Source organism: Streptomyces sp. NPDC005803, from assembly GCF_040630435.1.
Taxonomy (GTDB): domain Bacteria; phylum Actinomycetota; class Actinomycetes; order Streptomycetales; family Streptomycetaceae; genus Streptomyces.
Map to the genome: position 1 here is coordinate 1 of NZ_JBEXXO010000026.1, position 55,786 is coordinate 55,786.

Here is a 55,786-nt window from a genome sequence, read left to right on the forward strand (position 1 = left end):
CGGCCCCCTGACGTGTCGTGGGGGGGGGCGGTGGGGGGGGGTCCCCGGGGGGGCTGCCCCGGCGCCGCGCTCCCCGGGTCTTGGCCCCTCGCGACCGGCCGGTCGCGAGGGCCCTCCTCTTCCTCGTCGCTCTTCCTGTGCGGCGCTCAGGCCGCCCTGCTGCCCCCTTCGGAGGGGCGGCGGTGGCGGCCGAGCGGTTGTGCTGCCGAGTCGTCCGTCGCCACACCCCCTCGGTGCTTTCCGGAGCCGCCGGCTCCGGCCCCTGGTGCGTCCGCCCCCGGCGGACGCGTCTGGGTCGTGTCGGATCGCGCCTCAGACATCTGGGAAGTCACCCCGTTGTGATCGCTTATGTGCTGGTGTCCGGGGCTCTCGCACCACCGCCGGGAACGGTCACCCCCGGCGACCGCGGTGCGCGGTCGCGTGAGATCCCCGGGCCAACTCTAGTCAGGTGCCGTACGCCCCACGAGAGGCGCCTGCCCCAGAGGAACCGGTTTACACACAGGAGGAGGCGCCAGGGCGGCGGAGGGTTGCCTACCGCTTTCCGCGCGGCCCGCCGGGGCGGCGCCCTCGGCGGGCTCCCCGTCGGCGGGGGCCGTCAGGAGCGCCACCGCGCAGGCCGTCTCCCCGTCCGCGTACGGCAGTTTGAGCACGCCCTCGCGCGACCAGATCCCGCTGCCCGCCAGCCAGCCCTCGGGCACGGCCAGCTGGTGCAGCCGACGGCCCGAGGGGCGCCAGATCCCGGCCCAGGTCCCCGCCGCCCCGTCGATCCGCAGGGCCACCGCGCAGCTCTCCGGCATCAGCGTCTGCCCCGGCTGCACCGCGAACGGCGTCACGGCGGCGTCCGGCAGCCGCAGGCACTCCGGGAACCGCACCGGCAGGCAGCTGCCCAGCACCCCCCAGCCGAGCCGGTCGTGCCCCGGCGCGTCGGAACGGATCAGCAGCAGACCGCTGTCCGGATCGGCGAGCAGCAGCCGGTCGTCGCTGTCCGGCGTGATCTGGAGCAGGGGCGTCATCTCGGACCCGCGCCCCAGGTCCACCGCGACCGCCTTCACCGGGCCGCCGCCCGCCGGTTCGCGGTCCAGGCCCAGCAGCCGGCCCGCCCGGTCCAGCCAGACCCCGCCGGAACAGTGCCCGGGCAGGTCCGCGAGGTGTTCCGGCCCGAACGTGCCGCCCGCCACCCGCCAGAGCCCGGTGGAGTACGCGCCGGGGGACAGGGCGTAGGCGCTGACGCCGTCCGGTGACGGGGGCAGCAGGGTCAGCCCGTCGCACGCGACCGCGCCCAGCGGGAGTTCACCGGTGCCGGGCCCGGTCGGGTAGAGCAGCGAGAAGGCGTGCCGGCCGGCGACCCGGCGCCGGATCAGCACCCGCCCGTCGGCGAGCGGCAGCACCTGCGAGTCGGCCTCCTCCGGCTGGTCCAGCGGAAGCGGTACGGCGTACGGCTCGGGGCCGTCCAGCGTCCAGCGCTCCGCGTACCAGGCGGCCCCGGCCCTCGTACCGGTGGTGTCACGGGCGGCCGTGAGACGCGCCGCGTAGGCGCCGTCCGCGGTGATCGTGAACGCGGGCAGGACCGATTCGCCTGGGGCCGGCTCCCTCGGCTGCGGCGCATCCGCCGCGCCGCCGGCCGGATCCGGCGCCTCCTCGGCTCCGGCCGGTTCGTCGGACTCCGACTCCACCGTCTCGCCGGTTCCGGCCGCCTCCGCGGTCCCGTCCTCGATGGCACAGGCAGTCATCGACTCGTCACCTCCGGCAACCGAAGCTAGTTATCGCACTTGCTGCCGAACAACACGAGCCGTGCCACTTCACACATAAGGGTGGTGATGCCCGGGTTCGCCTGAGAAGACGGGGGTGGTTGTGCCTGCGGGGTTAAGGGTGTCTAAGGTAAGGCATTCCTAAGTGTCATCTGTGTAACCCCCGACTGGAGCAAGTGATGTCCCTTCGTCGCCGCGGCACCGCCGCAGTCGGCCTGGCCGTAGTGGCCGCCCTGTCCCTCTCCGCCTGCGGGAGCGACGACGGCACCTCCGGCGCCTCGGGCAAGTCCGGGTCCGGCGGCGACAAGAAGGCCGCGGTGGCGACGGGCGGCAAGGACTTCGGCGACGCGGCGAAGAAGACCGCGGCGTACGGCACCGACGCCCCGGCCGGCACGTTCCCCCGTACCGTCACGCACGCCATGGGCACAACCGAACTCAAGGCCGCCCCGAAGCGGGTCGTCGTCCTCGACGTCGGCGAGTTCGACAACGTCGTCTCGCTGGGGGTGAAGCCGGTGGGCTACGCCCCCTCCGAGGGCGACGCGGCGATTCCGTCGTACCTGAAGAAGGACGCGGGCGACCCCAGGAGCGTCGGCACGATCAACAACCTCAACCTCGAGGCGATCGCCGCGCTCAAGCCCGACCTCATCCTCGGCAGCCAGCTGCGCGCCGCGGACAAGTACGACGAGCTGTCCAAGATCGCGCCGACCGTGTTCTCCATCCGTCCGGGCTTCACCTGGAAGGAGAACTACCTCCTCAACGCCGCGGCGCTCGACAAGACCGCCAAGGCGAAGTCGGCGCTCGGCGCCTACGAGACGAACGCGAAGAAGCTCGGCGAGGACATCGGCCCGGACAAGCCGACCATCTCCATGGTCCGCTACCTCCCGGACAAGATCCGCCTCTACGCCAAGGCCTCCTTCATCGGCACCATCCTCGACGACGCCGGCCTGCCGCGGCCCGAGAACCAGCGGATCGACGAGCTCGCCGCGGAGATCAGCCCGGAGAAGATCGACGAGGCGGACGCCGACTGGATCTTCACCGGCGTGTACGGCGACGTGAAGGCCACCGAGCGCGACACGGCCCAGGCCAACCCGCTGTGGAAGAACCTCACGGCAGTCAAGGAGGGCCGGGCCAAGAACGTCTCCGACGAGACCTGGTACCTCGGCCTCGGCGTCACGGCCGCGAACCTGGTCCTCGACGACCTGCGCGCGGACCTCGTCAAGTAGCGGCCCCGCGCCCGGCGGGCGGCGGGCTCGCACGGGTGGCGGGCCCGTGCCCGGGGCGGCGGCCTCGCAGTCGCCCGGCGCGGCGCCGCGCCGCGCCGCGACGGTCCGGGGCGTCAGGGGGCGCGGATCGGACCGTCACGCCGCATGACCGGCCGGCGGCCCGATGTCACCGGTCCGACCGGCCATGGGATGCGGGGCACGGCGGCCAGGTAGCCTTTGCTCCGTGCCCCGTCTGTCTGAAGTCATCGCCGAGCTCGACGCCCTGTGGCCGCCCGAGCGGGCCGAAGGATGGGACGCGGTCGGCACCGTCTGCGGTGACCCGGACGCCGAGGTCGACCGGGTGCTCTTCGCCGTCGACCCCGTGCGGGCGATCGCCGACGAGGCGAGGGAAATCGGCGCCCAGCTGATCGTCACCCATCACCCGCTCTACCTGCGCGGGACGACGACGGTCGCGGCCGGCACCTTCAAGGGCCGGGTCGTGCACACCCTCATCAAGCACGACATCGCGCTGCACGTCGCCCACACCAACGCGGACTCCGCGGACCCCGGCGTCTCCGACGCCCTGGCCGACGCCCTCGACCTGCGCGTGGAGCGGCCCCTGGTCCCGGACCCCACGGACCGGGCCGGCCGCCGCGGCCTCGGGCGGATCTGCACGCTCGACCACCCCGAGACCCTCGGCGCGTTCGCCGCCCGTGCCGCCGCCCGGCTGCCCGCCACCGCGCAGGGCATCCGCCTCGCCGGCGACCCGGAGGCCCTCGTGCGGACCGTCGCGGTGAGCGGCGGATCGGGCGACAGCCTCTTCGACGCGGTGCGCGGGGCGGGCGTGGACGCCTTCCTCACCGCGGACCTGCGCCACCACCCGGCCTCCGAGGCCGTCCAGCACTCGCCGCTCGGCCTGGTCGATGCCGCACACTGGGCCACCGAGTGGCCGTGGTGCGAGCAGGCCGCCACGCAGCTCGACGCGATTTCCGACCGCCACGGATGGGACCTGCGGGTCCACGTCTCGAAGCAGGTCACCGACCCCTGGACCACCCACCACTCTTCTGGAGCCCCCAACTGAACGCCGCGCCCGCCGACCAGATCCGACTCCTCGACGTCCAGGCCCTCGACCAGCGTCTCTCCCAGCTCGCGCACCGGCGCAGGTCCCTGCCCGAGCACGCCGAGATCGAGTCGCTCACGGCCGACCTCGCCCAGCTCCGTGACCTCCTCGTCGCCTCGACGACCGAGGAGAGCGACACCGCCCGCGAGCAGACCAAGGCGGAGCACGACGTCGACCAGGTGCGCCAGCGCGCCGCCCGCGACCAGCAGCGCCTGGACTCCGGCGCGGTCACCTCGCCCAAGGACCTGGAGAGCCTCCAGCGCGAGATCGTCTCCCTCGCCAAGCGCCAGGGCGACCTGGAGGACGTCGTCCTCGAGGTCATGGAACGCCGCGAGTCCGCCCAGGAGCGGGTCGCCGAGCTGACCGACCGGGTCTCCGCCGTGCAGGCCAAGGTCGACGACGCCACCGCCCGCCGCGACGCCGCGACGCAGGAGCTCGACGCGGAGACCGCGACGGTCACCAAGGAGCGCGAGGTCGTCGCCGGTTCCGTTCCCGCGGACCTGCTGAAGCTGTACGACAAGCTCAGCGCCCAGCAGGGCGGGGTGGGCGCCGCCCGCCTCTACCAGCGCCGCTGCGAGGGCTGCCGGCTGGAGCTCAACATCACCGAGGTCAACGACGTGAAGGCCGCGTCCCCCGACACGGTGCTGCGCTGCGAGAACTGCCACCGCATCCTGGTCCGCACCGCGGACTCGGGTCTGTAATGACGCGGCCGCGCCAGTTCGTCGTCGAGGCCGACGGCGGCTCCCGGGGCAACCCGGGGCCCGCCGGTTACGGCGCGGTCGTCATCGACCCGGCGACGGGGGAGACCCTGGCCGAGGCCGCCGAGTACATCGGCGTCGCGACGAACAACGTCGCGGAGTACAAGGGCCTCATCGCCGGACTCCGCGCCGTGCGCGCGCTGCTGCCGGACGGGCCGGCGGACGACGGTCCGCAGGTCCGCGTCCGGATGGACTCCAAGCTGGTCGTCGAGCAGATGTCGGGCCGCTGGAAGATCAAGCACCCCGACATGAAGCCGCTCGCCGCCGAGGCCGCCCGCGTCCTGCCGGCGTCCGCCGTCACGTACGAGTGGATCCCGCGCGAGAAGAACAAGCACGCGGACCGGCTGGCCAACGAGGCGATGGACGCGGGCAAGCGCGGCAGGCAGTGGGAGCCCTCGTCCTCGACGGCGGACCTCGACACCCCGAGGTCCTCGGTGGCCGCCGCCCTGCCACCGGTCTCCGGACCGCCCGGCGACGCGGCGGCCGGTGCGGCGAGGGCCAGGGCGGCGCTGAACCGCCCCGCTCCCTCGGCCGCTGCCACGCCGCAGGTCGGCTGGGGCGCCGCCCCGGACCTCGGAACGCCCGCCACCTTCGTGCTGCTCCGCCACGGCGAGACCGCCCTCACCCCCGAGAAGCGGTTCTCCGGCAGCGGCGGCAGCGACCCCGAGCTCTCCGCCGTCGGCCGCGGGCAGGCCGAGCGCGCCGCCGACGCCTTCGCCGCCCGGGGGACGGTCCAGGAGATCGTCAGCTCCCCGCTGCGCCGCTGCCGCGAGACGGCCGGTGCGGTCGCGGCCCGGCTGGGGCTGGAGGTCCGGATCGAGGAAGGGCTGCGCGAGACGGACTTCGGCGCCTGGGAGGGGCTGACGTTCGGCGACGTCCGGGAACGGTACGGCGCCGATCTGGACGCCTGGCTCGCCTCCGCGAAGGCGGCCCCCACCGGAGGCGGCGAGAGCTTCGCCGAGGTGGCCCGCCGCGTCGCCGCCACCCGCGACCGCCTCGTCACCCGCTACGCCGGCCGCACGGTCCTCGTCGTCACGCACGTGACGCCCATCAAGACCCTCGTCCGGCTGGCGCTGGGCGCACCGCCGGAGTCGCTGTTCCGGATGGAGCTGTCGGCGGCGTCCGTGTCGGCGGTGGCCTATTACGCGGACGGCAACGCCTCCGTACGGCTGCTCAACGACACCTCCCACCTGCGCTAACGCCGGGCCGGCCACATGCCGGCCGCACGGGGTGCGTTGCCCGGCGCGGGTGAGCGCGGGGCAGGCGGTCGGAAGTCTCCGCAGGGGCGCCTGCCCCGCCCGCAGACGGCGGCCGGGAGAGGAGCCCGAAGCCGGGCCCGGACAGCACCCGGCCCCATCGGCCGGGGGGAGGCCGATGGGGCCGGGGCGGCTCCGGCAGGCCGGGGGATTGCCTGCCGGAACCCGGGGATCCCGGAGTCCGGGTCACGTACCTACAAGGTCTCGTGCCCCGGCTGCCGGGGAGCATGCATGCGCATCGCGACGAGTTCGGCGCACCGCGACCGGTGACCGGGCGACCGGCGCGGACGCCCTGACGGAACCCGCCCGCCGTTCTCCGCGGTCTGTGACGCTCAGCCGCGCAGCGCCGCCGCCCCGGCGGCCAGTCGCTCCACCCGGGACCAGTCCCGGGCGGCCACCGCGTCGCCGGGGACCATCCAACTGCCGCCCACGCAGCCGACGTTCGCCAGCGCCAGGTAGGAGGGCGCCGAGGCGAGCGAGATGCCGCCGGTCGGGCAGAACCTGGCCTGGGGGAGCGGGGCGGAGAGGGCCTTCAGATAGGCCGTGCCGCCCGCCGCCTCCGCCGGGAAGAACTTCATCTCGGTGACCCCGCGCTCCAGCAGCGCGACCACCTCGGACGTCGTCGAGACGCCGGGCAGGAACGGCACCGCCGACTCCTTCATCGCGTCCAGCAACGCGTCCGTCCAGCCGGGGCTGACCAGGAACCGGGCGCCCGCGGCCACGGTCTCGGAGACGTTCCGCGCCGAGATCACCGTGCCGGCGCCGACCACCGCGTCCGGCACCTCCGCCGCGATCGCCTTGATGGCGTCCAGGGCGGCGGCGGTCCGCAGCGTCACCTCGATCGCCGGGAGCCCGCCCGCGACCAGGGCCCGGGCGAGCGGCACCGCGTCACCGGCGTCCTCCAGCACGACGACGGGCACGACGGGGGCGAGGTCCAGTACGGAGGAGGTCATGGCCTCATCCTGCCCCGCGCACCGCATCACACGCAACGAGCGTTGCGCATGGTGCAACAGCCGGAAGATTGGCGCTCCGGAGCCCCGGGCGTCCGGCCCGGGTCAGTGAATCTCCGTCACCACCACATCGAGCTCCCACGGCCGCCCGGGCCGTGCGGGCGCCCCGGCCTCCACCACGTACCCGAGGTCACGCAGCACCGTCACCAGCTCTTCCGGATCCTTCGGCCCGGCCCCCGCCCGCAGCAGATCGCGGACCATCCGCCCCTTCGTCGCCTTGTTGAAGTGGCTGACCACCGACCGCTTCTCCACCCCGTCCACCAGCTGGGAGTGCAGCACCCGCACGCTCGCCGTGCGCTCCGCCACCGCGCCCTTCGGCTTCCACGCCGCGGTGTACGCGGACGAGCGCAGGTCCAGCACCAGGCCGTCCCCGGCCGCCTCCGGCATGACCTCCGCCATCGGCCCGCGCCAGAACGCCCCCAGCGCGCCGAGCCCCGGCAGCTTCACCCCCATCGAGCAGCGGTACGGCGGAATCCGGTCACCCACCCGCACCGCGCCCCACAGTCCGGAGAAGACCAGCAACGACTTTCCGGCCCGGCGGCGGGCGGCCGTGTCCAGGGAGGCCAGGTCCAAGGCGTCGTACAGCACCCCGGTGTAGAGCTCGCCGGCCGGACGCGCGCCCGCGGTCCGCAGCTCGACGTTCTTCGCGACCTCGCCGCGCAGCCCCTCGCTGAGCCCCAGCACCAAGCGGGCCTTCTCCTCGTCCGCCGCGCACAGCTCCACCAGCCCGTCCAGCACGGCGGCCCGCGCACCGGCCAGACCGGGCAGCGAGAGCGACTCGGGCTTCAGGGGTGCTCCGCGCCCCGAGGCGGCCTTTCCTTCGGAGGGCGGCAACAGCACGAGCACGGCGGTTCTCCTTCGTACGTACGGAAAAAGGGGCCCGGCCCGCGCCCACGCGTCCCCGCGGTGCGGCGCCCGGATCCGTCGAAGCCCCTCGCGCCAGCGTACGGGGAAGCGGCAGCCGGCCAGCCGCCGCCCGGGATGCCGCCCGCCCCGCCCCGCCCTACGCTCGGTCCATGCCCCGCCGCCACCTCCACATGACCGGCGCAGCGGACACCCCCCTGCGGGCGGCCCTGCGCGCGCTGCGCACCGAGCTCGGCCTCCCCGACGGCTTCCCGGCCGACGTACGGGCCGAAGCGGCCGAAGCGGCGCGGAACCCGGTGGTCTCCGGGCACGAGGACGCCACGGATCTGCCCTTCCTCACCATCGACCCGCCCGGTTCCACCGACCTCGACCAGGCGATGCACCTGGAACGCCGGACCCACGGCTACCGCGTGCACTACGCCATCGCCGACGTCGCGGCCTTCGTACGCCCCGGCGGCGCGCTCGACGCCGAGGCCCATCGCCGGGTGAACACCCTCTACTTCCCCGACGGCAAGGTGCCGCTCCACCCCGAAACGCTCTCCGAGGGCGCTGCCAGCCTCCTGCCCGGCGAGACCCGCCCGGCCGTGCTCTGGGAGATCGACCTCGACGCGGAGGGCCGCGCCGTCGCCACCCGGGTGCGCCGGGCCCTCGTACGCAGCCGCGCCAAGCTCGACTACGCGGGCGTGCAGCGGCAGATCGACACGGGCACCGCCGAGGAGCCCCTCGCGCTGCTCAAGGACATCGGCACGCTGCGCGAGGAACAGGAGATCGCCCGCGGCGGCATCTCCCTCGACGTGCCCGAACAGGAGATCGTCGAGCGGGACGGCGCCTACGGCCTCGACTACCGCGCCCCGCTCCCCGCCGACGGCTGGAACGCCCAGATCTCACTGCTCACCGGCATGGCCGCGGCCCGGCTGATGCGGGAGGCCGGCACCGGCATCCTGCGTACGCTCCCGGTCGCTCCCGACGGCGCGGTGGCCCGCCTGCGCCGCTCGGCCGAGGCCCTGCACATCGACTGGCCGCACCACGTGCCGTACGCGCAGGTCGTCCGCTCCCTCGACCCGCGAAGGACCACCCACGCGGCCTTCCTCCAGGAGTGCACCACGCTGCTGCGCGGCGCCGGCTACACCGTCTTCGAGAACGGCGCGCTGCCCACCCCCGCGGTGCACGCCGCCGTCGCCGACCTCTACACGCACTGCACCGCACCGCTGCGCCGCCTCGTCGACCGGTACGCGGCCGAACTGTGCGTCGCCGCCGCCGCGGAGCACGATCCGCCCGAGTGGGTCCTGACCGCGCTGCCCGGCCTGCCCGCGGAGATGGCGGACGGCACCCGGCGCGCCAACACGGTGGAACGCGAATGCGTCGACCTCGTCGAGGCGGCGCTGCTCAAGGACCGGGTCGGCTCGGTCTTCGACGCGTACGTGGTGGACGTGAAGGAGCGGGAGCCGACCACCGGCACCGTCCACATCGAGGACCCGGCGATCGTCGCCCGCATCGAGGGCGGCACCACCGCACTTCCCCTGGGGGAGCGGCTGCGGGTCCGGCTCACCCAGGCGGACCCGGGATCGTCGAAGGTGCTGTTCGCGCCGGCGTAAGGCGCGCGACCGCGGGGCAGGGATCCCCGGTGGGGAACGCGGACCCCGCCCGGCTGCCTCCCGCCGCCGGGCGGCCGCACGAAGCCCAGCGGCGCGGCCGGCCCGACCGTCTCGTACGATCGCGCCTTCGGCCCCGCACCCCGGGCCCGCAGGAACAGGAGGACCGGCATGACCGATCTCGCGGCCCCGCCCGCCACCGATCGCGCCCGCCAGATCCTCGCCGCCGCGCGCACCCTGCTGGAGCGAGAGGGCCCGGAGGCCCTCACGATGCGCCGCCTCGCCGGAAGCGTGGGCATCACGGCACCCTCGCTCTACAAGCACTTCCCGGACAAGTCCTCCGTGGTGAACGCCCTGGCCGACGCGATGCTCCGGGAGACGGCCGAGGCGCTCGAAGCCGCCGAGGCCACGGCCCCCGGTTCCTTCCCGGCGCTGGCCGCCGCGTACCGCACCCACGCTCTGGCCCACCCCCACCTCTACCGGCTCACCACCGGCCACCCCCTCCGGCAGGAACTGGAGGAACGCGCCGCGGCACCCCTCTTCCGCGCCCTCGCCGGCGACGAGGGGCTCGCCAGGGCGGCCTGGGCCTTCGCCCACGGGATGGTCGCGATGGAACTCAACGGCCGCTTCCCGGCGGAATCCGACGTCTCGGCGGCCTGGACGGCGGGGATCGCGGCCTTCGCCCCGGTCCGCCTCTGACACCCGCGCGCCGTCCTGTGCCCATCGGGGGTACACCTCTCATCTCGGGGACGGCGGATCCCCCGATGAGGTGATCACCCGTTCCCCGCTCGTCCAAGCCGGCCGCCGACCGCACGGGCAAGCGGCCCTTCGCGCTCGATCTGGAGACCGGGGCGTTCATCTGAGGCGCCCGCTCGCCCTGTCGGCCGGCCCCGGCCGGGCGGGTAGCATGGGCCCCACGGCAGACGAGCCGGGCGGACGGCCGCGTGAGGATCTTCGGACCCTCCCGAGGAACGTCCGGGCTCCACAGGGCAGGGTGATGGCTAACGGCCACCCGGGGTGACCCGCGGGACAGTGCCACAGAAAACAGACCGCCTGGGACTCCGGTCCCCGGTAAGGGTGAAACGGTGGTGTAAGAGACCACCAGCGCCTGAGGCGACTCAGGCGGCTAGGTAAACCCCACCCGGAGCAAGGTCAAGAGGGGCCGTCGCAAGGCGGCCCTGCGCGAACGTTCGAGGGCGGCCCGCCCGAGTTCGCGGGTAGACCGCACGAGACCGGCAGCAATGCCGGTCCTAGATGGATGGCCGTCTCCCCGGCCGCCGCGAGGTGACCGGGCGACAGAACCCGGCGTACAGCCCGACTCGTCTGCCGTACCCATTCTCCGACTTCTGGCCGCCAGCAAAACCACCGGTCAGAGGTCTCTTCTGTCATCACCCTGCCGTGGAAATTCACCTGAAAAAGGGTCGACCGGGCTCCGCGCGTCGATATCCGCGCGGTTATGTCGCCGCGCTGGAGAAAAGAAATAAGCGGAGCGAGTGGGGTCCGAGGTTATGGCCCGCGTCGCATTCTCGCTCTCACCGCTTACGTCCCACTGGCGTCCCGCTCACGTTTCGCTGACGTTTCGCTGACGTTTCGCTTACGTGGTGCCCCTGGACTGCGTGCCGGTGAAAAGGCTCCCGATCGGGCTTGCCCGGACCTGGGCATTCGGTACAGCATGGCCGCCTCGCGGGACGTCCGCACACCGGAAGTCCTGGGGGAGCGAGCCGTGGCGGCAGGGCCTGTTCCGGGTCAGGCCAGTGACGCGGCGCGTGCGGGGTCGATGGCGTGCTGGAGCGGCTCGGCCCGGACGAAGCGGCGGAGTTCGTCGAGCACGAGCTGTCCGAGGCGGTGGCGTTCGGCGCCCAGCGCGCCGCCGAGGTGTGGTGTCAGGACGACGTTGGGAAGGGTGAAAAGTGGCGAATCGTGGGCCGGGGGCTCGGGATGCGTGACGTCGAGTACGGCCGTGAGGTCCGGCCTGGCGCGCAGGACCCGCGCGGCGGCCGGCTCGTCGATCAGCGCGCCCCGCGCGGTGTTGATCAGAGTCGCGCCCGGACCCAGGGAGTTCAGCAGGCGTGCTCCGATCGTGCCGCGGGTCTCCGGCAGGAGCGGGGCGTGGAGGCTGACGACGTGACAGGTGGCGAAGAGTTCCTCGGCCGAGACCAGTCGTACGCCCGCCTGCCGGGCGGTGTCCGGGGAGGCGACGGGATCCGTGGCGAGGACCTCGACGTCGAAGCGGGCGAGGTGGGCGGCGACCAGCCGGCCGATGTGACCGAGCCCCAACAGGCCCACCCGTGACCGGTAGGCGCCGGGGACGTCGGGATCGCGGGGGAAGCGGCGGCTGCTCGCCACCTCCCGCGCGATGCGGTGGGTCTGCTTCAGCCCGAGGAGCACCTGGGCGAGGGTGAACTCCGCCACCGGGACGGCGTTGGCCGCGGCGGCGGAGACGATCGGGATGCCGCGCGCCCAGAAGGCGGGCGTGGTCAGGTGCCGGACGGAACCCGCCGCGACGAGCACGGCCCGCAGTCCGGTGGCATGCGACAGGAAGGCGGTGTCGAGGACGGGGGCGCCCCAGCCCGTGAGCAGGACGTCGACCCCCCTCAGCACCTCGGGGTCCTCGTCGAGTTCCTGCCGGGTGAGGGGCGGTCGCTGCAAGTGCGCGAGCCGGCCGATCCCGGCCAGGACCTCGGGCGGATACACGTCCGCCCGGCGTTCTTCCTCCATGACCAGCAGGGCTGAGAGTGCGGGGGCCGGTGCGTTCACGTCGGGTCGGTCTCCTCTGGCCTGGCCGAGGCGGACCGACAGCCGGACGGCTGCGTTCCCTGCTCGGGCATGGGGACAAATGTCTGACTGGATGTCGTGGATTGGTGTGGCCTGTTCGCTACTCCGTGCGGAGGCTCGCAGGGACCATACATCGGATCACTGAACAGGTTGTACGTAAAGCTCGGATGTCCGGTCTTCGGCGCTCCGGGCGGTTCGCCCCCTGTACAGGCAGGATTGAGGGGGTGTCAGGGGCTGGTATGGGCAAAGCAGGTGCGCCGACCCGTCGACGTGTTTTGTATTCATCGGACTATTGACCCCGGATTCGGACCCCGTTACCGTCCCAGCAAGCGCTTTCCAGGCCAACTGTGATGCGGCGAAAACGGGAGTTGTCATGCAGAGATCGCGATGGGTCGGTGCCGGAGTTCTCGCCTCGGCACTGGTGCTCACCAGCTGTACGTCCGGGCCTGCGGGAGTGGATGCCAAGCAGAACTCCAAGGCGCCTCTGGAGCTCTGGACCAGGACGACACCGGGCGGACCGGGGGAGCAGGGGGCGCTCAAGCTCGCCGCCGCCTTCGAGAAGGCCACGGGCTACAAGGTCGAGGTCACCGCCATCTTCGACGACTTCGAGACCAAGCTGCAGCAGCGGGCGGCCCAGAAGAAGCTCCCCGACATCGTCATGAACGACGTGACGCAGCTCGGAGCCATGCACAGCCAGGGTCTGCTCCGGGAGATCGACCTGGACAAGATCAAGGACAGCAAGCAGATCATCGGCCAGGGGCTGGACTCCGGGAAGAGCGTGGACGGCAAGCAGTACGGCCTGCCGTACTCGGCCCAGGCGTCCGCGCTGCTCATCCGCAAGGACTGGCGGCAGAAGCTGAAGCTCGACGTCCCGGAGAACTGGGACGACTTCGCCGCGATGGCGAAGGCCTTCACCACCCAGGACCCCGACGGCGACGGCAGGAAGAACACCGCCGGCCTCGCCGCCCCGCTGTCCACCAAACGCGGGTACGCCTCCTGGTACTTCTCCAACTTCCTCTGGGCCGCGGGCGGCGACTTCATCACCGAGACCGGCAAGGGCACGTACAAGCCCGCGATGACCACGCAGGCGTCGGTCGAGGCCATGCAGTGGTTCCGTGACCTCGGCTGCAAGACCAAGGCCATCCAGCCCGGCGCCGTGACCATGGACACCCCGCCGACGAACGAGACGTTCGAGGCGGGGAAGGCCGGCATGTTCGTCGTCGGCCCGTACCTGCTGCCCCGCTTCGACGAGACCCTCGGCAAGGACACGTACGAGGTCGTGCCGATGCCCAAGGGGCCGAAGGACGCCACCGTCCTCGCCGAGGGCGGCTCGGTCTACCTGATGGCCGGCTCCGACAACCAGGCCGGCCAGGACGCCTTCGCCGGCTTCGCCGTCTCCGCCGAGGGCCAGAAGACGGGCATGGCGGGCGCCACCGGGTACACCGTGCAGCTGCCCGTCAACAAGACCGTCGACATCACCCAGGTGCGCCCCGACCCCCGCTGGAAGACCTACGCCCAGGCGTACCAGGACTCCGGGCGGTACGCGCCCTCCATCCCCAACTGGACCCCGGTGCGCCAGGCGACGGCGGACACCGTGAACGCGCTCATGGCCGACTGCGGCCTGGACACCAAGGCCGAGCTGGGGGAGCTGGACAAGCAGCTCGCCGACATCCTCGAGGAGCAGGGGATCGCCGCGTCATGACCCTCGACCAGGCGGAACCGGCCGCCCTGGCGTCGGCCGGCTCCGCCCCCCGGAAATCGGGCCGCCCGGGCGGCGGGGTCACCGGACGCCCGGGGCGCAGCCGCAGATCGGGCCGGTGGTGGACGCCCTGGCTGTTCCTCGCCCCCGCACTGCTCCTCTTCCTGTACTTCAAGTTCATCCCCATGGCCAGCGCACTGACCATGTCCTTCCAGGAGGTTCAGCCCTACCTGGGGAACAAGTGGGTCGGCACCGAGAACTACGCCACGGTGCTCCAGTCCCACGGATTCCGCGAGGCCGCGTGGCACACGGTCGTCCTCGCCGCCGGTCAGACGGCCGGCTCGATGGCACTGGGCCTCGCGCTCGCCCTGCTGATGGAGGGGCAGAGCCGCCGGCTCGGATTCGTGCGCTCCGCGGCCTTCCTTCCGGTCGTGGTGCCCCTCGCGGTCGTCGCCGAACTGTGGCGGATCATGTACCACCCGACCGGGGACGGCATGCTCAACTCCCTCCTCGGCCTGGTGGGACTGGGCCCGTCGGGGTTCATCAACGACCCCGACACCTCGATGGCCTCCATCATGCTCACCGGCGTCTGGCGGGGCGCCCCCTACGACATGATGATCATCCTCGCCGGTCTGACGAGCGTGGACCGCGGTCTGTACGAGGCCGCGAAGGTCGACGGGGCGTCCAGGCGGCAGCGGGTGTGGCACGTGACCGTGCCCGGCCTGCGGTCGGTCTTCTCGATCCTGTTCATCCTGGCCGCGATCCGCGGACTGCGGGTGTTCACCGAGGTGTTCCTGCTCACCAACGGCGGACCCGACGGCTCCACCGAGGTCGTCATGACCCTCATCTACAAGCTCGGGCTCGAGCAGAACCGGCTCGGCGTCGGAGCGGCGGGAGCGGTCCTGCTGTTCGCCGCGACGCTGATCCTGACCGTCGTCGTCCAGCTGCTGCGGCGGAGGGAGAGCAAGTGAGTGCGCAGACCGAGACCGCGCTGGGCCTGACCGAGAGCCGGAGCGTCGGCGGACGGATCGTCAAGGCCGTCACCTATCTGCTGGTCCTGACCGTGTTCGCGGGGCCCCTGCTGGCCCTGCTCGTCAGTGCCTTCGGCCACGTCAAGGACCCGACCCAGCTGAGCGTCATCCCCTCGGGCGTCACGCTGGACAACTTCAGGATCGCGTTCGACCAGGGGGTGCTCACGTACCTGCTGAACTCGTTCTTCGTGGTCGGCTTCGGGCTGCTGCTCCAGGTGGCCGTCTCCGTCCTCGCGGGCTACGCGCTGGCCCGGAAGGTCTTCCCCGGGATGGCGCTGGTGCTCGTCGCCATTCTGGCGACGCTGATGCTGCCCGAGGAGATCCTGGCCCTGCCGCTGTCCCTGATCCTGGCCGACCTGCCGGTCGTCCACTTCAACCTCATCGGCACCCTCGCCGGAATGATCGTCCCGCTGGGCGCCTGGGGATTCTCCATCCTGGTGATGACCGAGTTCATGAAGGACGTGCCCCGCGAACTCGAGGAGGCCGCCCGCATCGACGGCGCCGGAGACCTGCGGATCTTCGCCCAGATCATCCTCCCGATGTGCAAGCCCGCCCTCGGCGTCATCGGGGTGTTCGGCTTCACCATGATCTGGGACCAGTACCTGCTGCCCCTCCTCGTCTCCACCGACTCCTCCTCGTACACGCTCCCCCTGGCGCTGCGGACCCTGCGGATCGACCCCGCCGTCACCCCCGGAGTGGTGATGGCCGCCTCCCTGCTGGCCCTGCTGCCCTCCGTGATCGTCTTCCTGTTCTTCCAGCGCTCCTTCGTGAGCGGCCTGTCCTCCGGCGCGCTGAAGGGCTGACCCCGCGGAGCCCCGCGCCCCCCCCGCCCCGTGCACGAGAAAGAGCGATGCCCCATGACTCCGAGCCCTGCCCCCACCCCGCAGGCGCACCCGCCCGTGACCCCGGCTCCCGGAGGAGCCCCGGAGACGACCTGGTTCACCACCGCCCGGTTCGGCATGTTCGTCCACTGGGGCCTGTACTCCCTCGCCGCGCGCCACGAGTGGGTCAAGAACCGGGAGAAGCTGACCGACGAGCAGTACCAGGTCTACTTCGACCACTTCGACCCCGACCGCTACGACCCCGTCCGCTGGGCCAGGGCGGCGAAGGCCGCCGGCATGCGGTACGTGGTCCTCACCACCAAGCACCACGACGGCTTCTGCCTGTGGGACAGCGCCCTCACCGCGTACAAGGTCACCAACACCCCGCACGGCCGTGACCTCGTTGGGCCGTTCGTCGAGGCGTGCCGCGCCGAAGGGCTCAAGGTCGGCTTCTACTACTCGCTCATCGACTGGCACCACCCCTCCTTCCCCGTCGACGGCACCCACCCGCAGCGCGACGACGAGGAGTTCAAGGCGGCCCATGCCGACCGGGACATCCGTGACTACCAGCGCTATCTGCACGGCCAGGTCCGTGAACTGCTGACGTCGTTCGGCCGCGTCGACTACCTGTTCTTCGACTTCTCGTACGCCGGGCGCACCTGGTGGGGCGGCAAGGGACCCGACGACTGGGACTCCCCGAAGCTCCTGGAGATGATCCGCGCACTCCAGCCGCACGTCCTCGTCAACGACCGGACCGGCCTTCCCGGGGACTTCGTCACCCCCGAGCAGTACCAGCCCTCCGGCCCCATGACCGAGGACGGGCGCCCCGTGGTCTGGGAGGCCTGCCAGACGCTCAACGGCAGCTGGGGCTACGACCGCGACAACCTCGACCGCAAGAGCGCCGACCTGCTGATCCGGATGCTCGTCGACGGGGTGTCCAAGGGCGGCAACCTGCTGCTCAACGTGGGCCCCACCGGCCGCGGCGATCTCGACCCGCGCGACGCCGAGGTCCTCGGCGAGATCGGCCGGTGGACGGAGCTGCACGAACGGTCGATCCGCGGCTGCGGCCCGTCCGCGTACACCGCGCCCGCCGAATGCCGCTACACCCAGCGCGGCGACCGGCTCTACGTCCACCTCTTCGCATGGCCGCTGCGCCACCTGCACCTGCCCGGCCTCGCCGGCCGGGTGCGGTACGCGCAGCTGCTCGACGACGCGTCCGAGATCATCCCGGTCCACATCGAGCCTGGCCGGCCCGCGCTCAACACCGAGATGGGCGGACAGCCGGCCGGAACGCTCACGCTCCAGATCCCGGTCCGGCGCCCCGACACCCCCGTCCCCGTCATCGAACTGTTCCTGGACACCCCGGCCGACGCCTGAGCCGAGGCCGGAACAAGATCCGACCACCCGCACACTCACGGAGGCACCATGCAACGCCGCACGTTCCTCATGGGCACCGCAGCGGGGGCGGCCCTGGCCGCCGCCCCCGTCGGCGGACCGCTGACCGCGAGCGCGACCGCCCCGGCGACCGTCCGCACCCTGGACGAGCTCCGGGCGGCGATCGACCGCGCCCGGCCCGGTGACCGGATCGTCGTCGCCGACGGCGCCTACACCGTCCCGCCGGACAGCCCCCTCGTGATCCGGAACAAGCGGGGCACCGAGCGCGCACCCGTGACCATCGCCGCCCGGACCCGCGGCGGCGTGGTCCTGGACGGCGCACACAGCTTCGTCATGGAAGCGTCCAGCCACATCACCCTCAGCGGCTTCTCCTTCCGCCAGAGCAGCACCCTGGACATCCCCCCGGACTGCTCGCACATCAGGCTCACCCGCAACGACTTCCACCTGGCCGACATCGAGGGCATGCACTACGTGATGGTGCGCGCGGACGACAGCACGGTCGACCACAACCACTTCCACGGCAAGAGCACACTCGGTATCTACCTCGGCATCGAGGGCGCGGGTACGGACGAGATGGCCCAGCGCGTCCACGTGTACCGCAACTACTTCTCCGACCACACCTTCGCCGGGTCCAACGGCGGCGAGCCGATCCGGCTCGGTGTCAGCCCCCGGGCGCTGTCCAGTGCCCATGCGGTCGTGGAGTACAACCTGTTCGAGCGCGCCGACGGGGACCCCGAGGCGATCTCGGTGAAGAGCTCGGACAACGTCATCCGGCACAACACCATCCGTGACAGCTTCGGCGGCATCGTCCTGCGGCACGGCAACCGCAACCGGGTGGAGGGCAACCACCTCGTCGACGGCACGGAAGGGGTGCGCGTCTACGGCGACGACCATGTGATCGTCAACAACTACCTCGCCGGCCTGTCCGGGCGCGCCCTGGTGATCGGCAGCGGTTCGGAACGCGACCACCTGCCCGGCGAGTCGCCCGAGAGCCGCCGCGGCAACGACGCCCCCGACCGTGTCCTCATCGTCTGCAACACCCTGGTGAACAACAACGGCACCCTCTCCGGCGAGAGTCATCGCCCGCACGAGCCGCGGGACGTCACCGTCGCCGACAACCTGTTCGTCGCGGACACGGGCGCTCTGGTCGAGATGGCGAACACCGTGCGCTTCACCTGGTCGGGCAACCTCCTGTGGGGCGCCGCCGCCGACGGCAACATGCCCGCCGGGGGCGGCACCCGGACCGACCCGCGGCTGGTGACGGACCCGCACGGCATCGCCCGGCCGGCCGCCGACAGCCCCGCGATCGACGCGGGCACGCTCCGGTGGCCGCCCGTCACCCACGACATCGACGGCCAGCCGCGCGGCCGGGCCCGGGACGTGGGCGCGCACGAGTACTCCCGCCGGGCACCGAGGCGCGGACCCCTGACCCCGGCCGACGTCGGCCCCGAGGCCGCCTGACCCCCTTCCCCCCGACGCAGGAGGCACCATGCAACGACGCACGTTCCTCAGAAGCACCGCCGTGGCCGCACTCACCGCCGTCCCCCTCACCACCTCGGCGGTGGGGAGCGCGTCGGCGGCCGACATCCAGGTCTCCTCCCTGGCCGCGCTCCAGAGCGCGATCAACGGCGCCGCACCCGGTGACCGGATCGTCGTCGCCGACGGCACCTACACGGTCCCCCCGGGAAGCTCCATCAACATCACCGGCAAGAACGGCACCGACTCCGCGCCCCTCACCATCGTCTCCAAGAGCCGCGGCGGAGCAGTGCTGCGCGGCGAGCGCGGGTTCGTGCTCAGCGGTTCGAGCAACATCGTCCTCAGCGGCTTCTCCTTCCGGCAGAGCACCACGCTGGAGATCCCGGCGGACTGCTCGGCGATCCGGCTGACCCGCAACGACTTCCAGTTCGCGGACAGCGGCGATCCGTACTGGGTCGTCGTCCGGGCGGACGACACGAAGATCGACCGCAACCACTTCCACGACAAGACCACGGCCGGCATCTTCATCGTCGTCGACGGCCCCGGCTCGACCGCCATGGCCCAGAACCTGCACGTCTTCCGCAACCACTTCTCCGACCACAGCTTCACCGGGGCCAACGGCGGCGAGCCCATCCGCCTCGGCGTCAGCGGCCGGGCCCTGTCCGCTGCCAAGGCGTACGTCGAGTACAACCTGTTCGAGCGCTGCGACGGCGACCCCGAGGCCATCTCCGTGAAGTCCTCGGACAACACCATCCGGTACAACACCATTCGCGACAGCCGCGGCGGCATCGTGCTCCGGCACGGCAACCGCTCCACCGTCGAGGGCAACCACCTGATCGACGGCACCGACGGGGTGCGGGTCTACGGCAACGACCACAAGATCGTCAACAACTACCTCAGCGGGCTGTCCGGCCGGGCCCTGGTGATCGGCAGCGGCACCACGCGCGATCACCACGCGGGCGAGACGGAGGCCGAGCGGCGGGGCAACGACGCCTGCGACCGCGCCGTGATCGCTCACAACTCCCTGATCGGCAACACCGGCACGCTCGTGGGCGAGACCCGGACGTACGCGCCGCAGGACGTCGTCGTCGCCGACAACCTGCTGGTCGGCGACACGGGAAGCCTCGTCGCGATGGGAGCCACCTCCGGCTTCACCTGGCAGTCCAACCTGCTCTGGGGGGCGGCCGCCAACGGCAACATCCCCAGCGGGGGCTTCACCAGGGCCGACCCCCGCCTCGCCCAGGGCGCGGACGGTGTGAAACGGCTGACGCCGGCCAGCCCGGCGATCGGCGCCGCCACGCTCGGCGGCACGGTGGTGGCCGACGACATCGACGGGGACCAGCGCGGCAGCGTACGGGACATCGGCGCCGACGAGTACGCGACGGCGCCCGCGCTCCGCCGCCCTCTCACCGCCGCGGACGTGGGGCCGAACGCCGCCTGAGCCGCACCGGTGACGGGGCACCGCCCACCGGCGCCGGTCCGCCCGCCCCGTCCGGGCGGACCGTACGACACCCCCGCGGGCCCACCGCAGGAAGGCAGTGCCATGAACGAGAAGAGTGGCCGCGGTGCGGCGGGCCGTGCCCCGGTCCGCCCGCCGGCCGGGCCGGACGCGGGCCGGACCAGGCTGGGCCTGTGCTCGGTCACCTACCGCCGGCTGCCCGCGATCGAGGTCGCGCGGTACGCCGCGCACGCGGGCCTGGAGGTGATCGAGTGGGGAGCGGACGTGCACGCGCCCGCGGAGGAGCCCGGCGCCGTCCGCACGGTGCGGGAGGCCTCCGACCGCTACGGGCTGGCCTGTTGTTCCTACGGTTCGTACTTCCGCGCCACCCCGGGCGAACTGGCCGGGTTCCCCGCCGTCGCCCGGGCCGCGACCCTGCTCGGGGCCGAGCGGGTCCGGGTCTGGGCGGGCGCCACCGGATCGCGGTACGCCCTGCCCGAGCAGCGGCACGCGACCGTGCGCTGTCTGCGGGAGGCGGCCCGGATCGCCGCGGACCACGGCCTCGGACTCGCGACGGAGTTCCACGGCGGGACGCTCACCGACTCCGTCGCCTCGACCGTCCGGCTGCTGGACGAGGTGGACGCCGACAACGTCCGTACGTACTGGCAGCCCCCGCTCGACACCCCCGACGAGGAGGCGCTGGCGGGGCTCGCCGAGCTCGGCGACCGGGTCGCCGCCGTGCACGCCTTCTCGTGGTGGCCGGGCAACACCCGGCTCCCGCTGGCGGACCGGGAGGGCCTCTGGACCGCCGCCCTCGGCCTGCTGGCCGGCCGGGGCGTCGAGGCGCTCCTGGAGTTCGTCCCCGGCGACGATCCCGCGGTGCTGACCCGCGAGGCCGCGACGCTGAGGCGCGCCGCGGCACGAACCCCGCCGGGCCGGACGTAGTTGACTGTACGTGCGCGGGGCACGAGGAGAGTCCCGCCCACCCCGCCCCACCTCGACGCCAGGACGGCAGACATGCACATCAAGGACGACGACACCCTCCTGTTCATCGGTGACTCCATCACCGACGCGGGCCGCGACCGGGCGGATGCCACGTCACTCGGCAACGGCTACGTCCACGAGATCGCGCGGTCCCTGCGCGGCCGGGCGCCCGGCGGGCCCGGCCCCCGGGTCATCAACCGGGGGATCAACGGCCAGCGCGTGTACGACCTCGAACCGCGCTGGGCCACCGACGTCATCGGCCACCGGCCCACCGTGGTCACCGTCAAGATCGGCATCAACGACACCTGGCGGCGCTACGACGGGGGTCTCCTCAGCCCCGTCGCCGAGTTCGGCGCCTGCCTCGACCGTCTGCTCGCCAGGACCGCGCACGAGCTCTCCGCACGGCTGGTCGTCATCACCCCGTTCCTCCTCCCGGTCCTGCCGGGGCAGGAGGACTGGTTCGAGGACCTGGCGCCGCGGACCGAGGCCGTCCTGCGGGCCGCCGCGGACAACGGGGCCCAGGTCGTCCGTGCCGACCTCCTCCTGCCCCGCGCGGCGCAGGACCGGCCGGCGGCGGAGCTGGCCGGGGACGGCGTCCACCCGACCCCCCTCGGACACCGGCTGATCGCCGATGCCTGGCTCGCCGCGGTCGGCTCCCCGGCCCCGGACCCGGTGCGGTAGCGGTCTGCCGGCGGGGCCGTGTCCGGGCGCGTGGTCCGGGCGGCGCGAGGCCCGGCGGTCCCGCCGGCGGTGCCGCCGCCGTCCGGATCAGCGATGGCCCAGGACGTTGATGACCCGCCCGTTCGGATCACGTACGAAGAACCGGCGCACGCCCCACTCCTCGTCCTGCGGGCCGTACACGATCTCCGCGCCGGCCTCCGCCATCGCCGCGTACGCCGCGTCCACGTCCGCCACCTCCACGCTCAGGTCCGGGGTGACGGGGCCGGTCCGGTCGGCGGTCATGACGCTGATCTGGGCCGTGGGGCGGGAGGGGGAGGCGAGGGTCATGATCCAGCCGTGGTTCATGACCTCCTCGAAGCCCAGGAGACCGTAGAAGGCGGCGTTGGCGCGCATGGCCGCGGGGTCGGTACCGGTTTCGCCGCCGGTGCCGGTCGGGATGTTGGGGACGACGCGGCGGACGGACATCGTGACTCCTGGAGGTGGCCGGCGGTGGGCCGCCGAGCTTACGGAGCCGGGGAGCCGGCCGGCGGGCGCGCACCCGGGTGGCGTACCCGGGCCGCGGACGATTGCGGACCGTCCGGTCCGGTTCGGGCCGGCGGGTGGCCGCCGAAGACCGTCAGCTGGGGGCGCCGGTCTGGCTGGGTACGGTTTCCATGCTGCGGAGCAGCCGCTCACCGCGATCTTCGGCCATGTCCAGCGTGGCCAGGACGGCCGGCGTCGAGATGCTCGGCAGGACGTAGTGCAGCAGGACCGAGATCCGCCGCCCCAGGTCCTCGCGGTTGGACAGGACCTGGGACATCACCTGGATGCCGGAGAAGGAGCCCGCCAGCATCTCGGCGGCCTCGCCCGGATCCACGTGCGGCAGCAGCTCCCCCTGGCCCTTGGCCGCGGTCAGCAGGTGTTCGAGCCGGTCTATCCAGCCGCGGAAGGGCGTGCCCCGGTCGAGGCCCTCCACGGCCTGGTCCATGGCCAGGCCGACGCTGGCGCGGACCAGGGGCTCGTGGCGCAGGCGGTAGGCGAGGAGCATGCCCTGGTCCACCAGCTCCTGGAGCTTCGTCAGCTGGGGCGGCAGCGGATCGCTGTGCAGCTGTATGTCCATCACCCCGAGCGCCAGGTCCTCCTTCGAGGCGAAGTGGAAGTACAGCGCCCCCTTGGTCGCCCCCGCGCGCGCCAGGATCTCGCTGATGGTGGCGCTGCTGTAGCCGCGCTCGTCGAACACGTCGGCGGCCGCCACCAGGATCGACCGGCGGGTCTGGATCGCGCGCGCCTGCTGTGCCATCAGCTTCTCTCTAATGGTGGCGTGGTTGGCGCCACAGGGGGTTGGCTGGAAAGGAAAACCGGGCTGTCAGTATCTTACTGCGGGGCGGCTCGGCCCTTTGACTCGGATCCTCCTGGGGGAACTTCATGGTTCAGCTCACCTCACGCAGCGCTTCGATGTCGGTGGAGAGCGTCGAGCAGGCGGGACACTCCACGGGTGCCGGCCGTGCCGAGGCGTCCCCCGGGGGCCCGGAGGCGGCGCCCCCGGCCGGAGAGGAACCCGGCCGCAGAGAAGGATCACCCGACCGGCTGAGACAGCTGGTCCACCGGACCGACCCGCGCGACGTCTTCCCCACCGGGCTCACCCGGCTCACCGACACCCAGTTCTCGGTGTCGGCCCACTGGCCGCGGTCCCACCGCTTCTTCGCCCCCGTCGGCGGACGTCACCAGGACCCCCTGCTCATAGCCGAGACCATGCGGCAGACGACGATGCTGATCGCGCACGCCCAGTTCGGTGTGCCGGTCGGCGACGCCTTCGTGATGTGGGAGCTGCGGTACACCGCCATGTCCGAACGGCTCGAACTGGGCGACGACCCCTGGGACCTCACGGTGGACGTGTCCTGCTCCCGGATCCGCCGCCGGGGCCGCAGCCTCGGCTCCATGCACCTCGAACTCCTCCTGCACCGCCGCGGCACCGTGCTCGCCTCGGGCGGCGGCCGGATCAGCTGCACCTCGGCCGGGGCCTACCAGCGGCTGCGCGGCCACCGGAGCGCCGTGCTCGACACCCCGATACCCCTCCTGCCCGCCGTCGCGCCGCGCACGGTCGGCAGGACCTCCGAGAAGGACGTCGTCCTCTCGCCCGGCACGGAGCCGGGCACCTGGCTGCTGCGGCTCGACACCCGGCACCCCACGCTCTTCGGCCGCCCCAACGACCATGTGCCGGGCATCCTGCTGCTGGAGGCCGCCCGGCAGGCCGCGCACGCCGCCACCCCCGGCCGGCCCTTCCTGCCGACGGAGATGCGGGCCGACTTCCTCCAGTACGTCGAGCTGGACCGCCCCTGCCTGATCGAGGCCACGTCGCTCCCGGCCGGCGCCGGCTCGCCCGCCGGTGTGTTCGTACGGGCCGTTCAGGACGGCGAACCCGCCTTCACCTGCACCCTCCACTCGCCGGGCCGCCTCGCGGCCGGGCCCGGCGACGCCAGAACGGACCTCTCATGACCCCCCGCGTCCTCATCACCGGCGCGACCGGTTTCATCGGCAGCCGCGTGGTCGCCGCCGCCCGCGCGACGCCCGGGGTCCGGCTGCGCCTGATGACCCACCTGACCGCGCTCGACGGCCCGGCGGCCGGGCCCGGCTGCGAGACGGTGTACGGGGACCTCACCGACCCCGGATCGCTGCGCGGCAGCTGCGAGGGCGTCGACGCCGTGATCCACTGCGCTTCCCGGATCGGCTCCGACGAACAGACCGCCCGGGCCGTCAACGACCACGGAACCCGTGCGCTGGTCGACGAGGCCGTACGCTGCGGGGTCGGCCGGATCGTCCAGTTGAGCACCGCGTCCGTCTACGGCCGCGGCCCCTTCACGGCGCTGCTCCCCGGCGAGGCCGAGCCCGCCCCCGCCTCAGCCACCAGCCTGACCCGGGCCGCCGCCGAACAGCACGTCCTGGCGGCCGGCGGAACCGTTCTGCGCCCGCACATCGTGCACGGGGCGGGGGACCGGTGGGCGATCCCGGGGCTGGTCGCCCTGCTGCGGTACCTGTCGGCCGCGCCGGCCGGCTGCGAGGCCCGCCATTCGCTGATCGACGTCGAGAGCCTGGGCCGCGCACTGCTCGGGGCGGCGCTCGCCCCACAGCCGCCGGCCGGTGTCTACCACGTCAACCACCCCGAGCCGGTGACGTGCTCGGACCTGCTGTCCACGGTCCTCGGCGCACTCGGGCTCCCGTGGGCGGGCACCGAGATCAGCCTGGACGAGGCCCGTGCCCGGCTGGCCGGCGTCCCGTACGCCTCGCACCACTTCGAGATGCTGACCGTGGACCACTGGTTCGCCGACGAGCGGGTCGGGCCGGACCTCGGCTGGGCGCCGGGGCCGGACTTCCGGACGTCGTTCGCCGCCCACGCCCCGTGGTACCGGGAGTTCCTCAGCCGCTGACGCCCGCGCGGAGGCGGGCTCCCCTCACGCGCCCGACGGTGCGGGGATCCGGGTGCCCGTCCCGCTCACCCGCACGCGCGGGTCGCCCGCCCGCAGGGTGACGGTCAGCGTGCCGGGGCGGCCCATGTCCGCACCCTGGTGCAGGGTCAGCTCGGCGGCCTCGGGGACGGCGGACAGGGTGCGCAGGTACGCGCCGAAGGCGGCCGCCGCCGCGCCCGTCGCCGGGTCCTCGACCACACCGCCCACCGGGAACGGGTCGCGGACGTGGAAGACGGTGTCCGAGGCACGCCACACCAGCTGGAGCGTGGTCAGGTCCAGCCGGTGCATCAGCGCTTCGAGGCGCGCGAAGTCGTAGGAGAGCGCGGCCAGCCGCTCACGGGTCGCGGCGGCCAGCACCAGGTGGCGGGCGCCCGCGTAGGCGATCCGGGGCGGCAGGGCCGGGTCGAGGTCGGCGGCGGGCCAGTCCAGCGCGGCCAGCGCCTGCGCCAGGTCCTCGGGGGCGATGTCCGTGACGTGCGGCTCCACGCTGGTGAGGGTCGCCCGCAGTTCGTTCCCCTCGCGGACGACGGTGACCGGCACCGGGCCGGCCGCGGTGGCGAACTCCAGGTCCCCCGGGCCGTCCCGCTCGGCGAGGGCCAGGGCGGTGGCCACGGTGGCGTGACCGCAGAACGAGACCTCGGCCTTCGGGCTGAAGTAGCGGATCGCGTAACCGCGCGCCCCGGGCTCCGACGCCTCGGTCCGGCCGGTCAGGAACGCCGACTCGCTGTAGCCCAGCTCCGCCGCGACGGCGAGCATGCCGGCCTCGTCCAGACCGGAGGCGTCCAGCACGACACCGGCCGGGTTGCCGCCCGCCGGGTCGGCGGAGAAGGCGGTGTAGCGCAGGACCGAGGTCTCGGGAAGATCAGCCATGTGCGGGACAACCTGGCCACGGCCCGCGGCATTCCCCCGTCCTCCCGCCCGCCCCCTCGCCGGGCGGGACCACGGGGGAATGCCGCGGGCCGTGGCGGCCGGCTCAGTGGCAGTTCTTGACGCCGGTGCCCGACTTCGTCCAGGCGCAGGAGTCCAGGAGCGTGCCGTTCGGCTTGATCAGCCGTGCCTTGTCCCCGGTGTTGTTCCAGACGTACGAGCCGCGGTTCCAGTACACGTGCCCCGCGCTGTTCTTCGCCTTGCCGGTGTGGACCTTGACGGTCTTGCCCGCGCCGATGCCATACGCGGGGAAGGTGTAGGTGTAGCCGGTGTTGTCCTTGAGCTTGTAGCCCTTCAACTGCACCGTCGACTTGGTGGAGTTGTGGATCTCGACCCACTCGGCCCTCAGCGAGGTGGTGGACCGGGTGTCCTTGCCGGGGCTGTCGTACTGGATCGTGCCGAGGTGCACCCCGCTCCGGTGCTTCGCGGCCGAGGCCGGGGCCGCCAGGAGCAGCGAGCCCGCGAGGGCGGTGGTGGCGGCCAGGGCGAGGGGCGCCGCGATGCGTATGCGCATGCTGTGTTCCTTGTGTGGAGTTCCGGTGAAGGCGAACCGTGAGCATAAGGGCAGCACGCGCTTGCCGGACCCGGCGGAACGCATCCGGCTGATTTCGGTCGTCCAGGTATGAGGAGTGGTCAGTTCCGGTGCCGCGAAAGGCGGTTGCGCTCCGGATCCGTCAACCCCGGCCCACGTACGGCATCGTCGTGGCCATCACCGTGGCGAACTGGACGTTCGCCTCCAGCGGCAGCTCCGCCATGTGCACCACCGTCCGGGCCACGTCCGCGGCCGCCATCACCGGCTCCACGGCCAGCTCGCCGTTGGCCTGGAGGGTTCCGGTCCGCATCCCCTCGGTCATCTCGGTCGAGGCGTTGCCGATGTCGATCTGCCCGCAGGCGATGCGGTACGGGCGTCCGTCCAGCGACAGCGACTTCGTCAGGCCGGTCACCGCGTGCTTGGTCGCGGTGTAGGCGACCGAGTGCGGGCGCGGCGCGTGGGCGGAGACCGAGCCGTTGTTGATGATCCGCCCGCCCTGCGGGTCCTGTTCCTTCATCTGCCGGTACGCCGCCTGCGCGCACAGGAAGGCGCCCGTCAGGTTCACGTCGACCACCGTGCGCCAGTCGTCGGGGGAGAGGTCCTCGACCGGCACGGCGCGCGGCCCGAAGGTGCCCGCGTTGTTGAAGAGGAGATCGAGGCGGCCGAAGCACTCCCGTACGGAGGAGAACAGGGCGTCCACGTCGCCCGGGCGCGACACGTCGGCGGGGACGGTGATCACCCGGGCATCCGGCCCGGCCAGTGCGGCCGTCTCGGCGAGCGGCTCCGGCCGGCGGCCCGCCAGCGCCACCGACCAGTCGGCGCCGCTCAGTGCCAGGGCCACCGCGCGGCCGATTCCGGAGCCCGCGCCCGTGACCACAGCCGTCTTCGTCGAGGAGTTCAACGGTTCGTCGCTCATGGTGCGGCAGCGTACGCCCAGCTGCCCGCCGGCCGGCTCCGGGCGTGAGGGCCGGGGGGTCGCGGCGCGCGCGTCCGGGCGGGGGCCGCCCCTGGGGGGTGATTCCCGTGCCCGATTCCGGCGATTCCCCGGTATCGGCCCCCTCGGTTGATGATCATGGATTTGGCCGCGTACGCGGAGTTTGCCCCCGGGGATCCATTCCTGCCGCGTTCCTCATCCAGGCGACGCCCGTGCGACGCGAGCACGCCAACCGCCCGATGTGCCGGCCCGGTGGACTTCCCCCCATCACCACCAGTCAGGGGAGGGACAAAGATGACGCACTCATCGCACCAGCAGGAGCTGCGGGACGCGGCCCGGCACACCGGCCGCCGACGCTTTCTCACCGTCACCGGAGCCGCCGCGGCGCTCGCGTTCTCCGTCGGCCTGCCGGCCGCGGGAGCGGCGAGCGCCGCCGAGCTCGACACCCGGCAGATCGGCGAGGACCCGTTCACCCTCGGCGTCGCCTCCGGCGACCCGCTGCCCGAATCCGTCCTCCTGTGGACGAGACTCGCGCCCCGCCCGTTCGAGCCCGACAGCGGACTGCCCGCCGCCCGCGTCGAGGTGCGCTGGGAGCTGGCCCGCGACGAGCGCTTCCAGCGCGTCGTCCGGCGCGGCACCGCCACCGCCCACCCGGAGTTCCACCACAGCGTCCACGTGGAGGTCAAGGGCCTCGCCCCGGACCACGTCCTCTACTACCGCTTCCGCGCCGGACAGTGGACCAGCCCGGTCGGCCGGACCCGCACCGCGCCCGCCCCCGGCGCCCACAAGCGCGAACTGAGCCTGGCCGCCGTCTCCTGCCAGGCCTACCACGACGGCTACTTCACCGCGTACAAGCACCTCGCCCAGGAGGACGTCGACGTCGTCTTCCACCTCGGCGACTACCTCTACGAGTACGCCGTCAACGCGGCCGGCGGGGCCCGCAACTACACCGACCGCACCCTGCCCGCCCTCTTCAACCGCGAGACGACCACGCTGGAGGACTACCGGCTGCGGTACGCCCTGTACAAGTCCGACCCGGACCTGCGCGCCGCCCACGCCGCGCACCCGTTCGTCGTCACCTGGGACGACCACGAGACGGAGAACAACTACGCGGGCGACACCCCCGAGAACAGCGTGCCGCCCGAGGAGTTCCTGATCCGGCGGGCCGCCGCCTACCGCGCCTACTGGGAGAACCAGCCGCTGCGCGCCCCGCAGCAGCCGCAGGGTCCGGACATGCGGCTCTACCGGCGCCTGCGGTTCGGCCGGCTCGCCCAGTTCGACATCCTCGACACCCGCCAGTACCGCAGCGACCAGGCGTACGGCGACGGCTGGCAGACCCCCGGCCCCGAGTCCGAGGACCCGTCGCGCACCCTGACCGGCGCCGCCCAGGAGCGCTGGCTGATCGACGGCTGGCGCCACTCGAAGGCCACCTGGAACGTCGTCCCGCAGCAGGTCACGTTCGCCCGGCGACGCAACGTCCCCACCGACGCCTACCAGCTCTCCATGGACTCCTGGGACGGCTACCCGGCCTCCCGGGACCGCGTCCTGAGGGGCGCCGAGGCCACCGGGGTGGACAACCTCATGGTGCTGACCGGCGACGTGCACGTCGGCTACGCCTTCGACCTGAAGCGGGACTTCGACGACCCCGCCTCCCGCACCGTGGGCACCGAGATCGTCGCCACCTCCATCACCAGCGGCAAGGACGGCTCCGAGAAGCCGGCCAACTGGACGAACCTCACGACCGCCAACCCGCACATGAAGTACTACAACGGGCGGCGCGGCTACGCCGTCGTCACGCTCCAGGAGCGCCAGGCGCGTGCCGACTACCGCACGGTGTCCGCGGTCACCACGCCCGGCGCCCCCGTGACGACGGCCGCCTCGTTCGTCACGGAGGTGGGCAACCAGGGCCTGACCCCTGCCTGAGGGGCGGTGGGACGGCCTCGCGCGGGGCGGCCACCCGGCAGCCGCGACCGCTGCCCCCTCCGTCAGGCGTCAGGACGGCAGGCCGTCCACGGGGTAGCGGACGCCGACGCGCTCACGTACCGCGTCGAGCGTCCGCATCACCGCGAGCGAACCGTCCAGCGGCACCAGCGGGGACTCCGTCTCGCCCGCCCGGACCGCCCGCATCACCTCGGCCGCCTCGTACTGCATCCCCGACAGGCCCTGCGGACCCGGGCCCGTGCCGATCTCCTCGGGCTCGGCGCCCGCCCGGCGCAGCACGAAGCTCTGCGGGTGGAAGAAGCTGTGCGGGAAGTCGATCCGGCCGGCCGTCCCGATGACCGTGGCCGCCGTCGGGTGGTGCCCGACGATCGAGCAGGAGAGCAGCGCGTTGGCGCCCGACTCCCAGCCCAGCAGCATGCCGGTGTTCAGGTCGACGCCCTCCGGCGACAGCAGCGCGTCGGCCTGGACCCGGTCCGGCTCGCCCAGCAGCAGGTGGGCGAACGACACCGGATAGACCCCGAGGTCCAGCAGGGCCCCGCCGCCCAGCGCGGGATCGCGCAGCCGGTGCCCGGCGTCGATGTCACCCGCGAAGCCGAAGTCGGCCTGCACGGTGCGGATCTCGCCGATCGCCCCGTCCCGCACGAGCTCCGTCATCCGCCGGATGACCGGGTTGCAGTACGTCCACATCGCTTCCATCAGGAAGACGCCGCGGTCCCGGGCGAGCTTCACCAGCTCCCGGGCCTCACGCTCGTTGAGCGTGAACGCCTTCTCGCACAGCACGTGCTTCCCGGCCTCCAGGGCGAGGGCGGCAGCCTCCCGGTGCGCGGAGTGCGGGGTGGCCACGTACACGACGTCGACCTCCTCGTCGGCGACGAGCCCGGCCCAGCTCCCGTACGCCCTCGGTATGCCGAACCGCTCCGCGAACGCCTGCGCCGAGGCGTCCGTACGGGAGGCCACGGCCACCACCTCCGCATCGGGCATCGCCTGCAGGTCAGCGGTGAAAGTCGCCGCGATCCCCCCTGTCGCCAGCACGCCCCAACGGACAGTCCTGCTCATGCACGCTCCCAAAAAGGTGTCGACCACTCCGACTGAGCTGAGAGCATAGAGGCGGATTCAACAACTATGGAGATGAGAATGCCGGAGAGCGGCGTCAGCCGGGCCCAGCAGATACCCACGACCGACACCGACACCGGGACCGGGCTTCCCCCCGTCACCCCGGCACCCGCCCTCGCGGCCGCCCGGCGCACCGGACTTCTCGTCACCCTGGTCCTCGGCGGACTCACCGCGCTGCCGCCGCTGTCCATGGACATGTACCTCCCGGCGCTCCCCGCCGTCACCGACTCGCTGCACGCACCCGCCGCGACGGTCCAGCTCACCCTGACCGCCTGCCTCACCGGCATGGCCCTCGGCCAGGTCGTCGTCGGCCCGATGAGCGACCGCTGGGGCAGGCGCCGGCCGCTGCTCCTCGGCATGGTCGTCTACGTACTGGCCACCGCGATCTGCGTCTTCGCCCCGACCGCCGAACTCCTCATCGGCTTCCGGCTGGTCCAGGGCCTCGCGGGCGCGGCCGGCATCGTCATCGCCCGGGCCGTCGTGCGCGACCTGTACGACGGCGAGGACATGGCGAGGTTCTTCTCGACGCTGATGCTGATCTCCGGCGTCGCCCCCGTCATCGCCCCCGTCATCGGCGGACAGGTCCTGCGGATCACCGACTGGCGGGGCATCTTCGCCGTCCTCACCGTCGTCGGCGTCCTCCTCACGCTCGTCGTCCACAAGTGGCTGCACGAGACCCTGCCGCCCGCCGAGCGCCACACCGGCGGCGTCGGCGACGCGCTGCGCACCATGCGCGGGCTGCTCTCCGACCGCGTCTTCAGCGGCTACATGATCGCGGGCAGTCTCGCCTTCGCGGCTCTCTTCGCGTACGTCAGCGCCTCACCGTTCGTCGTGCAGGAGATCTACGGCGCCTCGCCGCAGACGTTCAGCCTGCTCTTCGGCATCAACTCGATCGGGCTGATCGCGGTGGGCCAGATCAACGGCAAGATCCTGGTCGGCCGGGTCAGCCTCGACAAGGCGCTCGGCTTCGGGCTCGCGGTCATCGTGCTGGCCGCGACGGCGCTGCTGCTGATGACGTCCGGCGTCTTCGGGGACGTCGGTCTCGTACCGGTGGCCACCGGTCTCTTCGTGCTGATGTCGGCGATGGGCCTGGCGATGCCGAACACCAACGCCCAGGCGCTGATGCGCACCAAGCACGCCGCCGGATCCGCCTCCGCGCTGCTCGGCACGTCCTCGTTCCTGATCGGCGCCGTCGCCTCGCCGCTCGTCGGGATCGCGGGGGAGGCGACGGCCGTGCCGATGGCCGTCGTGCAGCTGGTGTGCGCGGTGGGTGCGATGGCGTGCTTCCTGGTGCTGTGCCGCCCCTGGCAGCAGGTGGCCGCGCGCCCCTGAGGCGGCGACGGCGGGGCAGCGGGCCCCCACGCGGAGGATCAGTCCGCCCGCGGGTAGCCGATCAGGTGCAGCCGGTCCCTGTCGTCGGTCCAGCGGAACAGCCCGACCCCCTCCGCGCCCTCGGCGCCCGGCACCCGCGCGTTCGGCGCCAGCATCTGCGTGTTCCCCGACGAGAGGTCCGCCTCGACCGGGAAGCCGCCCCCGGCCAGCACGTCCGCCGCGTTGCGCACGCTCGTCGCCCCGTACGCCGTCCCGTCGTCGGTCACGGACGCCAGGGCGAGCGTGCTGGACCCCTCGGCGTCCTCGAAGCAGTAGCCCTTGCCGGCCTCCAGATCGAACCCGAGGTTCCCGGCCACCAGGTAGCCGCCCGACGGCGAGAGGACGGCCTGCGGGTACTGGCCCGGCGCGATCGCCGGCTTGTGGCACCGCACGGACACCAGCGCCTTGCCCGTCTCCGTGTCGTGCACCGTCCACAGCTCGTGGGTCGCGGCGAGTTCCGCGCCCTTCGCGAGCTGCCATCTCGCCAGCACCACGCCCGGGGCCACGGAGGTCGGGACGCCGCTCAGCCGGTCGGCGCCCCTGGGGGCCGTGTTCCGGCTGAACCAGCCGCCCTGCACCCAGAACTCCCGGGCCCCGCTCACCAGCAGCCCTTTCGACGTCAGCCCGCGCACCTCGGTGAGCTGCCTGCAGGACGCGCAGCCCGGCGGGTACTTCAGCGCCTTGGCGGGGACCTTGGTGACCCTGCCGGTCGCCGGGTCCACCACCGCGCTCGTGGTCCCGCCGTCGCCGATCACGATGCCGGGGCCGGTGGCGGTGACGGTCGGCACCGAGGCCCACGGCACTTCGACACGCTGCCGGCCGCCGTCCTCCACGGCGTACACGTCGAGCGAGACGATCCGGTCGGCGGGCGCCGGAGCGCTCTCGCCGACCTTCCCGTACGACCAGGTCACGAAGTACTCCTGGTCGTCCGTGGTGACGGTGAGCAGCTTCGGGAAGTGCGCCGCGGCCGGCGGGCGCCAGGGGTCCCCGCTCCAGCCGGCCCGTCCGGTCTCCGAGTCGATGGTCCGCAGCCGGTACTCGCCCTCCGCCGTCCGCACCAGATACGCGAGCCGCCCGGTCGTGCGCGAGAGCGCGTAGTCGGGAGAGGTGTCGGTGAGCTCCCAGCCGCGCCGCGTCGTGTACGTGGCCGGAACGGTCAGCTGCGTCGCCGGACCCGCGCTCCGGCGCACCGGCTTCGCCGGCCCCGCGTCGTCCTTCTCCCCGCCGCCACCACAGGTGGCCAGCAGGAGCAGCAGAGCCAGCACGAGGAGCCCGCCGACCAGAGCCAGGCGCACGACCCGCTGCCTCGTGGTCACCACGCCGGGCGGAGCCAGGCGCGCGAACTTCAGTCTCATGGTCCCCCCGATGAGCAATACCCGACCTCGCGCCGGTCAGCGTAGCAACTGGGCAGCAGGCCCCCGGCGTTGGTTGTGTCGCCGTTCCGTCCCGGTTTCGTGCGGGGCCGGGGCCGGTCCGCGTCCGCCTACAATTCCTCGGTGAACGCCACCCTCCCCACCGCGGAAGCCCTGCGCGCGGCCCTGGCCGGACTCCTCGACGGGCTGCCGCCCAAGCAGGCCGCCCAGGCCGTCGACCGGCTGATCGCCAACTACCGGGGAACCACTCCCACCGACGCGCCGCTGCTCCGCGACCGCTCGGACGTCGCCGCGTACGCCGCGTACCGGATGCCCGCGACGTTCGAGGCGGTACGGTCCGCCCTCGACGCCCTGCGCGACGCCGCCCCGGACTGGGCGCCCGCCACGCACACCGATGTCGGAGGCGGCACCGGAGCGGCGAGCTGGGCGGTCGCCGGGGCCTGGGAGGGGCCGCGGACCACCGTCCTGGACTGGGCCGAGCCGGCCCTCGCGCTGGGCCGCGAACTGGCCGGCGCGTCCGGCATCCCGGGACTGCGCGCCGCCGCCTGGCAGCGGGCCCGGATCGGCGCGGACCTCTCCCTCGACGCCACCGACCTGGTGACCGTCTCCTACGTGCTCAACGAGCTCACGCCGCAGGCCCGCACCGCCCTCGTCGACGCCGCGGCCCGGGCCGCGCAGGCCGTCGTGATCGTCGAGCCCGGCACCCCCGACGGCTACGCCCGCGTCATCGAGGCCCGCGACCGGCTGATCGCCGCAGGCCTCACCGTCGCCGCCCCCTGCCCGCACAGCGAGGCCTGCCCCATCGAGCCGGGCACGGACTGGTGCCACTTCTCCGCCCGGGTCAGCCGCTCCTCGCTGCACCGGCAGGTCAAGGGCGGCTCGCTGCCGTACGAGGACGAGAAGTTCAGCTACGTCGTGGCCACCCGCTTCCCCCCGCGGCCGGTGGAGGCGCGGGTCACGCGCCGGCCGCAGATCCGCAAGGGCCAGGTGCTGCTGGAGCTCTGCACCCGGGACGAGGCACTGCGACGTGCCACGGTCACCAAGCGGCACGGCGAGCTGTACCGCGCCGCCCGGGACGTCGACTGGGGCGACGCCTGGCCGCCCCCGCACGACGCGGAGGACTGACCTCCCGCACCGGCCCTAACCGCGGAGCTCCTGGGTGCAGCACTTCACGCTGCCGCCGCCCTTGAGCAGCTCGCCGAGATCCATCGGGAGGGGTTCGAAACCGCGCTCGCGCAGCGGGTCGAACAGGCCCGTGGCGGCCTGGGGCAGCAGCACGTGGAGCCCGTCGCTCACCGCGTTCAGCCCGAGCGCGGCGGCGTCCGCCTCCTCGGCGATCAGCGCGCCCGGGAAGAGCCGCGCCAGCACGGCCCGGCTGCCCGGCGAGAAGGCCCCCGGGTAGTACATGATCTCGTCGGCCGCGTCGTCGAGCACGCTCAGCGCCGTGTCCAGGTGGTAGTAGCGCGGATCGACCAGGTCGAGGCCGATCACCGGCCGCCCGAAGAACTCCTGCGCCTCGCCGTGCGAGAGCGGACTGGACCGGAAGCCCCGCCCCGCCAGCACGTACGAGGACGTCACGGCGAAGTCGCCCTCACCCTCGTTGACGTGCACGGGTTCCTGGAACTCGGTGAAGCCGTGGCCGCTGAACCAGTCGCGGTGGGCGGCCGCCTCCGGGAACCGTTCCTGATAGGCGAACCGTGCGCCCAGGACCCGGCCGTCGATGACGGTGGCCCCGTTGGCGGCGAAGACCATGTCGGGCAGGTCCGGGTGGGGGGTGAGCAGCTCGACGGTGTGGCCGAGGGCCCGGTAGCGGTCGCGCAGGTCCTCCCACTGCGTCTGCGCCAGCGGCAGGTCGACGGGCTTGGTGGGGTCCATCCACGGGTTGATGGAATACGTCACCCTGAAGTGCGCGGGGGCGCACATCAGGTAGCGGCGGGGTGTGGCCTGGCGGCGGGGTGTGGCTTCACGAGGCAACGAGGGCTCCTCACGAATCGTCGCGGCGGCGTTGGTGGCCCCCGCGGCCGGTGCGTCGCACGGGTGTGTGCGTGAGCCCATGGTGCGCCGTCCCGGGCCGCGGGCACAGTGGACCGAACGGGTGGTTCCGTACAGCTGTGTGACGTATGACCGCTCCGTCCCCCGTGAGGGGGTCGGTCCTCCCCGCCCAGGCCTCCGATCACCTGAAATTCACCTGCGATTTCATGGCAATCAGGGTGATAGCGGTCACCTCCGGGCCTCGGCCGTCGCACCCCGCTTCAGGACTCTGGCCACCCGAAGCGCAGGATGGTGGGACCATGGGCAGGGGCAACGCTGAGGTAAGGGGATAGATGGGCGCCGATTTCAGCCGTGAGCGCGGCTCGGAGAGCAGGTTTTCCCACTGGCTGCGCCGACGGCCCAAACCGCAGCCGGGCGATGTCGACGGCACCGCGCGGGAGGCGCTGCTCCTGGCTGTCGCCGAGGCCGGGATGCCGATCGCGCCCGCCGCCCACCCGGTGGGCTACCGATGTTCGTGCGAACGCATCGGCTGTCCCACGCCCGCCAGGCACCCGGTCTCCTTCGCCTGGCAGACGCAGTCCACGACCGACCGCGCCCAGATCGAGCGCTGGGCCGCCGGCCAGCCGCAGGCGAACTTCATCACGGCCACCGGCATGATCCACGACGTTCTCGACGTCCCGCTGTCGGCCGGCACCCAGGCGCTGGAACGGCTGCTCGCCGCCGGGGTCGAGGTGGGCCCGGTGGCCCGGTCGGGCGACGACCGGATGCTCTTCTTCACCGCCACGCGCGGTACGCCGGAGGACGAAGACGAGTGGTGGCCGTGCGAGCTGGACTGCCACCCCGAGACGATGGACGAGCACCCCGGGCTGCGGTGGCACTGCCGGGGCAGCTATGTGCTGCTGCCGCCGGCCATGCTCCCCGGTGAGCTGGACGTCCGGTGGGTGCGGGGGCCGGAGAATCCGCTGCCGGACCCGCTGACGCTGCTGGAGACCCTGACGGACGCGTGTGCGCGGTTCGTGGGCTCCGCGGAGCAGAGCGACGTCGACCACGAGTCGGTGGCCTGGCCGCTGAGCCGGTAGCCGGGCGGGAGCGGAGGGCGAGGGGCGCCGGACCGGCCGGCCGGCCCCTTGCCCGGCGCGGATGAAGAGGCCGGGGCCGGGCCCTCAGGACCCTTTCGCCGCCGTCAGGCCCGGCACCCGGTTCAGCATGATCACCTTGCCCGTACCGGCGCCCTTCTTCGGGACGTACACCAGCTGGCTGGACACCCGCTCCTTCGTGAGCGTGCTCACCACCTCGCCGGTCATCAGCGCCGCGACGTCCGGGGAGACCGTCGGGCGCAGCCCCTTCGCCGCGGTCTGCCGTTCGAAGTGTCTGCTGCTGAAGAAGACGAGCGCGCCGCCGTCGGCCGTCTCCAGGCCGAGCGGTCCGAACACCCCGGTGTTCAGCGGCTGGTCGATGAACTGGTACGAGAAGCCGGCCCGCCGGGTGTTCAGGCGGGTGGTGCGCCAGGCCGAGGTGGACACGCCCGGGGCGAAAACGTCCGGCGTGCCCTTTTGCAGGTACCCCGTGTACTGCGCGCCCAAGTCCGCCGGAGCGACCGCCAGTTCGGTGCTGTCCTCGGCCACCGGAGTGGCCCGCCCCTCGCCGTCCTTCGCGAAGTCGGGGAGCTGGGAGGGGGTGGTGACCGCCAGGTAGGCGGCCTTCCACCCCGCGTCGGGGCCGGACTTGACGAAGACGAACAGCCAGCGGGTGTCCCGCTTCCCGCTGTCCTGGTCACGGTTGGAGTCCGTGTCCGCGAGGAACCACCGCGGCCAGCCGGCCTTCTTCGGGATGACGTAGTGCGCGTCGGTCAGTTCCAGCGGCCGGTGGTTCGCGTTGCCGTTCGGATTGTTCTTCTGCCGGGCCCGCAGACCCGCCTGGTTGATCGCGCCGAGCGCACCGGTGACCTGGTCCGCGTCCAGCGCGGGATCGTAGGCCTTGTCCGCCGCGTTGTACGCGGTGGTGAAGTCCGCCAGGGCCCGCGCGGCCTCAGACCGCGTCGCCGCCCGGACGACTTCCAGCTCGCCGTGCACCGTCACGCACCCGCTCGCCGTCATGCTCAGCACCGTCGCTGCCGCGAGCCCCGTCGCCAGCCGAACCGGCCTCAGGCTTCTCATCCGTTGCTTTCCGCGTCTTCTGATCCGTCGCCCCCACCGCGGGGCCCTCTGACCGTCCGAACCCTACCGGGGCGAGGAACAGCGCGAGAGTGGGGATCAGATACAGCGCCCACACCGTGATCTGGAGAACGGTCGGATCGGGCTGGAAGTTGAACGTCCCCTTCAACAGGGTGCCGTACCAGCTGTCCGGCGGAATCGTGGCGCTGATGTCGAACGCCCGGTTCTGCAGACCGCCGAGGAACTCGGCCTCCTGCAGGTCATGGACGCCGTAGGCGAGCACACCCGCCGCGACGACCACCAGCATGCCGCCGGTCCAGGTGAAGAACTTCGACAGGTTGATCTTCAACGCGCCGCGGTAGAACAGCCAGCCCAGCACGACGGCCGTGACGATGCCGAGCAGCGCGCCGATCATCGGGTGCCAGCCGTCGTCCGCCGCGTGCACCGCACGCCACACGAACAGCGAGGTCTCCAGGCCCTCCCGGCCCACCGCGAGCAGCGCCGTGGCGACCAGGGCGCCGGTGCCCATCGCGAGCGCCGCGTCGAGCTTTCCGTGCAGCTCCTTCTTCAGGTGCCGTGCGGTGCGCCGCATCCAGAAGACCATCCAGGTGACGAGGCCGACCGAGAGGATCGACAGCGAACCGCCGAGCGCCTCCTGGGCCTTGAACGTCATCTCCTGCGAACCGAATTCGAGACCGGCGCCGAAGGCCAGGCTGACGACGACCGCGATGCCGACACCGGCCCAGATCGGAAGCAGCTTGTGCCGGTTGCCGGTCTTCACGAGGTACGCGATGAGGATGCAGACGACGAGGCTGGCCTCAAGGCCTTCGCGCAGGCCGATCAGGAAGTTGCTGAACACGTTTCGGTTCCCTTTCCGCTTCGAGTCCCGTTACGAGAACAGCGCCCGGCCCCACCAGTCGTCCTTGTCGCGGACGCCCGGCGGGACGGCGAAGTGCGCCGAACCCACGTGCTGGATGTACTCGTTGAGTGCGTCGTGTGCCGCCAGGCGCCGCTGCAGCGGAATGAACGCCTTGCGGGTGTCGCGCTGGTACGCGAGGAAGAACAGCCCGGCGTCGAGCCGGCCCAGGCCGTCCGTCCCGTCGGTGAAGGAGTAGCCGCGCCGCAGGATCGTCGCCCCGCCGTTGGTGTCGGGGTGCGCGAGCCGCACGTGCGCGGTCGGCAGCATCGCCTTCAGGAACGGCTCGTCGCGCTCCTTCGCCTTGCCGACCGGGGCGCCCTCGCCCTTGTCGCGGCCGAAGACGTCCTCCTGCTCCTGCAGTCCGGTGCGGTCCCAGGTCTCGATGTGCATCCGGATGCGCCGGGCCACCAGGTAGGAGCCCCCGGTCATCCAGCCGGCGCCGTCCTTCCCGCCGACCCACACGTGCTGGTCGAGGGCGGCGGTGTCGGTGCCGGCGATGTTCCGGGTGCCGTCCTTGAAGCCCATCATGTTGCGCGGGGTCTGGGCGTCGGGCGTCGTCGAGGACGTCTTGCCGAAGCCCAGCTGCGACCAGCGGATCGCGGTGCGGCCCATGCCGATCCTGGCGAGGTTGCGGATGGCGTGCACCGCCACCTGCGGGTCGTCCGCACAGGCCTGGACGCACAGGTCGCCGCCGCTGCGGGCCTTGTCGAGGTTGTCGCCGGGGAACTTCGGCAGGTCGACGAGCGCGTCGGGGCGCCGGTCCTCCAGACCGAACCGCCCCTTGGCGAACAGGGAGGGGCCGAAGCCGATCGTCAGCGTCAGCCGGGACGGCTTGAGCCCCAGGGCCTCGCCCGTGTCGTCCGGCGGCGCCTCGGCCAGGCCCCCGTAGGCGCCGTCGCCGACCGCGTGCCCTGCCGTCATCCGCTCGGCCGCCCGGGTCCACTCCTGGAGCAGCGCGACCAGTTCGGCCCGGTCCTTCGTCGTCACGTCGAACGCGGCGAAGTGCAGCCGGTCCTGGACGGCCGTGGCGATCCCGGCCTGGTGCGCACCGTGGAACGGCACCGCCGCACCACTGTCCGCGGCCGCCACCGGGGTGTCCCCGGAACGCACCGCGGCCACGGCGCCGCCGGCCGCCACCGCGCCGAGCGCGAGCCCGGCGCCGCCCCAGCCGAGCAGGGCGCGCCGCGACGGGGCGCCCCCCGAAGCGTCGGCGCCGTCGCCGGGTGTCTGGTGATTCTGCTCGGACATGCCGGGAGCCCCTTCTCCGCCGGTTACTTCGTCACCGCGGCGGCGAGCCGCGAGAGGGGCTCGGCCAGCGCGTTGACGGCGTCCGACAGTTCCTTGCGGTCCGCCTTGCCGACCTTCTCGTACGAGGTGAACACGTACGAGCTCTTGTCCGTGCGGTACTTGTCGAGCAGCGTGTTCAGGGCCGCGAACCGCTTGTCCAGGGTGGTGGTGAGCGCCGCGTCGTTCTTCGCGGCGATCGGCTTCAGCAGCGCGTAGGACTTCTCCGCGCCCTCGACGTTGGCCTTGAAGTCGACCAGGTCGGTGTGGCTGTAGCGCTCCTCCTCACCGGTGACCTTGCCGGTCGCGACCTCGTCGAGGAGTTCCTTGGCGCCGTTGGCCATCGAGGTCGGGGTGATCTCGGCCGTGCCGACCCGCTTCTGCCAGTCGAGCAGGTCCTTGTAGAGGGTGGGCGCGAGGGCCTTCTCCTCGGTGCCCAGCTTCTTGTCCTGCCACAGCGCCTTCTCCAGACGGTGCCAGCCGGTCCACTTCTGGCCGTCCTCCAGGCCGTCCTCGCGGACGTCGACCTTCGGGTCGATGTCGCCGAAGGACTCGGCGACCGGCTCGGTGCGCTCCCAGCCGATACGCGAGTCGGCGTACGCCTTCTTCGCGGCCTCGACGTCACCGGCGGCGACGGCGTCCGTGAAGACCTTGACCTTCGGCAGCGTCTCGTCGGCCTGCGCCTGGACGTAGGTGCGGTAGGCGGCGACGGCCTGGTCCATCTCCGGGCTGCGCTTGGCCACCTTGCCGCCGCTGACCTCGATCTTCTGCCGGATGCCGTGGCCCTTCATGCCGGGCTTGCAGGCGATCTCGTACGAACCGGCCTTGATCTCGGCGGTGATGGTGGCCTTGGTGCCCGGGCCGATGTTCTCGCGCTCGGCGACGATGCGGTCGTCCGGGAACAGGACGTACACCTCGGTGACCTTGGAGCCCTTGTTCTGGACGGCCAGCTCGACGTGCCCGGCCGGCAGCTTCGTCTCCGAGACGTCGCAGGAGTCGTCCTTGGCGACGACCTGGACGGCGCCCTCGCCCTTGCCGTCGCTCTTCTCGGCGCAGCCCGTGACAGCGGTCAGGGCGGCCACGGTCGCGGCAGCGGTGACGACGGAGAAACGAACGGCTCGCATGCGGGCTCCACTTGAGGACGAAGGAGAAGAGAGAGGAACGGGCGGACAAAGGCGGGTGAGGCGGACCTAACTTAACCGAGGCTTACCTAGCCCGTACCCACCCATGCAGTGATTCAGCTCTCACTGCCCACCCACAGGAACGGGAGGATCACGGTCGACCCATGAGCGAGCCCTCAAAGGGTCAAGCAATGGTCAAGAATCCCTTTCCGGGTACGGCGAGAGGCGCCTCTGCCCGCGGATGCGGGAACACCTCGACCCGGCTGCCGCTCGCCCTCGCCGGGCACCGCGCGCGTGAACACCCCGGCGGCGGCCCTCGCACGGGGCGAGCGCCCCGGCGGTGCTTGAATGCGCACGTGAACGACTACGACGTACCCGCCGGCATCGACGTACTGCGCGTGTTCTGCGGCCCCGACGGCCGGCACGGCAACGCCCTCGGCGTCGTGCGCGACGGGCGCGAGCACCCCGACGAGGTCGCGCGGCAGGAGCTCGCCGGGAAGCTCGGCTTCAGCGAGACCGTCTTCGTGGACGACCCGGAACGCGGCCACCTGGACATCTACACCCCCGGACTCCGCCTGCCGTTCGCCGGGCATCCCGTGGTCGGCGCCGCCTGGCTGCTCGACCTGGAGATCCTGGAGCTGGGCGTGGGGGAGGTCTTCGCCCGCCAGGACGGGGAGTTCACCTGGATCACCGCCCGCCCCGAGTGGGCGCCGCCGCGCACCCTCCAGCAGTACGGCTCGGTCGGCGAGGTCGACGCGCTGCCCGCCCCGCCGCCCGGCGAGGGCTGGCTCTACGCCTGGGCGTGGGAGGACGAGGCCGCGGGCCGCGTCAGGGCGCGGGCGTTCCCCCGGCGGGACGACGGGATCGCCGAGGACGAGGCGACGGGGGCGGCGGCGCTGCTGCTCAGCGACCGGCTGGGCCGCGCGCTGAACATCAGACAGGGCCGCGGCTCCCAGATCCTCACGGCACCCGCACCGGACGGCGCGGTCGAGATCGGCGGCCGGGTCGTCCTGGCGGTCAGGGGCTGACCGCCCGGACGGAATGCCACGCCCGTCCGCCTTCCCGACGCGCTGTCGGCAAGCCCGGCAGGCGGAAGAGGAAACGGCCGCCCCCCGGAAGGGGCGGCCGTCGGACGGCGGGGCCGGCGGGGCTACGGGAGCGTGAGGATCTCGGCGCCCGTCTCCGTCACCACCAGCGTGTGCTCGAACTGCGCGGTGCGCTTGCGGTCCTTCGTGACCACGGTCCAGCCGTCGTCCCACATGTCGTAGTCGTGGGACCCGAGCGTGAGCATCGGCTCGATGGTGAAGGTCATGCCGGGCTGCATCACGGTGGTGGCGTGCGGGCTGTCGTAGTGCGGGATGATCAGCCCGGAGTGGAACGAGGAGTTGATCCCGTGCCCCGTGAAGTCCCGCACCACTCCGTAGCCGAAGCGCTTCGCGTACGACTCGATGACCCGCCCGATGACGTTGATCTGGCGGCCCGGCCGCACCGCCTTGATCGCGCGGTTCAGCGACTCCTCGGTGCGCTCCACGAGCAGCCGCGACTCCTCGTCCACGTCACCGCAGAGGTAGGTGGCGTTGTTGTCGCCGTGCACGCCGTTGATGTACGCGGTCACGTCGAGGTTCACGATGTCGCCGTCGCGCAGCACCGTGGAGTCCGGGATGCCGTGGCAGATCACCTCGTTGAGCGAGGTGCAGAGCGACTTGGGGAAGCCGCGGTAGCCCAGCGTCGAGGGGTACGCGCCGTGGTCGCACATGAACTCATGGGCGACCCGGTCGAGTTCGTCCGTGGTGACGCCCGGGGCGATGTGCTTCGCGGCCTCACCCATCGCCTGGGCGGCGATGCGTCCCGCGACGCGCATGCGCTCGACGGTGTCGGCGTCCTGGACCTCCGGGCCGGTGTACGGCGTCGGGGCGGGCTTGCCCACGTACTCGGGGCGCCGGATGTTTCCGGGCACGGATCGGACGGGAGTGAGCTCCCCTGGTACAAGCAGCGACTGGCCAGACATGTCAGCGAGTTTAAAGCCTGTGTCTGGGGCACCATGGCACCGAGGAAAGGAACCGACGATGGCTCTCTTCAAGAAGCGCACGGTCGGCAAGCCGGGCGAGTGGTTCTACTGCCTGGAGCACAAGAAGGTGGAGGAGGGCCCCGAGTGCCCGGCCAAGGACCGCTTCGGCCCGTACACCTCCCGCCAGGAGGCGCAGCACGCCATGGAGACCGCGCAGGAGCGGAACCTGGAGTGGGAGACCGACCCCAAGTGGCACGACCGCAAGGACCCGGACGAGAACGCGGGCGGCTGAGGGCGCGGGCGGCCGGGGGCGGGGCCCGCGCCGCGGGCTCAGCCCGTCGGTGCCGTCCGCAGGGCCTCCTCGCTCCGCGCCCGCCTGCGCAGCGCGTCCTCGTCCGTCGCGGAGTCGTACGTGAGGAGCTTCGGCAGGGCCGCCGCCAGCAGCGCCACCGAGGCGACACAGGCCACGCCCCCGCTCCAGACCGCGGTCCTGGTCCCCGTCCACCCCGCCATGCCGCCGGCCCGGACCTGCCCCAGCTGCGGGCCGACGCTGTACGAGAGCACCTCGATGCCCGCGAGCCGCCCCCGCAGCTCCTCCGGGATCGTCTGGTTCCAGATCGTGACACGGCCGAGGCCGCTGAGCATGTCGCCCGCGCCGGCGACGGCCAGGCAGACCAGCACCAGCCCTACGTCGCCGAACACTCCTGATCACCACCGCGCCGGCGGGGGCGCGGTCAGCTGGTCGGCGAGCCGGGACAGCCGGTCCCGGAAGCGCCGCCGGCCGCGCGGCACGGGCGCGCCGTTCTCCCCGGCCGCCGCGCTGACCAGGTGCTGGACGGTGTCCAGGTCCACATCGTCGCCGTCCGCCACGGAGAGCGCCTCGTGGGCGAGCCCCCGCACCTCCGGATCGCCGTTGTCCAGCGACAGGACCGTCGCCCCGGCCCGGCGGGCGTCGTGCACCCGCTCCAGCAGCCCCTCGCCGGGCCGCTCCGGCACCACCACGAGCAGCGTCTCGCCCCGCCCGGCCGCCTCGATCCGACCGAGCCCCACCGCCAGGTGCGCGGGGTCGCCGGGCTCCACCCGGTGGCGCACCAGCGTGGGCGTCAGCTCGGGCAGCCCCGACCAGGCGGACTCGTCGACCAGGTGGGCCGCCAGATGCCACGGCTCGTACACCTCGGTCCCCACCAGCAGCAGCCCGCCGCCGTGCGGCGCCACGGACGAGCGCAGCGTCCCGGCGAACCGTCGGGCGGCCGCCGGCCACTGCGTCCCGGCCAGCACCTCACGCAGCAGCGCCACACGTACGGCATCCATGGCCCGGCATCATGCACCACCCCGCCGGCCCCGCACCGGCGAACGGCGGCACAATCATCCGTACGGGAGGCGCGCGAAGGGCCGTCCCACTGGCCGAGGACACACCGTCCCACTTCCGTACCTGGCAGTAGTGTCGGGGCCATGACTACGAATGACAGCGGCAGCGCCCCCAAGCCCCCCGCCAAGGACCCCTGGGACCTCCCCGACGTGTCCGGCCTGACCATCGGCGTCCTCGGCGGCACCGGGCCGCAGGGCCGCGGACTCGCCTACCGGTTCGCCCGCGCCGGACAGGCCGTGATCATCGGCTCCCGTGCGGCGGACCGGGCCCAGGCCGCCGCCGACGAGCTGGGGCACGGTGTCCGGGGCGCGGACAACGCCGCCTGCGCGCGCGACAGCGACGTCGTGATCGTCGCCGTGCCGTGGGACGGGCACGCGAAGACCCTGGAGTCCCTGCGCGACGAGCTCGCCGGCAAGCTCGTCATCGACTGCGTCAACCCGCTCGGCTTCGACAAGAAGGGCGCCTACGCGCTGAAGCCCGAGGAGGGCAGCGCCGCCGAGCAGGCCGCCGCCCTGCTGCCGGAGTCCCGCGTCACGGCCGCCTTCCACCACCTCTCGGCGGTGCTGCTCCAGGACGAGGCGATCGAGGAGATCGACACCGACGTGCTGGTGCTGGGCGAGGCACGCGCCGACACCGACATCGTCCAGGCGCTGGCCGGCCGGATCGCGGGCATGCGCGGCATCTTCGCGGGCCGGCTCCGCAACGCCCACCAGGTCGAGTCGCTCGTCGCCAACCTGATCTCGGTCAACCGCCGCTACAAGGCACACGCCGGGCTGCGCGCCACCGACGTCTGAGCGGCCGCCCGCCTCGCCGACACCCCACGGCCTCGCGGCGACGGCCGTCGGCGGCGCACCCTGCTCGGCGCGGCCGGGGGCATGGGGGACACTGGACGGGACCGCGCATCATCCCCCGACAGGAGCCACCCCCATGCCCCGCCTCGCTCTCTACGCCGTCGCCGTCTGCGTCCTCACCGTCGTGGCGGCCGTGATCTCCTTCGTGCAGGGCAGCTGGCTCCTCGGGGTCGTATGGGTGCTGCTGGTCGGCCTCTCGTCGAACATGGCCTGGTACTACGTACGCCGGCAGCGCGCCGCCCGGCCCGCGCGGGGCGCGTAGCGGCTAAGGGCTGTCCCGTAATCCCTGGCGTGCGCACGACGACAGCTACGGCACCTCGCCGCGTTGCCGGAACGCCCGAATACATCCAGTATGCGGACGCTCCTCCGCCTTGCGATGCACCGCATCTGACGCCGCGCGCTGATCCACCAGGGATTACGGGACTGCCCTTAGCCGTTCACCGCGCAGACCGGATTCGCGCCCTGCCAGAACCGGTAGGCGTCGAGACCGCAGTACGTGTCGAAGTCGCTGACGCCCAGCGACCGCAGCAGCGCGTCGACCGCGTCGAAGAAGGCCGCGTTCACCTCGGGGACCCACAGCAGGCCGAAGACCGCGATCAGCCCGAACGGCGCGATCGGCTCCACCGCGCGCCGCACCGGGTGCGAGAGCCACGGCTCGATCACCCCGTAGCCGTCCAGCCCCGGCACCGGCACGGAGTTCAGGATCGCGGCCGTCACCTGGAGCAGCGCCAGGAAGCCCAGGGCGTGGCGGAAGGGCACGGGGACGCCGTCCAGCCCGTCCAGCCAGAACGGCGCGGTGCACACGAGCGCGAACAGGACGTTCGTCAGCGGGCCCGCCGCCGAGATCAGGCTGTGCCGCCAGCGGCCGCGGATCCGTCCCCGCTCGATGAAGACCGCGCCTCCGGGCAGCCCGATGCCGCCCATGATCACGAACAGCACGGGAAGCACGACGCTCAGCAGCGCGTGGGTGTACTTCAGGGGGTTCAGCGTGAGGTAGCCCTTGGCCCCGATGGAGATGTCGCCGCTGTGCAGCGCCGTCCTGGCGTGGGCGTACTCATGCAGACACAGGGACACCACCCAGGCCGCCGTGACGAACAGGAACGTGGCGAAGCCGGGCTGCCCGGCGAAGTCCGTCCACACCGCCCAGCCGGACACCGCGGTCACGGCGGCGATGCCGAGGAAGACCGGGCTGATCCGCCGGTCGCTGCGGGCTGTTGCGGAAGTCATCGGCGGGCTCCTGGTGGCTGCGGGGACGGCGGGAGCGGGCGGGCGGCGAGCCCCGACCGTACAGGCGACACGCGGAAAACGTCTCGCATCGGGCGGGTGGTTCCATGAAGGGTGGGGGCATGACGGGCTGGAATGCGGGCGGAGCGAGCGGGTACGGCCGGGCGGCTGTGGATGACCAGGACCCCGTCACGGACAATGGGCGCGTGCGCTACGGCATCCTCGGTACCACCCAGGCACTCCGCGACGACGGCACGGCCGTCGCCATCGGCGGGGCGCGGCTGCGCGCCCTGCTCGCCGTGCTCGCGCTGCGCGCGGGCCGGACGGTGCCCGTCGCGGTGCTCGTCGACGAGGTGTGGGACGGCGACCCGCCCGCCGACGCGCCGGGCGCCGTGCAGGCGCTGGTGGGCCGGCTCCGGCGGGCGCTCGGCCATGCGGCGGTCGCCTCCGCGGACAACGGCTACCGGCTCGCCGTCGAACCGGACAGCGTCGACCTGTACCGCTTCGAACGCCTCGCGGGCGAGGGGGCGCGAGCCCTGGACGCGGGCGATCCGGCGAAGGCCCTGAGCCTCCTCGGCGACGCGCTCGGCCTCTGGCGGGGACCGGCGCTGGCCGACCTGCCCGACCGGCACGCCGTCGCGGCCCGCTGGACCGCCCGCCGCCTCGACGCCCGCCGGACCCGGCTCGGCGCGGCGCTCGCGCTCGGCCGGGCCGACGAGGTGCTGCCGGAGCTGGCCGCGCTCTGCGACGAGCACCCCATCGACGAACCGCTCCAGGCCCTGCGGCTGCGGGCCCTGCGCGACGCCGGACGCACGGCCCAGGCGCTGGCCGCGTACGACGAGGTGCGCACCGTACTCGTCGACCGGCTCGGCACCGACCCCGGACCCGAGCTGAGCGCCCTGCACGCCGAACTGCTCCGCCAGGAACCGCCGCGGCCCGCCCCGGCAGCCGCCCCCCGGTCCCCCCGCACCCCCGCGCCGGCCGTCCGGCAGGGCAACCTCCGGGCCAGGCTCACCAGCTTCGTCGGACGCGAGCGCGATATCGACGCCCTGCGCGACGACCTCTCCCGGACCCGGCTGGTCACCCTGCTCGGGCCCGGCGGGGCGGGCAAGACCCGGCTCTCCCAGGAGACCGCGGAATCCTTCGACCCCGCGGCCTGGCCGGACGGCGTCTGGCTGGCCGAACTCGCACCCGTCGACGACCCCGACGCCGTACCGGAGGCGGTCCTCGGCGCACTCGGCGCCCGCGAGACCGTGCTGCGCGGCGCCGGCGCCGAGGAGCTCCGGGCCGCCGAACGGGGAGCGGGCGAACGAGGGGCGGACGAACCGCTCTCCCGGCTCACCGAGCACTGCTCCCGGCGCCGCATGCTGCTGCTCCTGGACAACTGCGAGCACGTGATCGAGGCCGCCGCGGCGCTCGCCCACCATCTGCTGGCCCGCTGCCCGGAGCTCACCGTCCTCGCCACCAGCCGCGAACCCCTGGGCGTACCCGGCGAGTTCGTCCGGCCCGTCGACCCGCTGCCCGACCCGACGGCGCTGCGGCTGCTCGCCGAACGCGGCGCCGCCGCACTGCCCGGCTTCCGCGTCGACGCCGACGAGGCGACGGCGGCCGCCACCGCCGAGATCTGCCGCCGGCTGGACGGTCTGCCGCTCGCCATCGAACTCGCCGCCGCCCGGCTGCGGATGCTCACCCCGCACCAGATCGCCGACCGGCTCGACGACCGGTTCCGCCTGCTGACCAACGGCAGCCGCACCGTGCTCCCGCGCCAGCAGACCCTGCGGGCCGTCGTCGACTGGTCCTGGGACCTCCTCGCCGAAGACGAACGCACCACCCTGCGCCGGCTCTCCGTCTTCGCCGGCGGCTGCACCCTCGAAGCGGCCGAGGCCGTCTGCGCGGACGGCCCTCGGCAGGCGCGGGAGGTCGCCGGACTGCTGGGCTCCCTCGTCGACAAGTCCCTGGTCGTCGCCGCTCCCGCGGCGGACGGCCAGATGCGCTACCGCCTCCTGGAGACCGTCGGCGAGTACGCGACGCAGCGGCTCGACGAGGCGGGGGAGCGGGACGCCGTCGAACGCCAGCACCTCGTGTACTTCCGGGAGCTGGCCCGGACCACCGACCCCCTGCTCCGCGGCTCCGGACAGCGCGCCGCCATCGATCTCTTCCAGCGCGAGTACGAGAACCTGCGCACCGCGCTGCGCCACGCCGTCGCCGCGCGCGACGAGCAGGAGTCGCTGTGCCTGGTGATCTCGCTCTCCTGGTACTGGCAGATCCGCAACCTGCGCGGCGACGCCCTGCACTGGGCCGACGCCGCCGCCGCGCTCGGCCCCGACCCGTTCGCACCGCCCGTGCGGCCCGCGCCCTCGATCCACGAACGCTGCACCGACGCGCCCCCGCCCATGGGGCCCGAACTGCTCCAGGAGGCGCGGCGCCAGGTGGGACTGGTCCAACTGGTCAACATGGACCACGCGATGGACGAGTGGACGAACCAGGCCAGCATGGTGCGGCTGCGGGGGATCGCCTCCGCCTACCGGGCCGGTCAGCCGCAGACCTGCCGGAGCCCCGCCTCGCTCTGGTTCTTCGCCGTCATGCTGACCGGGGGCGTTGCCGACCTGCGGCACCTGCTGGACGAAACGGTCCGCGCCGCACGGGAGTTCGGCTTCGAGTGGGAGCTCGCCGCAGCGCTCCAGATGCGCGCGAACGTCCTGGCCAACCGCCCCGACTGGGCGGGCGCGGCGCATGTGGACGCCGACGAGAGCCTGGAGATCTTCAGCCGCCTCGGCGACGACTGGGGCATGGCCGAGTCGCTTTCCTCGCGCGGCGAGGCGAACGAGAAGACGGGCGACTACGCCCGGGCGGCCGAGGACTACCAGGCCGCGATCGGCTACGCGGAGAAGCTCGGCGCCCTGGCCCAGGTGTCGGTGCTCCGCACCCGGTACGCCTCCGTCCTCACCGAGGTCGGCCGCGGCGCCGAGGGGGAGGCGATCCTGCGCGACGTGCTCGCCGAGGAACGGCACGCCGGGCACGAGGCGAGGCCGGCGGCCCGGCTCTTCCTGGCCATGTGGCTGGGCCGCTGCGGCCGTACCGGCGAAGCGCGCGAGCAGTTCCTCGTACTGCTCGAAGAGTTCAGGTCCCAGACCATGGCGATATTCGAGGGCTTCGTGCTGGGGGGCCTGGCCTGGCTGGACAACCAGGACGGGAACTACGCCGACGCGCTGGACGGCTGCCGGAAGGCCCTGCTGCGCCTCGGCGATCCGCTGACGCAGATGGTGGCCCCCCAGATGGCGGTGATCCACCTGGTGACCCTGGCCTGGGCCCTGGGCGGGCTCGGCGAGGAGCGCGGGGCGGTGCTCGGTGCGCGGCTGCTGGCCGCCAGTCGGGCGCTGCTGCCGAAGGGGCACTTCCTGACGTGGATGGAGCGGGAGAACTTCCGCCGCGCGGAGGAGCTGGTCCGCGCCGTGCTCGGGGACTTCGCCTACGAGGCCGCGTACGCCGAAGGCGGCGGCCTCTCCATGGAGGAGGCCACCGCCCTCGTGGACGCGTACCGGAGGTGAACCGCTTCGGTCAGGACTTCTTGCGGAACTTGGACACCGCGAGCGGGGCCATGACCGCCGTGATGACCACGGTCCAGCCGAGCGTCAGCCAGACCGAGTTGCCGAGCGGGCTGCCCATCATCAGACCCCGGGCCGCGTCGGCCAGGTTGGACAGCGGGTTGTAGTCGGTGAAGGTCTGGAGCCAGCCGGGCATCGTCGTGGGCGGGGTGAAGATCGAGGAACCGAACTGGAGCGGCATCATCACGATCATCCCCATCCCCTGGACGGCCTGCGCCGTCTTCATGGCCAGTCCGAGCAGGATGAAGATCCACATGATGGCCGCGCCGAAGGCCGCCGCCAGCCCGATGGCCCCGATCAGCCCGAGCACCGACCCGTGGAGCTCCAGGCCGAGCGCGAAGCCCATGCCCAGCAGGATGAGCGTGGCGACCATCATCCGGCCGAGCTCGACCACGATCTTCGCGATGAGCACCGAGGAGCGGGCGATCGGCATCGTACGGAACCGGTCCATGACCCCCTTGCGGAAGTCGTCGTTGACACCGGAGCCGACCGCCATGGCGATGTTCATGCCCATCATCGCCATCAGGCCGGGGATCAGGTAGTTCAGGTACTCCTGCCGACCGCCGCCCATGCTGCCGCCGACGGCGCCGCCGAAGACGTACACGAACAGCAGCACGAAGATGACCGGCATCAGGAGGGCGTCGAACATCGACTCCGGATCCTTCTTGATCTGGAGCAGATTGCGCCGCACCAGCGCCCCGATGTGGCGCAGGTTGTTCCGCAGTCCGATCCGGCCCTCGTCGTGCAGCTTCGAGGCGGGGGCGACCGCGGCCGCGTCGGTGGGGGCGGGCGTCAGAGTCGTCGTGCTCATGCCGCGACCTCCTGGGGAATCGTTTCGGTGACGGTGGCCTTGTCGCCGGTGATGGCGAGGAACACCTCGTCCAGGCTGGGCAGCGCGGTGGCGACGTGCGCCAGCGAGAAGCCCCGGGTGCCGAGCAGGCCGATGACGGCGGTGAGCTGCTCGTCGCTGAGGATCGGCACGTACAGCAGCCCCTCGTCCGGGACCGCCTGGGCGCCCGCCACACCGTCGAGGCCGGCCTCCCGGATCGCCTGCGCCATCGCGGCGAGTTCGGCCGGGTCGGAGGGGCGGATCTGCAGGGTGCGGCCGCCGACCTTGGCCTTCAGCTCGTCGACACCGCCGCGGGCGATGATCTTGCCCTTGTCGATGACGGTCAGCTCGTCGGCGAGCTGTTCGGCCTCTTCCATGTACTGGGTGGTGAGCAGCACGGTCGCCCCCTCCGCGACCATCCGCTGCACCTCGTCCCAGACCTCGTTGCGGGTACGGGGGTCGAGCCCCGTCGTCGGCTCGTCCAGGTAGAGGACGGCCGGGCTGCCGATCATGGAGGCGGCGAGGTCCAGCCGGCGGCGCATACCGCCGGAGTACTCCATCGCGGCCTTCTTCGCCGCGTCCGTGAGCGAGAAGCGCTCCAGCAGCTCGTCGGCGCGCGAGCGGGCCTTCTTGCGCGGCAGGTCGAGCAGCCGCCCGATCATGTAGAGGTTCTCCCAGCCGGAGAGCTTCTCGTCGACCGAGGCGTACTGCCCGGTCAGGCCGATGGTGCGGCGCAGCGCGCGGGGCTGCTTCACCACGTCGTAGCCCGCCACGACCGCGTGTCCGGCGTCGGGCTGGATCAGGGTGGACAGCACACGGACGAGGGTGGTCTTGCCGGCGCCGTTGGGGCCGAGCACGCCGAGGACGGTGCCCTCGCGCACATCGAGGTCCACGCCGTCCAGGGCCTTGGTCTCGCCGTAGTGCTTGACCAGTCCCCGTACCTCCACGGCGTTCGTGCCGCTCCTGGGGTTCTTGTCGATTCGCGTCATGTCCACCATCAGACCAGCCGCCACCGACAGCCTGCCGACAGTCCGCCGACAGCAGGACGACAGCCCGCCGATGGGGGAAGTCGGCGGGCTGTCGGTGGTGCGGCAGTGGTCGGTCGGCGCCCGGGGCGGAGGCCGTCGGGCGATGCGGCGCGGGACGGGCCCCGTGCTAGTGGAAGGTGTGCTCCGGCGCCGGGAAGGTCCCGCCGACGACCTCGTCCGCGTACGCCTTCGCCGCGTCACCGAGGATCTGGCGCAGGTCGGCGTACTGCTTGGTGAAGCGCGGCACCTTGCCGCCGGTCAGTCCGACCATGTCGGTGTAGACCAGCACCTGGGCGTCGGTGTCGGGGCCGGCCCCGATCCCCACGGTCGGGAGGTGCAGGGTGCGGGTGACCTCGGCGGCCAGTTCGGCCGGTACGAGTTCCAGGACGACGGCGAACGCGCCCGCGTCCTGGACGGCCTTGGCGTCGCGCAGCATCTGCTGGGCGGCCTCCTCGCCGCGGCCCTGCACGCGGTAGCCCATCGCGTTGACGGACTGCGGGGTCAGGCCGATGTGGGCCATGACGGGGATGCCGGCGTCGACGAGGAGCTTGATCTGCTCGTGGCTGCGCTCGCCGCCCTCCAGCTTGACGGCGCCGACCCCGGACTCCTTGATCAGCCGGGTGGCGTTGCGCAGGGCCTGGACCGGGCTCTCCTGGTAGGCCCCGAACGGCAGGTCGGCGACGATCAGGGCCCGCTTGGTGCCCCGGACGACGGCCGCGGACAGAATGGCGATCTCGTCCATCGTGACGGGCACGGTGGTCTCGTAGCCGAGGTGACAGTTGCCCATGGAGTCACCGACGAGCATGACCGGGATGCCGGCCTCGTCGAAGACGGACGCGGTCATCGCGTCGTAGGCGGTCAGCATGGGCCACTTCTCGCCGCGCGCGGTGGCGGCGGCGATGTCGTGGACGGTGACGCGGCGGTTGCTCTTGCCTCCGTACAGCGCCTTGCTGCTGTCGGAAGGGGTTACCGCGGGGGGTGTGGCGGTCTGGTTCTGCGCAGCCTGAAGCGACATGGCCAACGGCTCCTTCGTCATCTCGAGGCGCCCTGACGGCGTCCCCGGATCGCTTCCATGGTGGCATCCCGGAGCCGTTCACGGGAAGTGGGCCCGCGCAGGAGCCGGGCACGGGGTGTCCCGCACACCGGCACGGGGTGCCCCAGACGGCGGTCCGGGGCTTGGGGCGCCCGGTAAAGACTTTCCAATACGAGACGGTCTCGTATCGGAATGACAGTAGGCTCTCGCCCATGTCCATACCCTCCGGCGCGCCCGCCGCCGTGCCCCAGGTTCCCGAGGCGGTCCACCGCCGCCGCTGGGCGATCCTCGCCGTCCTGATGTTCAGCCTGCTCATCGTGGTGCTGGACAACTCGATCCTGAACGTCGCCGTCAAGACGATCGCCTCACCCTCACCCACCGGGCTGGGAGCCACCCAGAGCGAGCTGGAGTGGGCCATCAACTCCTACACGCTCGTCTTCGCCGGGCTGCTCTTCACGGCGGGTCTGCTCGGCGACCGCATCGGGCGCAAGAAGATCCTGCTCTTCGGCATCGCCCTGTTCGGCCTGGGATCCGCCCTCGCCGCCCTGTCCGGATCGCCCGGCGCCCTCATCACCTGGCGCGCCGTCATGGGGTTCGGCGCCGCCTTCGTCATGCCCGCCACGCTCGCGGTCCTGATGAACGTCTTCGAGCGCGAGGAGCAGCCCAAGGCCATCGGCATCTGGGCCGGCAGCGTCGGCCTCGGCATCGCGATCGGCCCGATCACCGGCGGACTGCTCCTCGAACACTTCTGGTGGGGCTCGATCTTCCTGATCAACGTGCCCGTCGTGGTCATCGCGCTGATCGCCATGGCGGTGCTCGTACCGGACTCGAAGGACCCGAAGCCGGGCCGTCTCGACCCGGTCGGCGTGGCGCTCTCCATCGTCGGCCTGGTGCTGCTGGTGTACGGCATCATCCGTGGCGGAGAGCTCGCCGACTTCACCGACGCCTCCGTGCTCCTGCCGGTCATCGGCGGCCTGGCCGTCCTGGTCGTGTTCGTCCTCCACGAGAAGCGCAGCAGCAGCCCGGCCATCGACATCACGTACTTCAAGAAGCCGGCCTTCTCCGCCGCCGTGTCCTCCATCGCGCTGGTCTTCTTCGCGCTGATGGGCGTGACGTTCTTCTCCGCCTTCTACATGCAGAGCGTGCGGGGCTGGAGCGCCCTGCAGTCCGGGCTGCTGATCCTGCCGCTGGCCGTCGCCCAGATGGTCTTCGCCCCCCGGGCCCGGCTGGTGGTCGACCGGTTCGGCGCCCGCGCCGTGTGCACCGTCGGCATGCTGCTGGTCGCCGCCGGGCTGGCGGCCTTCGCCCTGTTCGACGCCACGACGCCCGTCTGGGTGATGTGTGTGGTCTTCTTCGTCCAGGGCGCGGGCATGGCCCATGTGATGCCTCCCGTCACCGTCGCCGTGATGCAGGCCCTGCCCCGGGAGAAGGCCGGATCGGGCTCGGCCGTCAACAACACGTTCCGGCAGGTCGGCGGTGCCCTGGGGATCGCCGTCCTCGGCTCGGTGCTGTCCGCCGTCTACCGCGGCGACATCGAGGGACACCTCGACGGGGTCCCGGCCGCGGCCAGGGACGTGGCGGGGGAGTCGATCGAGGCGACGCTCGGCGTCGCGGAGAAGATGGGCCCGGCCGGCACCCCGCTGGTGGCCGCCGCGCACGACGCGTTCATGAGCGCCATGCACGTCACGGCCATCGGCTCGGCGTGCGTCGCCCTGATCGGAGCGATCGTGGTGGCCCTGTTCCTGCCGGGCAGGCCGCCCGCCGGCCGGACGGTCGTACGGGACGAGCCGACGGTGCCCGCGGACGCCTGACGGTTAGGGGGGCAGCCCGGCGGGTCTGGCGCCGGACCGGGCCCGCCCGGTCCGCCGCCGGGCGCCGAAGCCGCCGGGCGCCGAAGCCGCCGGGCGCCGAAGCCGCCGGGCGCCGAAGCCGCCGGGCGCCGAAGCCGCCGGGCGCCGAAGCCGCCCGACGCCGAAGCCGCCGGGCGCCGGACGCGTCGGCGAGAATCGGGGGAGGTGAAAGGTGGATGCACGTGCACGCTCAGGTATCGGACCGGGACGACCGGGCCCCCGGCGAGCAGGACCGGCAGGTCCGCGGCGGCCCGGACCCGGACCCGGCCCGCGACGGCCGGGGCCTGGAGCACCGCCCCGGAGGCGAGCGGGAGCCCCGCCGCGGCCGCCCGCGCAGCGCTGCCGCGGAGCGGGCCATCCTGGACGCCGTCGTCGCCCTGCTGGAGGCCGGCGAACCCCTCGCCGGCCTGTCCATCGAGCGGATCGCCCGTACCGCAGGGGTCGGCAAGGCCACCATCTACCGGCGCTGGACCGGCAAGGAGGAGCTCTTCGTCGACGTCCTGCGCGAGATCGAGCCGGCGGAGCCCGACGTCTCCGGCACCGGGGGAATCGGCGACCTGCGCGTCCTGCTGGAGTCCATGCGCACCCGCGGACTCGCCCAGCGTTCCTCGGTGCTGCTGCACAACGTGTTCGCCCAGATGAAGAGCCACCCCAGGCTGTGGGCCGAGTACCACCGCACCGTGATAGCACCCCGCCGGGCCGCGATGCTCGCCGCCGTCGCCCGCGCCGTCGAGGCGGGCGAGCTGCGGGGCGACACGGACGTGGAGCTGATGGACGACCTGTTCCTCGGCCCCATGCTCGTACGCACCGTCCACCGGCCGGAAGCGCCGCTGCCGGACGATCTCGCCGACCGCATCATCCGTCTGCTCGTCGAAGGCCTCGGGCCGGGTGCGGCCGCCGCCCGGCCCCGTGAAGACGCGGGCCACGGCTGACGCGCCCGGGGCCGTACGAGTGTGATCGTTCTGTCACAAGCCACCGCAGACCCCCTGGTTCCGGAACCCGCCGTACCGCCCCCGTCGTCCTCGTGGCAGTACGG

The 55,786-nt window shown here is 72.7% G+C and carries 49 protein-coding genes, 1 other RNA gene and 1 pseudogene; 28 read left to right on the top strand and 23 right to left on the bottom strand.

Features of this window, described 5'->3' with window-relative positions; genetic code table 11:
- Nucleotides 1-440 precede the first annotated feature (440 nt).
- Nucleotides 441-1,730, bottom strand: coding sequence for a hypothetical protein (locus ABZ454_RS30180; protein ID WP_359542650.1), 1,290 nt, complete (start codon nt 1,728-1,730; stop codon nt 441-443).
- Nucleotides 1,731-1,927: 197 nt separating this feature from the next.
- Here ABZ454_RS30180 and ABZ454_RS30185 point away from each other — a divergent pair, with 197 nt between their 5' ends.
- The 4 genes from ABZ454_RS30185 to ABZ454_RS30200 all read left to right on the top strand — a co-directional run bounded on the left by ABZ454_RS30185 (nt 1,928) and on the right by ABZ454_RS30200 (nt 6,027).
- Nucleotides 1,928-2,971: an iron-siderophore ABC transporter substrate-binding protein gene (locus ABZ454_RS30185; protein WP_359542652.1), complete on the top strand. Its 1,044-nt coding sequence runs from the start codon at nt 1,928-1,930 to the stop codon at nt 2,969-2,971.
- Nucleotides 2,972-3,194: 223 nt separating this feature from the next.
- Entirely contained in the window at nt 3,195-4,031 is an 837-nt protein-coding gene (locus ABZ454_RS30190) for a Nif3-like dinuclear metal center hexameric protein (protein WP_359542654.1), read from the top strand.
- A complete protein-coding gene (locus ABZ454_RS30195) occupies nt 4,028-4,771 on the top strand; it encodes a C4-type zinc ribbon domain-containing protein (RefSeq protein WP_356322194.1) in 744 nt (247 codons plus the stop codon). The genes ABZ454_RS30190 and ABZ454_RS30195 overlap by 4 nt, the downstream gene beginning before the upstream one ends.
- Nucleotides 4,771-6,027: a bifunctional RNase H/acid phosphatase gene (locus tag ABZ454_RS30200; protein ID WP_359542656.1), complete on the top strand. Its 1,257-nt coding sequence runs from the start codon at nt 4,771-4,773 to the stop codon at nt 6,025-6,027. Before ABZ454_RS30195 ends, ABZ454_RS30200 begins: the two co-directional genes overlap by 1 nt.
- 389 nt (nt 6,028-6,416) lie before the next feature.
- On the opposite strand, the gene eda is transcribed toward ABZ454_RS30200, so the two are convergent.
- Both eda and yaaA read right to left on the bottom strand, forming a co-directional pair.
- Nucleotides 6,417-7,037: a bifunctional 4-hydroxy-2-oxoglutarate aldolase/2-dehydro-3-deoxy-phosphogluconate aldolase gene (gene eda / locus ABZ454_RS30205; protein ID WP_359542657.1), complete on the bottom strand. Its 621-nt coding sequence runs from the start codon at nt 7,035-7,037 to the stop codon at nt 6,417-6,419.
- A gap of 102 nt (nt 7,038-7,139) precedes the next feature.
- The gene (gene yaaA / locus ABZ454_RS30210; protein ID WP_359542659.1) at nt 7,140-7,940 is read right to left on the bottom strand and encodes a peroxide stress protein YaaA; all 801 of its coding nucleotides are present in this window, start codon (nt 7,938-7,940) and stop codon (nt 7,140-7,142) included.
- A gap of 170 nt (nt 7,941-8,110) precedes the next feature.
- Between yaaA and ABZ454_RS30215 the strand changes: the two genes are divergently transcribed.
- The 3 genes from ABZ454_RS30215 to rnpB all read left to right on the top strand — a co-directional run bounded on the left by ABZ454_RS30215 (nt 8,111) and on the right by rnpB (nt 10,876).
- Nucleotides 8,111-9,553, top strand: coding sequence for an RNB domain-containing ribonuclease (locus ABZ454_RS30215; protein WP_359542661.1), 1,443 nt, complete (start codon nt 8,111-8,113; stop codon nt 9,551-9,553).
- Nucleotides 9,554-9,721: 168 nt separating this feature from the next.
- On the top strand, nt 9,722-10,249 hold the full coding sequence (locus ABZ454_RS30220) for a TetR/AcrR family transcriptional regulator (protein WP_359542663.1): 528 nt from the start codon (nt 9,722-9,724) through the stop codon (nt 10,247-10,249).
- Between the two features lie 225 nt (nt 10,250-10,474).
- Nucleotides 10,475-10,876, top strand: an RNA gene (rnpB, locus tag ABZ454_RS30225) — RNase P RNA component class A.
- A 420-nt stretch (nt 10,877-11,296) separates the two neighbouring features.
- Here the strand turns inward: rnpB and ABZ454_RS30230 are convergent.
- Nucleotides 11,297-12,307: a hydroxyacid dehydrogenase gene (locus tag ABZ454_RS30230; protein WP_359542666.1), complete on the bottom strand. Its 1,011-nt coding sequence runs from the start codon at nt 12,305-12,307 to the stop codon at nt 11,297-11,299.
- 391 nt (nt 12,308-12,698) lie between these two features.
- Between ABZ454_RS30230 and ABZ454_RS30235 the strand changes: the two genes are divergently transcribed.
- The 8 genes from ABZ454_RS30235 to ABZ454_RS30270 all read left to right on the top strand — a co-directional run bounded on the left by ABZ454_RS30235 (nt 12,699) and on the right by ABZ454_RS30270 (nt 21,850).
- Complete coding sequence (locus ABZ454_RS30235) at nt 12,699-14,027, top strand: sugar ABC transporter substrate-binding protein (protein ID WP_359542667.1); 1,329 nt, start codon at nt 12,699-12,701, stop codon at nt 14,025-14,027.
- On the top strand, nt 14,024-14,995 hold the full coding sequence (locus ABZ454_RS30240; protein ID WP_359542669.1) for a sugar ABC transporter permease: 972 nt from the start codon (nt 14,024-14,026) through the stop codon (nt 14,993-14,995). The genes ABZ454_RS30235 and ABZ454_RS30240 overlap by 4 nt, the downstream gene beginning before the upstream one ends.
- Nucleotides 14,992-15,858, top strand: coding sequence for a carbohydrate ABC transporter permease (locus ABZ454_RS30245; protein WP_356322181.1), 867 nt, complete (start codon nt 14,992-14,994; stop codon nt 15,856-15,858). Before ABZ454_RS30240 ends, ABZ454_RS30245 begins: the two co-directional genes overlap by 4 nt.
- Before the next feature lie 54 nt (nt 15,859-15,912).
- Complete coding sequence (locus tag ABZ454_RS30250; RefSeq protein WP_359542671.1) at nt 15,913-17,253, top strand: alpha-L-fucosidase; 1,341 nt, start codon at nt 15,913-15,915, stop codon at nt 17,251-17,253.
- Between the two features lie 48 nt (nt 17,254-17,301).
- Nucleotides 17,302-18,732 carry a polysaccharide lyase 6 family protein gene (locus ABZ454_RS30255; RefSeq protein WP_359542673.1) on the top strand — a complete coding sequence of 477 codons (1,431 nt, stop codon included), beginning with the start codon at nt 17,302-17,304 and terminating at the stop codon, nt 18,730-18,732.
- A 28-nt stretch (nt 18,733-18,760) separates the two neighbouring features.
- Nucleotides 18,761-20,188 carry a polysaccharide lyase 6 family protein gene (locus ABZ454_RS30260; protein WP_359542675.1) on the top strand — a complete coding sequence of 476 codons (1,428 nt, stop codon included), beginning with the start codon at nt 18,761-18,763 and terminating at the stop codon, nt 20,186-20,188.
- Between the two features lie 102 nt (nt 20,189-20,290).
- Nucleotides 20,291-21,130 carry a TIM barrel protein gene (locus ABZ454_RS30265; RefSeq protein WP_359542677.1) on the top strand — a complete coding sequence of 280 codons (840 nt, stop codon included), beginning with the start codon at nt 20,291-20,293 and terminating at the stop codon, nt 21,128-21,130.
- A gap of 72 nt (nt 21,131-21,202) precedes the next feature.
- The gene (locus ABZ454_RS30270; RefSeq protein ID WP_359542678.1) at nt 21,203-21,850 is read left to right on the top strand and encodes an SGNH/GDSL hydrolase family protein; all 648 of its coding nucleotides are present in this window, start codon (nt 21,203-21,205) and stop codon (nt 21,848-21,850) included.
- Nucleotides 21,851-21,937: 87 nt separating this feature from the next.
- Here the strand turns inward: ABZ454_RS30270 and ABZ454_RS30275 are convergent, their stop codons facing one another.
- Together ABZ454_RS30275 and ABZ454_RS30280 are read right to left on the bottom strand one after the other, a co-directional pair.
- A complete protein-coding gene (locus tag ABZ454_RS30275) occupies nt 21,938-22,315 on the bottom strand; it encodes a VOC family protein (protein WP_359542679.1) in 378 nt (125 codons plus the stop codon).
- A gap of 151 nt (nt 22,316-22,466) precedes the next feature.
- The gene (locus ABZ454_RS30280; protein ID WP_356322174.1) at nt 22,467-23,129 is read right to left on the bottom strand and encodes a ScbR family autoregulator-binding transcription factor; all 663 of its coding nucleotides are present in this window, start codon (nt 23,127-23,129) and stop codon (nt 22,467-22,469) included.
- Between the two features lie 125 nt (nt 23,130-23,254).
- Between ABZ454_RS30280 and ABZ454_RS30285 the strand changes: the two genes are divergently transcribed.
- Together ABZ454_RS30285 and ABZ454_RS30290 are read left to right on the top strand one after the other, a co-directional pair.
- On the top strand, nt 23,255-24,325 hold the full coding sequence (locus ABZ454_RS30285) for a ScbA/BarX family gamma-butyrolactone biosynthesis protein (protein WP_359542682.1): 1,071 nt from the start codon (nt 23,255-23,257) through the stop codon (nt 24,323-24,325).
- Nucleotides 24,322-25,254: an NAD(P)-dependent oxidoreductase gene (locus ABZ454_RS30290; RefSeq protein ID WP_359542684.1), complete on the top strand. Its 933-nt coding sequence runs from the start codon at nt 24,322-24,324 to the stop codon at nt 25,252-25,254. Before ABZ454_RS30285 ends, ABZ454_RS30290 begins: the two co-directional genes overlap by 4 nt.
- A gap of 24 nt (nt 25,255-25,278) precedes the next feature.
- On the opposite strand, the gene ABZ454_RS30295 is transcribed toward ABZ454_RS30290, so the two are convergent.
- The 3 genes from ABZ454_RS30295 to ABZ454_RS30305 all read right to left on the bottom strand — a co-directional run bounded on the left by ABZ454_RS30295 (nt 25,279) and on the right by ABZ454_RS30305 (nt 27,668).
- A complete protein-coding gene (locus tag ABZ454_RS30295; RefSeq protein WP_359542688.1) occupies nt 25,279-26,163 on the bottom strand; it encodes a PhzF family phenazine biosynthesis isomerase in 885 nt (294 codons plus the stop codon).
- Between the two features lie 103 nt (nt 26,164-26,266).
- Nucleotides 26,267-26,734 carry a lamin tail domain-containing protein gene (locus ABZ454_RS30300; RefSeq protein ID WP_359542691.1) on the bottom strand — a complete coding sequence of 156 codons (468 nt, stop codon included), beginning with the start codon at nt 26,732-26,734 and terminating at the stop codon, nt 26,267-26,269.
- A gap of 160 nt (nt 26,735-26,894) precedes the next feature.
- Nucleotides 26,895-27,668: an SDR family oxidoreductase gene (locus tag ABZ454_RS30305; RefSeq protein WP_359542693.1), complete on the bottom strand. Its 774-nt coding sequence runs from the start codon at nt 27,666-27,668 to the stop codon at nt 26,895-26,897.
- Nucleotides 27,669-27,980: 312 nt separating this feature from the next.
- Here ABZ454_RS30305 and ABZ454_RS30310 point away from each other — a divergent pair, with 312 nt between their 5' ends.
- On the top strand, nt 27,981-29,609 hold the full coding sequence (locus ABZ454_RS30310; protein WP_359542695.1) for an alkaline phosphatase D family protein: 1,629 nt from the start codon (nt 27,981-27,983) through the stop codon (nt 29,607-29,609).
- 69 nt (nt 29,610-29,678) lie between these two features.
- Here the strand turns inward: ABZ454_RS30310 and ABZ454_RS30315 are convergent, their stop codons facing one another.
- Nucleotides 29,679-30,683, bottom strand: coding sequence for a Gfo/Idh/MocA family oxidoreductase (locus tag ABZ454_RS30315; RefSeq protein WP_356322167.1), 1,005 nt, complete (start codon nt 30,681-30,683; stop codon nt 29,679-29,681).
- A gap of 78 nt (nt 30,684-30,761) precedes the next feature.
- Between ABZ454_RS30315 and ABZ454_RS30320 the strand changes: the two genes are divergently transcribed.
- Complete coding sequence (locus ABZ454_RS30320) at nt 30,762-32,072, top strand: multidrug effflux MFS transporter (RefSeq protein WP_356322166.1); 1,311 nt, start codon at nt 30,762-30,764, stop codon at nt 32,070-32,072.
- Nucleotides 32,073-32,110: 38 nt separating this feature from the next.
- Here ABZ454_RS30320 and ABZ454_RS30325 read toward each other — a convergent pair whose 3' ends face one another.
- Nucleotides 32,111-33,466 carry a hypothetical protein gene (locus ABZ454_RS30325; protein ID WP_356322165.1) on the bottom strand — a complete coding sequence of 452 codons (1,356 nt, stop codon included), beginning with the start codon at nt 33,464-33,466 and terminating at the stop codon, nt 32,111-32,113.
- A 141-nt stretch (nt 33,467-33,607) separates the two neighbouring features.
- Here ABZ454_RS30325 and ABZ454_RS30330 point away from each other — a divergent pair, with 141 nt between their 5' ends.
- Entirely contained in the window at nt 33,608-34,609 is a 1,002-nt protein-coding gene (locus ABZ454_RS30330; protein WP_359542699.1) for a small ribosomal subunit Rsm22 family protein, read from the top strand.
- 15 nt (nt 34,610-34,624) lie between these two features.
- Here ABZ454_RS30330 and ddaH read toward each other — a convergent pair whose 3' ends face one another.
- Nucleotides 34,625-35,539 carry a dimethylargininase gene (ddaH, locus tag ABZ454_RS30335; protein ID WP_359542701.1) on the bottom strand — a complete coding sequence of 305 codons (915 nt, stop codon included), beginning with the start codon at nt 35,537-35,539 and terminating at the stop codon, nt 34,625-34,627.
- A 269-nt stretch (nt 35,540-35,808) separates the two neighbouring features.
- Between ddaH and ABZ454_RS30340 the strand changes: the two genes are divergently transcribed.
- Nucleotides 35,809-36,555, top strand: coding sequence for a bifunctional DNA primase/polymerase (locus ABZ454_RS30340; RefSeq protein WP_356322162.1), 747 nt, complete (start codon nt 35,809-35,811; stop codon nt 36,553-36,555).
- Nucleotides 36,556-36,639: 84 nt separating this feature from the next.
- Here the strand turns inward: ABZ454_RS30340 and ABZ454_RS30345 are convergent, their stop codons facing one another.
- From ABZ454_RS30345 to efeO, 4 genes are read right to left on the bottom strand one after another with little or no spacing between them, the layout of a single operon-like run.
- Nucleotides 36,640-37,572, bottom strand: coding sequence for a hypothetical protein (locus ABZ454_RS30345; RefSeq protein WP_359542705.1), 933 nt, complete (start codon nt 37,570-37,572; stop codon nt 36,640-36,642).
- Nucleotides 37,505-38,488 carry an iron uptake transporter permease EfeU gene (gene efeU / locus ABZ454_RS30350; RefSeq protein WP_359542708.1) on the bottom strand — a complete coding sequence of 328 codons (984 nt, stop codon included), beginning with the start codon at nt 38,486-38,488 and terminating at the stop codon, nt 37,505-37,507. The genes ABZ454_RS30345 and efeU overlap by 68 nt, the downstream gene beginning before the upstream one ends.
- A gap of 30 nt (nt 38,489-38,518) precedes the next feature.
- Entirely contained in the window at nt 38,519-39,796 is a 1,278-nt protein-coding gene (efeB, locus tag ABZ454_RS30355) for an iron uptake transporter deferrochelatase/peroxidase subunit (protein ID WP_359542710.1), read from the bottom strand.
- Nucleotides 39,797-39,819: 23 nt separating this feature from the next.
- Nucleotides 39,820-40,956, bottom strand: coding sequence for an iron uptake system protein EfeO (gene efeO / locus ABZ454_RS30360; protein WP_359542712.1), 1,137 nt, complete (start codon nt 40,954-40,956; stop codon nt 39,820-39,822).
- 353 nt (nt 40,957-41,309) lie between these two features.
- On the opposite strand from efeO, the gene ABZ454_RS30365 reads away from it, so the two are divergent.
- A complete protein-coding gene (locus ABZ454_RS30365) occupies nt 41,310-41,981 on the top strand; it encodes a PhzF family phenazine biosynthesis protein (RefSeq protein ID WP_359542714.1) in 672 nt (223 codons plus the stop codon).
- 122 nt (nt 41,982-42,103) lie between these two features.
- Here the strand turns inward: ABZ454_RS30365 and map are convergent, their stop codons facing one another.
- Complete coding sequence (gene map / locus ABZ454_RS30370) at nt 42,104-42,961, bottom strand: type I methionyl aminopeptidase (RefSeq protein WP_359542717.1); 858 nt, start codon at nt 42,959-42,961, stop codon at nt 42,104-42,106.
- Nucleotides 42,962-43,019: 58 nt separating this feature from the next.
- Here map and ABZ454_RS30375 point away from each other — a divergent pair, with 58 nt between their 5' ends.
- The gene (locus ABZ454_RS30375; RefSeq protein ID WP_356322155.1) at nt 43,020-43,253 is read left to right on the top strand and encodes a hypothetical protein; all 234 of its coding nucleotides are present in this window, start codon (nt 43,020-43,022) and stop codon (nt 43,251-43,253) included.
- 38 nt (nt 43,254-43,291) lie between these two features.
- Here the strand turns inward: ABZ454_RS30375 and ABZ454_RS30380 are convergent.
- Nucleotides 43,292-43,660 (bottom strand): annotated as a pseudogene (locus ABZ454_RS30380) (MFS transporter); the annotation flags it as partial.
- A 9-nt stretch (nt 43,661-43,669) separates the two neighbouring features.
- A complete protein-coding gene (locus tag ABZ454_RS30385) occupies nt 43,670-44,272 on the bottom strand; it encodes a hypothetical protein (RefSeq protein ID WP_359542720.1) in 603 nt (200 codons plus the stop codon).
- 141 nt (nt 44,273-44,413) lie between these two features.
- On the opposite strand from ABZ454_RS30385, the gene npdG reads away from it, so the two are divergent.
- Entirely contained in the window at nt 44,414-45,124 is a 711-nt protein-coding gene (gene npdG / locus ABZ454_RS30390) for an NADPH-dependent F420 reductase (protein ID WP_356322152.1), read from the top strand.
- A gap of 133 nt (nt 45,125-45,257) precedes the next feature.
- A complete protein-coding gene (locus tag ABZ454_RS30395) occupies nt 45,258-45,443 on the top strand; it encodes a hypothetical protein (RefSeq protein ID WP_356322151.1) in 186 nt (61 codons plus the stop codon).
- A gap of 167 nt (nt 45,444-45,610) precedes the next feature.
- On the opposite strand, the gene ABZ454_RS30400 is transcribed toward ABZ454_RS30395, so the two are convergent.
- Entirely contained in the window at nt 45,611-46,408 is a 798-nt protein-coding gene (locus ABZ454_RS30400; protein ID WP_359542723.1) for a site-2 protease family protein, read from the bottom strand.
- Between the two features lie 203 nt (nt 46,409-46,611).
- Here ABZ454_RS30400 and ABZ454_RS30405 point away from each other — a divergent pair, with 203 nt between their 5' ends.
- Nucleotides 46,612-49,953 carry a BTAD domain-containing putative transcriptional regulator gene (locus ABZ454_RS30405; protein ID WP_356322149.1) on the top strand — a complete coding sequence of 1,114 codons (3,342 nt, stop codon included), beginning with the start codon at nt 46,612-46,614 and terminating at the stop codon, nt 49,951-49,953.
- Between the two features lie 10 nt (nt 49,954-49,963).
- Here the strand turns inward: ABZ454_RS30405 and ABZ454_RS30410 are convergent, their stop codons facing one another.
- The 3 genes from ABZ454_RS30410 to panB form a co-directional block, all read right to left on the bottom strand.
- A complete protein-coding gene (locus tag ABZ454_RS30410) occupies nt 49,964-50,821 on the bottom strand; it encodes an ABC transporter permease (protein WP_356322148.1) in 858 nt (285 codons plus the stop codon).
- Nucleotides 50,818-51,837 carry an ATP-binding cassette domain-containing protein gene (locus ABZ454_RS30415; protein ID WP_356322193.1) on the bottom strand — a complete coding sequence of 340 codons (1,020 nt, stop codon included), beginning with the start codon at nt 51,835-51,837 and terminating at the stop codon, nt 50,818-50,820. Before ABZ454_RS30415 ends, ABZ454_RS30410 begins: the two co-directional genes overlap by 4 nt.
- A 157-nt stretch (nt 51,838-51,994) precedes the next feature.
- Complete coding sequence (gene panB / locus ABZ454_RS30420) at nt 51,995-52,882, bottom strand: 3-methyl-2-oxobutanoate hydroxymethyltransferase (protein WP_359542726.1); 888 nt, start codon at nt 52,880-52,882, stop codon at nt 51,995-51,997.
- A gap of 230 nt (nt 52,883-53,112) precedes the next feature.
- On the opposite strand from panB, the gene ABZ454_RS30425 reads away from it, so the two are divergent.
- Nucleotides 53,113-54,711, top strand: coding sequence for an MFS transporter (locus tag ABZ454_RS30425; RefSeq protein ID WP_356322146.1), 1,599 nt, complete (start codon nt 53,113-53,115; stop codon nt 54,709-54,711).
- Between the two features lie 221 nt (nt 54,712-54,932).
- The gene (locus tag ABZ454_RS30430; RefSeq protein WP_359542728.1) at nt 54,933-55,682 is read left to right on the top strand and encodes a TetR/AcrR family transcriptional regulator; all 750 of its coding nucleotides are present in this window, start codon (nt 54,933-54,935) and stop codon (nt 55,680-55,682) included.
- Nucleotides 55,683-55,786: the final 104 nt, after the last annotated feature.

Coding starts and splice junctions, on each gene's coding strand:
- ABZ454_RS30200 (WP_359542656.1), top strand. CDS start 4,771: ATGACGCGGCCGCGCCAGTTCGTCGTCGAGGCCGACGGCGGCTCCCGG.
- ABZ454_RS30315 (WP_356322167.1), bottom strand. CDS start 30,683: ATGAGCAGGACTGTCCGTTGGGGCGTGCTGGCGACAGGGGGGATCGCG.
- map (WP_359542717.1), bottom strand. CDS start 42,961: ATGTCTGGCCAGTCGCTGCTTGTACCAGGGGAGCTCACTCCCGTCCGA.
- ABZ454_RS30410 (WP_356322148.1), bottom strand. CDS start 50,821: ATGAGCACGACGACTCTGACGCCCGCCCCCACCGACGCGGCCGCGGTC.
- ABZ454_RS30395 (WP_356322151.1), top strand. CDS start 45,258: ATGCCCCGCCTCGCTCTCTACGCCGTCGCCGTCTGCGTCCTCACCGTC.
- ABZ454_RS30320 (WP_356322166.1), top strand. CDS start 30,762: ATGCCGGAGAGCGGCGTCAGCCGGGCCCAGCAGATACCCACGACCGAC.
- ABZ454_RS30180 (WP_359542650.1), bottom strand. CDS start 1,730: ATGACTGCCTGTGCCATCGAGGACGGGACCGCGGAGGCGGCCGGAACC.
- npdG (WP_356322152.1), top strand. CDS start 44,414: ATGACTACGAATGACAGCGGCAGCGCCCCCAAGCCCCCCGCCAAGGAC.
- ABZ454_RS30425 (WP_356322146.1), top strand. CDS start 53,113: ATGTCCATACCCTCCGGCGCGCCCGCCGCCGTGCCCCAGGTTCCCGAG.
- ABZ454_RS30310 (WP_359542695.1), top strand. CDS start 27,981: ATGACGCACTCATCGCACCAGCAGGAGCTGCGGGACGCGGCCCGGCAC.
- ABZ454_RS30415 (WP_356322193.1), bottom strand. CDS start 51,837: ATGGTGGACATGACGCGAATCGACAAGAACCCCAGGAGCGGCACGAAC.
- ABZ454_RS30285 (WP_359542682.1), top strand. CDS start 23,255: ATGGTTCAGCTCACCTCACGCAGCGCTTCGATGTCGGTGGAGAGCGTC.
- efeO (WP_359542712.1), bottom strand. CDS start 40,956: ATGCGAGCCGTTCGTTTCTCCGTCGTCACCGCTGCCGCGACCGTGGCC.
- ABZ454_RS30385 (WP_359542720.1), bottom strand. CDS start 44,272: ATGGATGCCGTACGTGTGGCGCTGCTGCGTGAGGTGCTGGCCGGGACG.
- ABZ454_RS30220 (WP_359542663.1), top strand. CDS start 9,722: ATGACCGATCTCGCGGCCCCGCCCGCCACCGATCGCGCCCGCCAGATC.
- ABZ454_RS30375 (WP_356322155.1), top strand. CDS start 43,020: ATGGCTCTCTTCAAGAAGCGCACGGTCGGCAAGCCGGGCGAGTGGTTC.
- ABZ454_RS30250 (WP_359542671.1), top strand. CDS start 15,913: ATGACTCCGAGCCCTGCCCCCACCCCGCAGGCGCACCCGCCCGTGACC.
- ABZ454_RS30235 (WP_359542667.1), top strand. CDS start 12,699: ATGCAGAGATCGCGATGGGTCGGTGCCGGAGTTCTCGCCTCGGCACTG.
- ABZ454_RS30270 (WP_359542678.1), top strand. CDS start 21,203: ATGCACATCAAGGACGACGACACCCTCCTGTTCATCGGTGACTCCATC.
- panB (WP_359542726.1), bottom strand. CDS start 52,882: ATGTCGCTTCAGGCTGCGCAGAACCAGACCGCCACACCCCCCGCGGTA.
- ABZ454_RS30260 (WP_359542675.1), top strand. CDS start 18,761: ATGCAACGACGCACGTTCCTCAGAAGCACCGCCGTGGCCGCACTCACC.
- ABZ454_RS30345 (WP_359542705.1), bottom strand. CDS start 37,572: ATGACGGCGAGCGGGTGCGTGACGGTGCACGGCGAGCTGGAAGTCGTC.
- ABZ454_RS30290 (WP_359542684.1), top strand. CDS start 24,322: ATGACCCCCCGCGTCCTCATCACCGGCGCGACCGGTTTCATCGGCAGC.
- ABZ454_RS30265 (WP_359542677.1), top strand. CDS start 20,291: ATGAACGAGAAGAGTGGCCGCGGTGCGGCGGGCCGTGCCCCGGTCCGC.
- ABZ454_RS30295 (WP_359542688.1), bottom strand. CDS start 26,163: ATGGCTGATCTTCCCGAGACCTCGGTCCTGCGCTACACCGCCTTCTCC.
- ABZ454_RS30275 (WP_359542679.1), bottom strand. CDS start 22,315: ATGTCCGTCCGCCGCGTCGTCCCCAACATCCCGACCGGCACCGGCGGC.
- ABZ454_RS30305 (WP_359542693.1), bottom strand. CDS start 27,668: ATGAGCGACGAACCGTTGAACTCCTCGACGAAGACGGCTGTGGTCACG.
- eda (WP_359542657.1), bottom strand. CDS start 7,037: ATGACCTCCTCCGTACTGGACCTCGCCCCCGTCGTGCCCGTCGTCGTG.
- ABZ454_RS30340 (WP_356322162.1), top strand. CDS start 35,809: ATGGGCGCCGATTTCAGCCGTGAGCGCGGCTCGGAGAGCAGGTTTTCC.
- ABZ454_RS30280 (WP_356322174.1), bottom strand. CDS start 23,129: ATGGCACAGCAGGCGCGCGCGATCCAGACCCGCCGGTCGATCCTGGTG.
- ABZ454_RS30215 (WP_359542661.1), top strand. CDS start 8,111: ATGCCCCGCCGCCACCTCCACATGACCGGCGCAGCGGACACCCCCCTG.
- ABZ454_RS30185 (WP_359542652.1), top strand. CDS start 1,928: ATGTCCCTTCGTCGCCGCGGCACCGCCGCAGTCGGCCTGGCCGTAGTG.
- ABZ454_RS30300 (WP_359542691.1), bottom strand. CDS start 26,734: ATGCGCATACGCATCGCGGCGCCCCTCGCCCTGGCCGCCACCACCGCC.
- ddaH (WP_359542701.1), bottom strand. CDS start 35,539: ATGGGCTCACGCACACACCCGTGCGACGCACCGGCCGCGGGGGCCACC.
- efeB (WP_359542710.1), bottom strand. CDS start 39,796: ATGTCCGAGCAGAATCACCAGACACCCGGCGACGGCGCCGACGCTTCG.
- ABZ454_RS30325 (WP_356322165.1), bottom strand. CDS start 33,466: ATGAGACTGAAGTTCGCGCGCCTGGCTCCGCCCGGCGTGGTGACCACG.
- ABZ454_RS30255 (WP_359542673.1), top strand. CDS start 17,302: ATGCAACGCCGCACGTTCCTCATGGGCACCGCAGCGGGGGCGGCCCTG.
- ABZ454_RS30240 (WP_359542669.1), top strand. CDS start 14,024: ATGACCCTCGACCAGGCGGAACCGGCCGCCCTGGCGTCGGCCGGCTCC.
- ABZ454_RS30400 (WP_359542723.1), bottom strand. CDS start 46,408: ATGACTTCCGCAACAGCCCGCAGCGACCGGCGGATCAGCCCGGTCTTC.